The organism is Mycobacterium sp. MAC_080597_8934, assembly GCF_000523975.1.
Taxonomy (GTDB): domain Bacteria; phylum Actinomycetota; class Actinomycetes; order Mycobacteriales; family Mycobacteriaceae; genus Mycobacterium; species Mycobacterium avium.
On the sequence record NZ_JAOS01000052.1, the window covers coordinates 115344 to 173014 of the forward strand.

Here is a 57671-nt window from a genome sequence, read left to right on the forward strand (position 1 = left end):
ACGGCTATGTCACCCGCACGCCCGACCCTACCGACGCGCGGGCCCGGATCATCGAGTTGACGCCGCGGGGTCGGCAGGCACTGCAGGTGATGCGCGCCAACGCGATCGCCATGGAGAAGCGGTGGCGCAAGGTGCTCGGCGAGCGACGGCTGACCGAGTTGCGCGAGACGCTGACGATGCTGCTGGCCGCCGAGCGGGAGCCCGGCGGGTAGTGCGCGTTACGGCGTCTTGAGGAACACGTCGTTGAGGGTGACGGTGCGCAGGTTGCGTTCCCGGATGATGTCGACCAGCTGCGGGTAGACGTGGGTGACCGGCAGGTGATTGAGGTGCCCGATCACGATGGCCTGCGGCGTGAAGTACTGATCGGCCATCTGCAGGATGTAGTCCTCGGTGATCAGCGTCGAATCCGACAGCGAGCCCGACCACAACGTCGGCACCTGGTAGCCCAGGTCGGCGGCCACGGCGTCCACGGCGGCGTTGCGCTTGGCGTACGGCGGCCGCCAGTACGGCTTGGCGCCGATGCCGTACGTCTTCTTCAGGAACGCGTCGTTACGCGAGAGTTGTTCGGCCACTTGCTCTTTGGTCAGCGTCGTCAGGTCCGGGTGCGACCAGGTGTGGTTGCCGAGCTGGATCTGGCCGCTGTCGACCAGCGGGCGCAGCAACTGCAGGTTCTCGGTCCACGAGTCGTAGACCCCGTTGACGAAATAGGTCAGCCGCACGCCGGTGTCCTTGGCGAACTGCGTATAGGCGCGCACCACCTCGCTGTTGACGCCGTCGTCGACGGTCAGCGCCAGCAGGTCGCCCTCGCCCGGGATCTTCATCAGCGCGCCGCCGCCGGGCAGCGGGATGCGGGCGCTCAGCGGGGGAGGCGGCAGCAGGGCCTGCGGGGCGGTCGGGCCGGACGTCGGTATGGCGGCCGCCGGCGTCTGGGCGAAGGTGCGCGGTTGCGGATCGACGATGAGCCGCGCGGCGCCGACGCCGGCCACGACCGAGGCGGCGAGCGATCCGAGGAACTGGCGGCGGTTCATGGCTGGACAGGTGGGGCGGCGATCATCCGGCGGCAAGGCCACGGCGGGTTCGGCCCCGGGGCGCACCGGCCGACGAGCGCGTCCCTGCCGGGACCGTTGCCGGGGCGAAACATCGAGGCCACAGCAGCGAACCGTACCATTCGGGCCGCCGATCCGGCGGCTCCGTTACGGGTGGGTCAGCTGTGAATTATGGGGAATTTGTCGCCTATCGCACCCGAAACAGCCCAGCTGCCGGAATCACCGCGGCGGCGGGGCGGCCCGCTGCGGCAGCTGCACCGGTTCGGTGTTGGGCGTGCCGATCGTCCAGGCCAGCCACGGCAGCGCGGTGGCAAACGCCTGGGCGGCGAACGGCCAGTCGTGCTTGCCCGGCTGGGTGACCACTGCGCAGGCGATGCCGTTGGCGGCGCCGACCGCGCACAGCGAGTGCGCGGCGGCATCCTGGCCCTCGGGGTTGGCGGCCGGGTCGCTGCTGGACGCCACCAGGGCGGGCGCTGGATCGGCGTTGCCCTGCTGCGCGGTGCGCGCCACGTCGGCCCCGGGCACCTCGAACCAACCGGACAAGTCGGCGTAGCGACCGTGCCTGGTCATCACCGTGACCGGGTCGAAGGCCGCCCACGCGGCCTGATCGCCGCCGAAGAGCCGCGCCACGGATTGGTCCTTGGGGCCGACGTTGGGGCCGCGGTCGCCCGCGATGTCGACGAAGGCGCGGAACATCTCCGGGTGCATGACGGCCAGGTCGACGGCGCAGGTGCCGCCCATCGACCATCCGGCGACGCCCCAGTTGGCCCGGTCGGCGCTGACGCCGAAGTTCGACACCATGAACGGCTGGATGTCCTTGGTCAGGTGGTCGGCGGCGTTGCCGCGGCTGCCGTTGACGCACTCGGTGTCGTTGTCGAACGAGCCGGTGGGATCGACGAACACCAGCACCGGGGCGAACCCGTGGTGGGCGGCGGCGAAGTTGTCGATGGCGGTGAAGGCTCCGCCCGGGCCCAGCCAGTCGGCCGGGGTGTTGAAGGCCGAGCTGATCATCATGACCGCCGGCAATCGGGGTGGGGGGTTGCTGTTGAACCACGCCGGGGGCAGATAGACCAGTTCACGGCGGTGCGCGAAGTGGGAGCCCGACGGGCCGTTGCCGTCGATGTCCACCGGCACCACCACGCCCTTGCTCGGCCTGGTGCCGGCGATCTGCATCTCGGTGACCCGCAGCCGGTCGATCTGGTCGGGCAGCGGCGCCTGGGTCAGCTGGTTCCACGCCGCGAGCACGGTGGGGAAGTAGCCCACCCAGCCGTTCAGCGCCAGGCCCGCGCACAGCACGCACAGCGGTATCGACAGCACCGCCGGCCCGCGTCGCCACCAGCGCACGCCCCGCCAGCCCACCAGGAACACGGTCGCGGCCAGACCGCTCAGCGCGATCCACAGCCACAGCGCCGTCGGCGCCGGATCCCCGGCCACCCCGAGCGAGGTGATGTACCAGCGCGCCAGCACGGTCACCGCGACCGCGGCGACCAGCGCCGCCGGCAGCACCCGCTTGAGCCAGCCGCGGGCCCGCCAGTGGATCGCGGCGACCAGCATCAGCAGCGCCAGGCCCTGCACGGTCGGCGGCAGCCAGCCGTGCAGCAGCGACAGTTGTCCGAAGAACTGCTCCAACGGTCGTGACCTTTTGCTAGATCGAGCGCTGCGCGAAGGGGAGGTGGCGGTCGACCGGTCGGCCGGGATGACCGAAAGCGGCGGCCCGACCAACTATCCCATACCGGCGCCGCCAGCCGGCCGATGCTGCGCGGCTCACGCGCCGGGGATGATGCTGGCGAACGAGCGCAGCCGCAGGCTGTTGCCGACGACGAGCACGCTGGACAGCGCCATCGCGGCGCCGGCCAGCATTGGGTTGAGCATGCCGAGCGCCGCCAGGGGAATCGCGGCCAGGTTGTAGCCGAAGGCCCACACCAGGTTGGTCTTGATGGTGGCCAGCGTGCGCCGGGAGAGCCGGATCGCGTCGACGGCCGCGCGCAGGTCGCCGCGGACCACGGTGACATCGGCGGCCTCGATCGCGACGTCGGTGCCGGTGCCCATGGCCAGGCCCAGGTCGGCGGCGGCCAGCGCGGCGGCGTCGTTGACGCCGTCGCCGACCATGGCCACCACCCGGCCCGCGGATTGCAGGCGCTTGACGGCCTCGACCTTGTCGGCGGGCAGCGCGCCGGAGATGACCTCGCCGATCCCGAGCTCGCCGGCGATGCGGCGGGCGACGGTGTGGTTGTCGCCGGTCAGCAGGATCGGCGTCAGGCCCAGCCGGGTGAACTGCCGCACCGCCGCGGCGCTGGAGGGTTTGACGGTGTCGGCCAGCGCCAGGATGCCGCGCGCCCGGCCGTCCCAGCCGACGGCGACCACGGTTTTGCCGTCGTGCTCGGCGCGCGCGGCGGCCGCCGCCAGGGCGGCGTCCGGGCGCAGGCCGCGCTCGGCCAGCCAGCTCGGCCGCCCGACCGCGACGGCGTGGCCGTCGACCGTGCCGTGCACGCCGCCGCCGCCGACCGCGCGGAAGCCGGTGGGGGTGGGCAGCGGGCCGAGTTCCGCCTTGGCGTCCCGGGCGATGGCGTGCGCGATGGGGTGTTCGGAGGCGGCCTCCAGCGCCCCGGCGTAGCGCAACAGCGTGGCGCGGTCGGTGCCGTCGGCGGCGACCACGTCGAGCACGGTCATGGCGCCGGTGGTGACGGTTCCGGTCTTGTCGAGCACGACGGTGTCGACGGCGCGGGTGGTCTCGAGCACTTCGGGCCCCTTGATCAGGACTCCGAGCTGGGCGGCCCGGCCGGTGCCGACCAGCAGGGCGGTCGGGGTGGCCAGTCCTAGCGCGCACGGGCAGGCGATGATGAGCACCGCGACGGCCGCGGTCAGGGCGGTGGCCAGGGTGCCGCCCGCCGCCAGCCAGCCGGCCAGGGTGGCCACCGCGAGCAGCAGCACGACGGGGACGAACACCCCCGAGACGCGGTCGGCGAGCCGCTGCGCGTCGGCCTTGCCGGACTGGGCCCGTTCGACCAGTTGGGCCATCCGGGCCAGTTGGGTGTCGTCGCCGATCCCGGTGGCGCGCACCACCAGCCGGCCGCCGGCGTTGACGGTGCCGCCGGTCACGCCGTCGCCCACGCCGACCTCGACCGGGACGGACTCACCGGTCAGCATGGCGGCGTCCACCGCCGAGGAGCCCGCGACGACGATCCCGTCGGTGGCGATCCGTTCGCCGGGACGCACCACGAACTCGTCGCCGACGGCCAGCCGCTCGATCGGGATGCGGGTTTCGGCGCCCGCCCGCAGCACCGCGACGTCCTTGGCGCCCAGCGCCAGCAGCGCCCGCAGCGCGGCGCCGGCCGTCCGCTTGGACCGCCGCTCGAAGTACCGGCCGGCCAGCACGAACAGCGTCACCCCGGCCGCCACCTCGAAGTAGACGTGGCACGGGGCCGCGACGTGGGAGATGTGGGCGCCGTGCCCGACGGTCAGCTCGAAGTCGTGCCGCATGCCGGGCCGGTCGGCCGCCCCGAGAACCAGGGCGTACAGCGACCACAGGAAGGCCGCCAGCGTGCCGATCGAGATCAGGGTGTCCATGGTGGCGACGCCGTGTTTGAGGTTGGCCCACGCGGCCGCGTGGAAGGGGCGCCCGCACCACCCGACCACCGGCGCGGTCAGGGCCAGCGCCGCCCAGTGCCAGTGCTGGAATTGCAGCGCGGGAATCATCGCCACGGCGATCACCGGCCCGGCCAGGGCTGTGGCGGTGACCAGGCGCCTGCGCAGCGAGGCCAGCTCCGGGTCGTCCTGCGGCGGCGACGGCGTCGCCACGGCGGCGGCGTACCCGGCGTTTTCGATCTCGGTGATCAGCGTTTGCGGGTCGTAACTCGCGGGCGCGCTGACCGCGGCCTTCTCGGTGGCGTAGTTGACGGTCGCGGTGACGCCGTCCAGCTTGTTCAGCTTCTTTTCGATCCGGGCCGCGCACGAGGCGCAGGTCATCCCGGTGATCTCCAGCTCGATGCGAGCGGTTGAGGCGGTGTGGTCGGGGAAGGTGCCCTCGTCGACGTGCCGTGGCGGTGTGCTCATGCGACCAAGACGGCCTGGAAGCCGGCTTCGTCGACCGCGCCGAGGACGGCGTCGGCGTCGATGGGCACCGCGCTGGTGACGACGAGCCGGCCGGTGTCCGCGCTGACCGAGACGGCGTCGACGCCGGGGATGCGGGCCACCTCGCTGTGCACGGCGGCCTCGCAGTGGCCGCAGCTCATCCCGCTCACCTGGTATTCGCTGGTGGGCATGCCGCTCCTTTTCGCTCCCCGCCGCAGGTTTTGACCACACCATTGTGCCTGGTCGGCCGCGCGGGCCGGGCGGCGCGGGCGGGCATCACACGTAGCCGACGCCGAGATCGACCGAAACCTGGCTGGCGGTCACCAATCTGGATTGGTCGGAGGCCAGCCAGGCCACCGCGTCGGCGATGTCCTCCGGTTGCGCGATGCCCTCGGGCAGCAGCGGTTTGTGCAGGCCCCGCAGATGCGGGTAGTCGTCGGCGGCCGCGCGCAGCGCGTCGCGCATCCGGCCGGTGCCCATCGGGGTGGCGACCGCCCCGGGGTTGAGGCTGTTGACCCGAATGTTGTAGCGGCCGAGTTCGGCGGCGAACGCGCGGGCCATGCCCACCACGGCGTGCTTGCTGGCGGTGTAGTGGACCATGAACGACTGCATGTTGATGCCGGCCGCCGAGCCGATCAGGATGATCGACCCGCCGCGGCCGCCGTCGATGATGTGCTGCGCCCCCGCCATCACGGTGTTCCAGGTGCCGACGACGTTGGTGTCGATGGTGTCCCGGAACGCCTGCGCGGTGATCCGATTCCACGGGGCGGGGCTGCAGATTCCGGCGTTGGCCACGATGACGTCCAGGCGGCCGAGCTCGCCCACCGCCGTGTCCACCGAGGAGGTCAGGGCGTCCAGGTCGCGCACGTCGGTCTGTGCGGTGACGACCCGCCGTCCGGCGGCACGCACCAGTTCCGCGGTCTCGGCCAGGTCCTCGGGCGTCGACGAGTCGTAGGGAACGCTCGGCGGCAGCGGCCCGGCGAGGTCGACGGCGATGATGTCGGCGCCCTCGGCGGCCAGCCGCGCCGCGTGCGCGCGGCCCTGCCCGCGCGCCGCCCCGGTGATCAGCGCGACCTTGTCCGTAAGTGACTGGCTCATGGGTGCTGGGGTCCTTTCCGTCGCGCACGATTTCCAGCCTCGTGCAGCGCTCCAGCATGCCGCAGCCCGAGGCCGGATTACGCTGCCGGATAGCGGAAAGGAGACAGTCATGACCGTCACGGTTGTCGATCGGGGACCCCGACAGGTGAGCCGCAGAGTCGACGTGGCCGCGCCGGCGGCACAGCTGTACGCCCTGGTCGCCGATCCGCGCCGGCACCACGAACTGGACGGTTCGGGCACGGTCCGCGACAACATCAGTGTGGCGGCGAAACTCGTTGAGGGATCGAAGTTTTCGACGCACATGCGGATGTTCGGCCTGCCCTACCGGATCACCAGCACCATCACCGAGCTCAAGCCGAACGAGGTGGTCGAGTGGCGTCACCCGCTCGGGCACCGCTGGCGGTGGGAATTCGAGTCGCTGTCACCCACCCGGACCCGGGTCACCGAGACGTTCGACTACCGCGACGCCGGCGCGCTGAAGAACAGGCTGAAGTACTACGAGCGGATGGGTTTCGCCAAGGCGAACGCCGCGGGCATCGAGGCGACGCTGGCCAAACTGCGGGACCGCTACCCGGGGTGATCAGTCCGACGCCGGATCGGCTGCGTCCCAGGGGATGACGCCGGACACCCAGTGGCTCAGTTCCTGGACCTGATCGTTGCGGTGCAGGTGGCGGGGCGGCGTCGCGAATGTCCCGTAGGGCCGGCAGCGGATGACGACGCGGTTTTCGCGCTCGCACATGTCCCGGACGTGCGGGCGCGCCTCGTCGCCGAGTGGCTGACCGGACATCCGGCCGGCGACGGCCATCATCACGTCGACCGCCAGCTCCCGGTCCTCGTCGAGCGCGGCATCGGCGTAGACCTGCAGGTAGGAGAACGGCCACCGCTCGTCGAGGACGCACAGGCTCACCTTGGGGTCGCGCTGCACGACGCGGGCCTTGCCGCGGCCGGCCATGGTGGAGACGAGCAATTCGCCGGTGTCGGTGGGGATGTAGTACACGATCGACATGGCCGGGCCGTCGTTGCGACGGCGGTAGCCGAACACGCAGGTGCGGTGGGTGCGCACGAACTCGCGCCGCTCGGAGGGCAGCATGTCGCGGTCGGTCGGGGCGGTGAACGGCTCGGCCGCCAACGGCAGGAGCATCACGAACTGTCCTCGCTGTCTAGGGGGTTCGCTGCGGGCGATGTTTGCGGCTGCGCGAGTGACTATATAGTCGTGGCCACCGAGAGGAAACCCAGGCCGTGACCGAAACCGTTGGCCCAGCGCGCGCGAAGCCCGTGATGAGTGGAAAAGCCAAGTGGCTCTATGCCATTGGGCGGGTGCGGGCGGCGACGCGGCGCCGGCGCGGGCCGAAGGTGGCGATCATCGGCGCGGGCTTCGGCGGCCTGGGCGCCGGGGTCGCGTTGCGCCGCGCCGGCATCGACGACCTGGTGATCATCGAGGCCGCCGACGGCGTCGGCGGCACCTGGCGACGCAACACCTACCCGGGCGCCGCCTGCGACATCCAGAGCCACCTGTACTCGTTTTCCTTCGCCCCCAACGCATCCTGGAGCCGCACCTACGCCCGGCAACCCGAGATCCTGGCCTACCTGGAATCGGTGGCCGACGACTTCGACCTGCGGCGTCATCTGATGCTCGACACCACGGTGCGCTCGCTGCGCTGGAATCCCCACACCGCGGCGTGGGACTGCCGGCTCGATCGGGGCGGTCACCCGGCGAGGCTGAGCGCCGACGTCGTCGTGTGCGCCGTCGGCCTGTTCGGCGCCGCCAAGCTGCCCGACATCGACGGGCTGGCCGGCTTCGCCGGACCCGTGCTGCACACCGCGCAGTGGGATCACGACCTGGACCTGGCCGGCCGCACGGTGGCGGTGATCGGCACCGGCGCCAGCGGGGTGCAGCTCGTCCCCGAGCTGGCCGGCACCGCCGGACACGTCTCGGTCTTCCAGCGCACCCCGCCCTGGATGGTGCCCAAGGACGACCGGCCTTACAGCGCAACGGAATTGGCCCGATTCAAACGGAATCCCCTGGCGCTGCGCCGCACCCGCTGGCAGATCTGGAAGTTCCAGCACGACAACACCGCGACCTTCGCCGACGACCCCGTCGTGACGGCGCGCAGCCGGATTGCGACCTCGTTCCTGGACCGCACCGTCGCCGACGAGTCGTTGCGGCGGGCGCTGACGCCGGACTACCCGTTCCGGTGCAAGCGGGTGCTGCTGGGCGACGACTACTACCGCGCGTTGCAACGCGACAACGTCGAGTTGGTCACCGATCCCATCGCCCGGATCGGCCGCAGGTCGGTGATCACCGCCTCGGGCGCCGAGATCGAGGCCGACGTCATCGTGCTGGCAACCGGATTCGAGACGTCGCGCTACCTGTCCGGCATCGAGGTCGTCGGCGCCGGGGGCCGCCGGCTGCACGAGCACTGGGGCGAGGAGCCCTCCGCCTACCTGGGCGTGGCCGTCAGCGGGTTTCCCAACTTCTTCATGCTCTACGGCCCCAACACCAATCAGGGCGGCAACTCCATCGTCTACATCCTGGAGGCCGGCGCGCGGCTGGTGGCCAGCGCGGTGAGCCGGCTGGCCCGCCGCGGCGGATGCCTCGAGGTGCGGCCCGAGGCCGAAAAGCGGTTCAACGACCGGCTTTCCGCCGACCTGGAACGCACCATCTGGACGCGGTGCGACAGCTACTTTCGCTCGCCCACCGGTCGCATCGTCACCCAATGGCCCTACACCGAGCTGGACTACGCGCGGTGGACCTGGCGGCTGCGACGCCGCGACTGGATCCATCACCGGTGCGCGCCGAGCGCGGCGACCGTGGGTGCTGCGCAGGATCTTTGACCGCTACCCGGCCATGGCGCCCCCGCTCGGCGCGGGCCGCGACGGTGTGCGGGTCTAGCCGGCGGCGGCCACCCTGGCCCGCTCGGTCATCGAGGCGATCACCCCGCCGTCGTTGAGAATGTCCGTGCCGGTGAGGTATCCGGCCTTGTCGCTGGCGCAGAAGGCCAGCAGCTCGGCCATCTCCTCGGGCTTGCCCCACCGCGGGACCGCGGCGTCGGCCACCATCGCCCCGGCGCCGGCGTTCTCCTCGAGCCGGCCCATCTCTGTGTCGATCGACCCGGGGGACACCGAGACGATGCGCAGGCCCCGCGCGTTGAAGCGCTTGGCCTGCGACTGGCTGTACCACTTGACGAAGCTCTTGCTCACGGCGTAGGCCAGCCCCGAGCGGGCCTGCTCGGGCGCGATCTCGCACGCCGCCAGCATGGCGTCCAGGAAGGCGTCGGCGTCGCGAAGCGCGAGCGGAAACTGCGCTGTCGGAACGATTTCCGCGGGCAGCATGTGCGCCGCCATCGACGCGACGTTGACGATCACCGAGCCGTCGCCGGCGACCGCGTAGAACGCCTCGTTGACGTTGAGGGTGCCGATCGCGTTGGTCCGCATCACGTAGTCGGCCGGGCCCATGCTCGGGCTCACCCCGGCGGTGTGGATGACGGAGACGACGGTGCCGAGCCCGGCCGCGGTGTCGAACAGCTGCGCGACGGCCCGCCGATCGGTGACGTCGCAGTTGACCGCGGTGGCCGTCATCCCGAGCTCTGCCAGCGCGGCGGTCGCGGCCGTCAACCGGTCCTGCCGGACGTCGCACAGCACCAGGGTGTGATCGCGGCCGACGACTTTCGCGGTGGCCACTCCCATGCCGCCCGCGCCGCCTGTGATCACCGACACTCGACTCATACCTGGACGGTATACGGCGGGACGGCCGCCGCGGGTCAGGGGTCCGGCACCGGATGGTGCGGGTGACCGCTGTGCCGGATCGCGGTGCCGAAGAACGGCGCCCGCAGCGTGGCGGCCAGGTGACGCCGGTAGCCGATCAGCGCTACGACGGCCACCGCGGTGTAGACGCCGCACAGCAGCAGCCGCCCCTGGGTGGAGACGATCGGGAATTGCACGACGAACAACGCCAGCAGCGCCAGCGCCGCCGACCGGTGGAAGCGCAGCGCCAGGATCAGCGCCACCCCCATCATCGTCTGGGTCGCCGTGAGCAGCACCTCCTCCACCTGACGCGAATCGAGGTGAAGCGCGAACCCGCCGCCACCGAGCAGGTGGGCGAGGGGCAACGAGCCGATCAGCAGCGTCCACTGGTTGACCTTGGACGAGATCAGGGTGGCGATGGCCGTCGTGCCCTTGCCCCGGCTGGCGAAGATCGTCGCGATGATGAACTCCGGAGCCTCGGAGGCCAGCGGGGCCAGCCACTGCACCAGCAGGAACCGGTTGACGCCCAGTTCGGTACCGGCGGCCACCAGGTTATCGGCAAACGGCTTGGCGCACAACAGGATCACCGCACCGGACACCAGGAAGAGGCCGACCACGGCGATCCTCCGGCGGCCGTCGGGCAGCTCGCCCAGCGCGGCGGCGGTGCCGATCAGGTCCGGCTCCTCGACGTTGCCGTGGCTGATCTTGTAGAGGTAGAACCCGAACCAGGCCAGCAACGCCAACCCCAGCCCGAAATGGATTTGGCCGCTGGCCGGTATCGCGAAGGCGATCACCCCGGCGATCAACAGGAAGCCGAGTTCGACGCGGTTTGCTGGCAGCAGCGCCAGGCCGGCGGGCCTGCCGGATCCGGACCTGCGCGCCACCACGATGCTGACCAGCACCACGACCGGCCAGCCCAGGCCCATCAGCAGCCGGTTGGATCCGGTCATGTTGGCCGCGGCGTACTGCGTGTAGTCGGCGTTGTGGCCGGACACGTAGGCGTAGTAGAGGTCCACCGCGTATTCGGGCAGCACCGCGATCAGGGCGAGCAGCGCCGTGGCCAGCCCGCCGGAGACGTCGATCTGGGCGGTCTCGGCGGCCCACGCCAACAGGAAGCTGGCCGCCACCACCGCGGCCCCGAAGATCAGCAGGGCGGCCACCGCGCCGGTGTGCATGCCGGTGATCCGGACGGCCACCGCGGGGGCGACGAACGCGCCGGTGATCAGTCCGGACCGCGTCAGGGTGCGCCGCCGCCAGCGCGCCGTGGTGGCGACGGCGGCGGGCCTGTCTATGGCGAGCATCGTCATCCTTCGCAGGCGGTGGCGATCGTGATTCGGCTCGGTGCCGTGGCGAACCGGTTACCCAAGCTACCCGCGACCCGAGCGGTCAGCAACGCGGCGGGCGGGCGAAAGCCGCACCGAGCGGACCCCTATATTTGCTGTCCAGGGCCCTATGGAAGCAAAAGTTAGGGTTGCCTGATTTGGAACTTTGGCAAACCTCGCCGCTGTGGAGTACGACGCCCAGCGAACGGCTTGGGTTCCCGCTAGTCGTCCGGGCCCATGGCCGCCGCCGCGGCCTGGGCGAACAGCTCGACGGCCTGGTTGCGGCTCAGCGATGCCAGCAGCTGCGCCGCGGCGCGCATGGTGTCGCCGACCATCAGGGTGGGCCCGTTGCCGAGGTTCTCGAACGCCTCGGCGATGACGTCGGACACGGCCGCCGCGTCCGACGGCGCCTGGTCGGGCGACGCGATCTGGCCGCGGCTGTATTCGAGGGCGCGCAACGCCGGGGTATCGGTCTTGCCCAGGATGAGCCCCAGCACGTCGACGCCCTTGTCGTGCAGTTCGGCCCACAGCGCCTCGGCGAAGACCATGTCGAATGCCTTGGAGGCGCCGTAGGCGACCATGTTGGGCCCGCCGGCCAGCCCGGCGCCGGAACCGAACAGGACGATGCCGCCGGCGCCCCGCTCGACCATGGCCGGGGCGTAGTGGTGACACAGCTGCATGGGCACCATGCAGTTGCGCTGCACCATCGCCTCGGCGGCTTCGATCCGATTGGCAAGGAACGGTTTGAAGTCCGGGTCGGCGCCCGCGCAGTAGACCAGCATCCCGATCGTCACATCGGCGGTGGCCGCGGCGATCGCCTTGGCCGCCCCGGGGTGCGCGAGATCGATTGCCAGCGTGCGGGTTTGGGCCGAGGTGCCGGCCCGGATCCGGGCGGCGACCCGGTCCAGAACGTCTTGCCGGCGGGCCAGCAGCACCACGTTGACGCCGCGCTCGGCCAGGCCTTCGGCGAACGCCGCGCCCACGCCGTCCGAGGCGCCGGCCACCAGTGCCCACGGCCCGTACCTGGCCGCGAAACTCATGACCCGGCCCCGACGGTGGTCAGCCGCACCTGGGTGTAGCGCCGGCGGGCGATGCGCCATCCGTGTGCGGTGCGCACCATTTCGTCGTCGTAGAAACCGATCGCGTTGACGCCGGAGTTGTTGTCGCCGGCCATGATCAGCCCGTCGATGTAGGTGCGCGCCGTGGCGCGGTCGCCCTCGACCGTGATGGCCTGGTTGGTCAGCCGGTGCAGGGTGTGCCCGGCCAGCGCGTGCACCTGCTCCATGAAATCCGCGACGGCGTCGACGCCGGTCCAGTGGCCGATCTCGCCGTAGTCGAGCACGCAGTCGTCGGTGAACACGGTGCGGAACAGTGGCCAGTCCCGGCGGTCGATCCCGGTGGCGTAGCGCACCAGCAGCTCGGAAATGTCTTGCCGGTCTTCTCTTTCGCTCATCGGGTGTCTCCGTTCGGATGGACGATGATGCGGGGCGGGCCGTCGGACCGGCGGGCCAGCTCCAGGGCGTCGGGTACCTCGTCGAGGCCGATGATCTTGCCCACGCTCGGCAGCGGGTCCAGTCGTCCCGCCACGATCGCGTCGAGCGTGCCGTACCAGTCCTGCGGGTGCGGCCCGCCGCCGAACTGGATGGTGACGCCCTGGCGGGTGGCGGTGGTGATGTCGAGGGTGTCGCCGGTGTACCAGCCGCCGGCACAGTAGATGCGGGTGCCCATCTCGGCGGATTCGACCAGGTTCTGGATCAGTCCGGGCGCGCCGACGCACTCGAATACCGCTGCCGGACCGGGTATCCGTACCGCACGCGGGCCGCGTTGAACGCCGCGAACGGGGATTCCTCGCGCGGGTCGACCAGAAGGTGCGCGCCGAAGCTGTCGGCGGCCAACCGGCGGCGGTCGGCCCGGAAGTCCGCCACGATGATCGGCTCCACGCCGCGCGCGGCGAGCGCGGCGACGGCCGAGAGGCCGATCGCTCCCGCGCCAATGACGATCGCCACCTCGCCCGGTTGCAGGCGCGCAGAGCGCACGTAGAACTCGCCGACCGCGAACGCGTCGGTCACGGCGACGGCGTCGCTGGACACCTCGCCGGGCACTGGCTTGGCCGCCGCTTCGGAAACCACCAGCAGCTCAGCGAAACTGCCCTGGGCGTCCGGGTGCTGGCCGATGATCCGCATGCCGCCCGCCCCGCCGTCGACCAGGCGCACCGGCATGGCGGTGACGCGGGTGCCGATGGCGAACTGGCCGGTGCAGCCCGGCCCGTGCCCGACGACCTCGCCCACGAACTCGTGACCGAGCACGATGTCGCGACCGCTGTCGTACAGCGAGCGCCCGGTCGGATCGTCGAGGGCCAGCTCGGGGTGGTCCATGAAGTGCACGTCGGACGCGCAGATCGCGGTGCTCAGGGTGCGCAGCAACAACTCGCCCGGCCCCGGTTCTGGGTCCGGTGTCTCGCGCACCTGCAACCGGTCGTCGCGTAACACCACAGCGCGCAACGGCGTTTCACTTTCTCGAATAATCGATATAAAATCTCGAATGTTCGTCTCACTGTAAGTCCTGGGCCGAAGGAGTCAAGCGATTCGCGGATCGACGTCAGCGCCGACCGCCCGGGTGCTCGATGTGGTCGAGCTGCTGGCGCGGTCGCCGAGCGCGCGGCTGCGGTTCTCCGACGTGGTGCGCGAGCTGGACCTCACCCAGGCGACGGCGCACGCCATCCTCAAGACGCTGTGCGACCGCGGCTGGGCCAGCCGCGACCCGGTCGACAAGACCTTCGCCCTGGGACCCGCGCTGGCGGTGGTGGCCGCGCGCACCGACACGGCGCGGCCGCTGGCGCATGCGGCGCGCGCGGCGGCGCTGCGGCTGTCCGGCGCGGTCGGGTACGCCTGTTCGGTGGTGGAGAAGTTCGGGGATTCCCTGGTGGTCACCGCCTTCGAGGGCGAGCCCGCCACCCAGCCGTCGGGCATCCCGGGCGATCGCATCCCCTACGCTCCGCCGTTCGGGGTGGCGATGGCGGCCTGGGACACCGAGGAGGAGCAGCGCGCCTGGATCCAGCGCGGCGCCGGCAGCAACGCCGACCGCGCCCAGCGCCTGCGAGAGGTGCTGGCGCACACCCGGGAACGCGGATTCGACGTCGACTGGACGACGCCCGCGCTGGCCCAGGCCGTCCAGGTGGTCGGCACCCTGGACAGCAGCGAGATGCCGACGCCGGTGCGCCACATCATGGATCAGCTGCTGGTCGAGTTCACCACCATCGGGTTCCTGTCCGACGACAACCCCGGCCGCCGCAAACAACCGGTGGTGACCATCGCCGCGCCGGTCTTCGACCACCGCGGGCGGGCGTCGCTGATGGTGGCCGTGCACCCGCTGTGCCCGCTGAGCGCGCGCCAGATCCGGGTCATCGGAAAACATCTCACCGACGAAACGACGGCGCTGAGCCGGTCGCGGCCGGCATCCGGCGCGGTCGATGCCGCCGTCTGACACGCGCGCCCTGCGCACTTGCGCCGTCGACCACCGGCAGTCGATGATCGGCCATGCCCAAAGATCGCGGTCTCAACCGCTGGGAGTTGGTCACCTGCGCGCTGGCCGGGCACGCCACCTACGCGCCCGACGAGCCGGCGCTGGCCGACCGGCTCAGCGGCACCACCGGACTGGGCCAGGTGTGGCGCTGCCTGCGCTGCGGCGAGTTCACCGTCGGCCCCGCGCACCGGCGCGGCCCGGCCGAAGACGCGCCGATGATCATGCGCGGCAAGGCATTACGGCAGGCCATCATCATTCGGGTGCTGGCGGTGGAACGGCTGTTCCGGGCGCTGGTGATCGCGCTGGCCGCCTACGCGGTGTGGAAGTTCCGCGGTGCCCGCGGCGCCATCCAGGCCACCCTGGACCGCGATCTGCCGATCTTTCGCGCCGCCGGCTTCAAGGTCGACCAGATGACCATCGTGCACGAGCTGGAAAAGGCGCTGGCCACCAAGCCGTCCACCCTGGCGCTGCTGACCTTGATGCTGGTCGGCTACGCGCTGGTGGAGGTGGTCGAGGGCGTCGGCCTGTGGTTGCTCAAGCGCTGGGGCGAATACTTCGCGGTGATCGCCACCTCGGTCTTCCTGCCGCTGGAGATCCACGACCTGGCCAAGGGCATCACGATGACCCGGGTGGTGACCTTCGCCATCAATGTCGCCGCGGTGATCTACCTGTTGATCTCCAAGCGGCTGTTCGGCCTGCGCGGCGGGCGGGCGGCCTACGACGCCGAACGGCGCGGCGAGCAACTGCTCGACGTCGAGCGCGCCGCCGCGGGGAGCTGACCGAATGGGAACCTATGCGATCACCGGATCGGCGTCCGGGATGGGACGCGAGACCGCGCAACGCCTCCGCGACGGCGGCCACACCGTCATCGGCGTCGACATCAAGGACGCCGACGTCATCGCCGACCTGTCCACCCCGGCAGGCCGCGCCGACGCCGCCGCCCGGGTGCTCTCGCAGGCCGGTGACCGGCTCGACGGCGCGGTGCTGGCGGCCGGGCTGGGACCCAGCCCGGCGCGCGACCGGGTCCGCCAGATCGCCGCGGTGAACTATTTCGGCGTCGTCGAGCTGCTGCAGGCCTGGCGACCGGCGCTGGCGGCCGCCGGGAACGCCAAAGTCGTTGTAGTGGCCAGTAATTCGGCCACGACGATGCCCACGGTGCCGCGCCGCACGGTCAACGCGCTGCTGGCGCACGACGCCGACAAGGCGTTGCGATCGGTGCGGCTGTTCGGACCGGCCGCGCCGACCATGATGTACGGGGCGGCCAAACTCGCGGTCAGCCGCTGGGTGCGCCGCCATGCCGTGCTGGCGGAGTGGGCGGGCTCGGGGGTGCGGCTGAACGCCCTGTCGCCCGGGGCGATCATGACACCGCTGCTGCAGGAGCAGTTGTCCACGCCCCGGCAGGCCCGGGCGGTCCGGTCGTTCCCCGTCCCGGTCGGCGGTTTCGGCGACCCCGGCCAGCTGGCCGAGTGGATGTGTTTCATGCTGTCGGATGCCGCCGACTTCCTTTGCGGCAGCGTGGTATTCGTCGACGGCGGCACCGACGCGTACTTCCGCGCCGACGACTGGCCCAAGGCGCTACCGGCGCGCCGGCTGGCCGGATATCTGCGCCGATTCACCCGGTTTCGCTGATCGGCGTGTGCGGTAGGCCACAGTGCGGCTTATCACGGCGTTCACCGCGGCGCGGCATCCCCGAAAAACGGCCGTGCTGCAATTCAATGGACTCCCACTCCGAGCCGAAGGATCAGATCGTGGCCACCCTCACCTCCCGGATCTCGCCGGGTTCGGTCCGTCTCGTCGCGGTGGGGCCGCTGACGTCGCGCGCGTGCCAGGCGGTGCGCGCGGTGCTCACCGGTAACCGCCGCCCGGCCGTTCGCGGGCCGCGCCTCATGTCCAAGGGCGTGGAACGCTGTTGACCCGGTACCGGCTGCTGTGGCGAAACTCGTGCGGCGGCGTGTTTGGATAGCGGTATGTCCGACACGGAAGCCGAACGCATCGTCAGCGCCACCCGGGTGATCGCGGCCAACGCCGCCCGCATCTTCGAGCTGATCGCCGACCCGGCCCGCCAGCCCGGCTGGGACGGCAACGACAACCTGGCTTCGGCCGCGCCCGGGCAGCGCGTCCATCGGGTGGGCGACGTGTTCAAGATGACGCTGACCAACGGCGCGGTGCGCGAGAACCACGTCACCGAATTCGTCGAGGGCAGCGTAATCGCTTGGCGCCCAGCCGAACCCGGCAAGCAGCCGCCCGGTCACCTGTGGCGCTGGGAGCTGAGCCCGGTCAACGCCGAACTGACCACGGTGACCCACACCTACGACTGGACGGCGCTGACCGATCCCACCCGGTTGCAGCGGGCCCGGGCCACGACGCCGGAGATGCTGCGCGAGTCGATGGACCGGCTCGCCACGCTGGCGCAATCGGGCGACTGAACGGCGCCCGGGGGCTCAGCCCAGCTTGGCGCGCACCCACTGGAAGGTGCCGAAGTTCTTGACCCGAACGCTGGCGAATCCGTTCTCCTCCAAGATGTCACCGATCTCGTTGTCGTCGAACGCATGCGCCCCCACATTGGGCAACAGCCGCCAATAGCGGGCCAGGCGGCCGGCGGTCGGGACCATGACGGCCAGCCTGCCGCCCGGTCGCAGCACCCGCGCGATCTCGACGAGGGCGGCCTGTGGTTTGGGGACCAGCTGCAGCACCGCGGTCGAGACGGCCGCGTCGACGGTGTTGTCGCGCAACGGAAGTCGCTGCGCGTCGGCCTTGATGAAGCCGACCTGCGGCCCGGCCTCGTTGCGCACGGCGCGGGCGAGCATCGGCTCGGAGATGTCGATGCCCAGCGCCAGCCCGTCGGGTCCGGCGGCCCGCGCCAGTGACGCCGTCACGTTGCCCGGGCCCGATCCGACGTCCAGCGCGACACCGCCCCGGGGGATCTGCAGCCACTCCAGCGGCAGCTGCCAGGCGCTGATCCAGCGGCGAGACAACGCCTGGGCGTTGTCGTAGAGCAGCGACCCGATCGGCGACGCCCAGGCCGCCTGGATCGGGCCGGTGTTCCTCGGCACGCCCGCGTCCTCGTCGGCCGCGCCGCCGAGCAGATCGAGATAGCCCTTGCTCACGTCGGGGTCGGCCGGCGGATCGATGAGAAGGTCCAGCGCCCGTCGCAGCGCGGGAGGCAGCGAGGTGTGCACATCGGTCATGCCTAACTCCTTCGAGGACTCCATCGCGGAAAAGCCAAGCGGGAACGCCGGAATCGACCAAAAAAACCGGAAAGCCGCCGACCCGGCGCATCCCCCGTTGGCAGCCTACGCCGAGTCGCGGGTGTTCACCGCTCGGCGGCGGCGTGCTCGCGCAGCAGGCGGTAGAGCCGCCACTGTCCCGGCACGCCCTTGAGCGCGGTCTCGCCGCGGTCACCGAACCGGTGCCGCGAGCCGGTGACGATGTCGCGCAGCGTGGACGACACCAGCACCTCACCCGGGCCCGCGAGCGCGGCCACCCGCGCGCCGATGTGCACGGCCATGCCCGCGATGTCGTCCTTGCGGGCGCCGCGCACCTCGACCTCGCCGGCGTGGATGCCGACGCGCACTTCGATGCCCAGCGCGGCGACCGCGTCCACGAGGGCGTCGGCGCACGAGATGGCCGCGCTCGGGCTGCTGAAGGTGGCGACGAATCCGTCGCCGGCGGTGTTGACCTCTCGCCCGCCGAAGCGCTGCAGTTCGTGGCGCACGATCCTGTCGTGGTTGTCCAGCAGGTCGCGCCAGCGGTAGTCGCCGAGCGCGGCGGCGCGTTCGGTGGAGCCGACGATGTCGGTGAACACGATGGTGGTGAGCAGCCGCTCGGCCTCCGAACCGCCCCGGACCCCGGTGATGAACTCCTCGATCTCGTCGAGCATGGGCCCGGTGTCGCCCACCCAGTACAGGGTGTCCTCGCCCGGCAGCGGCACGAAACGAGATCCGGCGATGTGCTCGGCGAGGTAGCGGCCGTGGTCGACCGAGGTGAAGACGCAGTCGGTGCGGTGCAGGATCAGCGTCGGGGCCGCGATGCGCGCCAGCCGGTCGCGCACGTCGGCGTGCCGGATGGACAGGATCATCGCGCGGGCCATGCTGGGCGAGGCCGCGCGGTTGCCCGCGGCGTCCCACCAGCTGCGGAAGGCGGCGTCGCCGGCGACGCTGGGGGCGATCAGGCCGAGCATGTCGAAGCCCTGGTCGACGGCGTCGGGGTCGACCGCGACGGTGGTGTACGGGTCCAGGGTCTCGATCCGGGCGCCCATCGGGTAGTCGGGGGCGTAGACGGTGCGGGCCGCGCCGTTGATGATCACCAGGCTGCTCACCCGGTCCGGGTAATCGGCCGCCAGCACCAGCCCGGTCATCGAGGTGAAGCTCGGCGCGACGACGGTGGCCCGCTCACAGCCCACCGCGTCCATCACCGAGACGACGTCGCGGGCCCAGAACTCCGGTCCGATCACGTCGACCGAGGGCACTCGGGAGGACAGCCCGATGCCGCGCTGGTCGAGCCGGATCACCCGGGCGAAGGCGGCGAGCCGGCGGTGGAAGCGGTACATCGACGGCTCGGCGTCGACGGAGTCGATCGGGATCGACGGCCCGGGCAGCAGCACCAGGTCGATCGGCCCGTCGCCGAGCACCTGGTAGGCGATGTCGGTGTCGCCGCAGCTGGCGTAGCGGGTGCGCGGTGTCCCAGAAAACCCAGGCACGGCTATCAGGCTAATTCAGGTGCCCGACACTGCGGGCCGGGTCAGCGGCCGATGATCGGCACCAGGTAGCGGGCGGCGTAGTCGCGCACGGCTGCGGGGTCCGCGGTGTCCAGCCGGTCGGTGGGGAAGACGATGATGCCCAGCGCGACGCGCAGCAGGATGTCGGCGATGTTGTCCAGGTCCGGCTCGGCCTGCTCGGCGCCGCACCGCCGCAGCGTGTGCGCGATGCCGTCGGCGAACTGGCGGATAGGGAACACCTGCGAGCGGGAAAACAGCCCGAACAGTTCGGGCTCGCTCTCGGCGATCCGCGAATACAGCGCGGAGTCCTTGACCAGTCGCACCCCCAGCGCGAAGGCCTCGATCACCGCCTGCTGGGGATCGCATCCGGCGGTCGCCTGGTCCAGGGTGCTGAAGAAGAGCTCGGCCTCGCGGCGCACCACCTGGCCGAACAGGTTCTCCTTGGTGGGAAACCGCCGGTAGATGGTGCTGCGGCTGACCCCGGCCCGGGCGGCGACGTCGTCGATGTTGGCGCGCCGCACGCCGTAGGTCTCGAACACGCCGCGCGCGGTGTCCAGGATGAGGCGGTCCAGATCGGTGCGCTCGCCCGCAGCGGCGTCCGCGCGGTGGCTCTGCATGGCTCACACCCCCACGGCGGTCTGGACGAACCGATGTTATCGTGAAACAAAGATACTAATTTGTTTCTCTGGTTCATCGTTAGGTTTTGTCGTATCGGCCGAGGAGGTTGGGTGACTGCGCAGCGGGCGGCATGGGATTTCGACAACGGCGTGCGCGAGGCGGTGCCGATGCCCACCGACGGGCCGGACTGGTCGGCCCGTGACGCCGCCGACGCGCCGCGGCTGGGACCCGATTCGTTGATCTGGAAGTTCTACGGCGACAACCGGACCCAGCTGTTCGGATTCCAGCGCACCGCCGGCGTGGAGAACTGCATCGAGCAGCTCGCCCAGGGCGTGCTGGACCACTCGGTGATCTTCAGCGACACGCTCGGCCGGGCCAAGCGGACCGCGCCTCCGCTGATGAACACCGTCTACTCCGACGATCCCCAGGAATGGGGCCGCAAGGTCCGCGACTTCCACAAGACCATCAAGGGCACCATCAGCGACGGGTCCAGGTATCACGCGCTGAACCCGGAGCTGTTCTACTGGGCGCACGCCAGCTTCGTCGACCAGGTCATCTACAACACCGACACCTTCATCCGCCGGCTGACCCGGGCCGAGAAGGAGCAGATCTTCAACGAGGGCAAGGTCTGGTACAGCCTCTACGGCGTCAGCGACCGCGGGCAACCGCAGACCTACGACGACTTCCTGGCCTACTGGGACGAGATGCTCGACCGGTTCGTGCCGCACAAGACCGTGCTGTACGGCACCGGCTACCTCCGCAAGGGCATACCGGGTCCGCGCTGGATGCCGCGGCCCGTCTGGAAAATCGTTTCGGCGCCGCTGAACGCCTATGCCCGCCTGGTGGTGGTCGGAACCCTGCCGCCGCAGATGCGCGAGGTGTGCCAGCTGCGCTGGGATGCCAAGAAGGAGCAGCGGTTTCAGCGTTTCGCCGCGCTGATGCGGGCGCTCAATCCGCTGATCAACCGGCTGCCGGTGCGGGTGCTCTACACGCCGTGGGCGGCGCAGGCGTGGAGCCGGGCCGGCGTCGACCCGCGCCGGCTGCACAACCGCGCCGCCGCCTGAGACCGGGCCGCGAGGGCGTGCGGCCCGCGGACACTATCGGAGCGGCCGCCGTGCGGGCAGGATTCGTGGTTAGCCCGCTTCGCATTGGGGCATCCGCAACGTCGGTCGAGTAGGGGTCGAACCGGCGCACTCAGAGCGAAGGAGAACCGCGATGCAGATGACGGGGAACACCGTGTTGGTCACCGGCGGCGGCACCGGAATCGGCCGCGGCCTGGCCGAAGCGTTCCACCGGCTGGGCAACCGGGTGATCATCGCCGCCCGGCGCGGCGAGCAACTGCGGGCGGTCGCCGAGGCGAACCCGGGCATCCAGACCCTGTCGCTCGATCTGGGGGATCCCGCGGACATCCGGCGATTCGCCACCGAGGTCACCGACCACTACCCGGACCTCAACGTGGTGGTCAACAACGCCGGCATGCAACGGGTGGAGGACCTCATCAGCGGCAATGCCGGTCTGGCCGAGCAGACCGTGGCGGTGAACCTGCTGGGCCCGATCCGGCTCATCGCGACGCTGTTGCCGGCGCTGCTGCGCCGACCGCACGCCGCGATCCTCAACGTCACCTCCGGGCTGGCGTTCATGCCCAGCGCGCTGACCCCGACCTACTGCGCCAGCAAGGCGGCGCTGCACTCTTACACCCAATCGCTGCGCTTCCAGCTGCGCGCCACCCCGGTTCAGGTGATCGAGATCATCCCGCCCCAGGTGCAGACCGCGCTGCAGGGCGAGCGCGGATTCGACCCCCGGGCGATGCCGCTGGACGAGTACATCACCGAGACCATGACGCTGCTGCAGACCCAACCCCAGGCCGACGAGATCGTCGTGGAGCGGGTCAAGGCCTTCCGCTTCGCCGAGCGGGACGGCACCTTCGACGACATCTACCCCGGTTTCAACGAGGCGATGACGGCCGCATCCGGCCGCTAGGCAACGCGGCGCCGCGTTGAACATCGCGTGCACACCAATGAAAATCCTTGTGAAATAACACAATAAAGCGCCTGCGCCGGCGGCGGGGATCCTTGGCGGACGGCCCGCCGATGGGACAGGATCGACGGCATGACCGGGATCGACTTCTCGTTGTTGGACGTGCCGCGAGCCGCACCGGTCGACGACCCCGAGGCCTATCTGCGCGCCGTGATCGCCTGGCACTTCGGGGCGGACACCGGTTCGCCGTTCTGGCTGCGGACCGCCCGGACGCTGACCTTCGACCCGTTGACCGACGTGCACACGTTCGACGACTTGCGCAGGTTTCCGAACCTGGTCAACGAACTGCGCAACGTCGCGGTGGGCGATCTCATCCCGCGCGGCTATCCGGCCCAGGACCGCCCGCTGATCTTCGAATCCGGCGGCACCACCGGCGCACCGAAACGCACCGTGCAGATGCCGGATTGGGTCGCCCAGGTCGTCGACTGGCAGACCGAGGACTTCGCGGCCGGCGGGTTTCGCCGCGGCGAAGGCTTCCTGTGCATGATGCCGAGCGGCCCGCACGGTGTCGGCTACTTCTCCCGGCTGGTGGCCCAGCGGCTCGGCGCGGTGTTCCACGCCGTCGACATCGACCCGCGCTGGGTGAAGAAGCTGGCCGCCCGCGACGCCGCCGCGGACGTGGCCGGCTATGTCGAGCACGTCGTCGAGCAGGCCGTGTTCGTGCTGCAGACCCAGGACGTGGCGAACCTGCACACCACCGGTCCGCTGCTGGCGGCGATGGCCCGCGACGACCGGGTGGTCGAGCTGGTCGACGCCAAGATCGGCTACCTGTTGCTCAGCGGCGCGCACGTCGACGCCGACACCCTCGACCTGCTGCGCGGCATCTTCCCGCGGACCACGATCACCATGGCCTTCGGCAGCACCATGGTGCTCTCGCAGGCGGTCACCCGCACCGACGGCGACACGTTCGTGTTCGACCCCCGCACCCCCTACGTCGTCTTCTGGGTGGTTGACCCCGACACCGGCGAACGGGTGCGCTACGGGCAGCCCGGCCAGGTGGTGATGCACCACCTCAGCAGGACCATGTTCATCCCGAACAACCTGGAGCGCGACCTGGCCGTCCGCAGGCCCGGCCCGGCGGGTGAGCTCAGCGACTCGCTCAGCGAGGTGCGGCCGGTGCAAAGCTTCGAGGGTGAGACCGTCATCGAGGGCGTGTACTGAGCGTGACGGGTGAAAACACTTGCAGCGCAGTCGATCTGCTGTATCTTGATGCGCTCGGACCCGACGGCGACTACCGGACCCGCAACACCGAAACCGTCACCACCACCGCCGGGGTGGCCGTCGCGCGACTGAGTCTCGTTCCGCCGCTGTATGTTTCGCGCACGCTCGGTGCGCAACGCAAGGCCGCGCCGCTGCCGCCCGCCGACCGGCGGGCGGCGCTGTCGCGGGCCGCCGAGGTGTTCACCGACGGGGTGATCGCCGGACTCGATTTCGAGGCGTACGCCGGTTTGGCCGCCCGGATTTCGGGGCTGCCCGTGGCGATCACCCGCGCCGCGGCGCGCGGCGTGGCCGACGGCCTGGCCCGCGCGTTCGACGCGGTGGCCTCGGCGCGGCCGGCTGGGGCGGTGCCGGACTGGCGCGAGCCGCGCGTCCGTGCGTGCGGCGCGCTGTGGGTGCGGCGCGGCGAGGTGTTCGCCGTGCATGCCGCCGGAAACGGGCCCGGGGTGCACGGGCTGTGGCCGCAGGCGCTGGCGCTGGGCTACCGGCTGGCGGTGCGCCCCTCGCGGCGCGAGCCGCTGACCGGGCACCGGCTGGTGACGGCGTTGCGGCAGGCGGGATTTCGCCCGCAAGACGCCGTTTACCTGCCCACCGACCACGCCGGGGCCGACGAGATCATCGCCTCGGCCGACCTGGCCATGGTGTACGGCGGGCAACGCGTAGTAGACAAGTACGCCGCCGATCCGGCGGTGATCGTGAACGGCCCCGGCCGCAGCAAGATCGTCATCACCGCCGAGCAGGACTGGCGGGAGTGCCTCGACGTCGTCGTCGACTCGGTCGCCCGCCACGGCGGGATGGCGTGCGTCAACGCCACCGCGGTGCTCTACGAGGGTGATCCGGCGCCGCTGGCCGCGGCCGTCGCGGAGCGGCTCGCCGTGATCGAGCCGCTGCCCGCCGACGACGAGCGGGCGATGCTGCCGACCCTGCCGCTGCCGCGGGCGCGCACCCTGGCGAACTACCTGGCGGCCAAGGCCGCCGGGGCGACGCCGCTGCTGGGGGCCGACCAGGTGGTCGCCGACCTCGGCGGCGGGCAGGCCGCGCTGCGCCCGGCCGTACACGTGCTGACCGAGCCGGACCCGGAACTGCTCAACCTCGAGCTGCCCTTCCCGTGCGTGTGGGTGACGGGCTGGTCGCGCGAGGGCGGGCGGGCCGCGGCGCTCGCGCCGCTGCGGCGCTCACTGGTGGTCACCGCGATCACCGGCGACGACACACTGATCGACGCCCTGGTCGCCGAGCCGACCATCGGCAGCGTCTACCGCGGGCGCCCGACGTGGTCGACCGCCCCGGGCCTCCCGCACGACGGATATCTGGCCGACGCGCTGATGCGCACCAAGGGGTTCATCGGGGACTAGCGGCCCGCGGTGCGCTCACTCCCCGAAATTGCCGTGCCCGGAGGCGACCGACGCCGCGCCGGGACCGCCGAGGCCGAGGTGGCTGGAGGCGAAGGAGACGCCCTTGTCGATCATGGCGCCGTCGTCGGCGTAGGTGTCGTGGGCGGCGAAGTTCATGCCGTCCGAGCACACCGGGTCCTCGGTGGCGCACACCTTGAGGGTCTTGTCCTGGAAGAGCGGACCGATGACCACGGGCGGTTCGCCGAGGAAGTTCATCGCGCGCACGTTGGGCATGCCGAACAGCACGACCGAGGAGACGTGGTTGGCGACGTCCGGGGTGAGGGGTTTGGGCACGGTGGCCGGGTCGATGCCGTCGGGCACGGCCGGCGAGGTGATGAAGCCCATCACGGCCGCGCCCTGCGAGTAGCCGCCGAGCACCATCTTGGTGTTGGGGCAGTCGTGGGCCATCGAGACGACGTGTGCGCCGGCGTCCCGGATGCCGTCGATGCCTGTGTCCCACTGATCGGTGGCCGGGTAGTTGACCGGGTAGACGTCGAAGGAGCGGCCCCCCACGCGTTGGTGCAGGGCGTCTACGAAGGCCTGTCCGGTGGGGCCGACGCCGGGGGCTTCACCGGTGCCCCGCGCGAAGACCACTTGCACGTCCGGACATTGGGCCGCAGCGGTGGGGATGACCGAACCGGACACCGCCGACGCGGCCACACCCGAGGCTGCCATAACTAGTGCTGAACCGAGAGAACGAATGACATGGCGTGCCAACATGTCGCCATTGTGCCCAGCCGACACGCCGCTTAAACCCAGGAAACGCTGAAATTACCGTGTTCTCATAAATGCGCCGCCGCCCGGGCGGGCGGCTGAGATCGGTTGCGCGCGGCGCGCATCCGGCGGATGTGCCCATCCCCGGGCGCGGGTGCGCCGCACCGGCATTCGGCGAACATCCGGGCCGGGGCACGACGGCCGGCCGGGATGTGGTCTGCTACTTGTGGTTCAGGCGGCTCGAACGAATGCGGCGGCGAAGGTGAACGCAATAGCGCAGGCCCTCGACAAGGTCCTCAACACGGTGGCCGACCGGGTGGCCAACCCGGCGCGGGTGTCGGACCCGGACCGGTTGCGCGGCGCCGTCGGCGGCAGGACGGTCCTGGTGACCGGCGCCTCCTACGGCATCGGCGAGGCGACCGCGCGCCGCCTGGCCGCCGCCGGCGCGACGGTGTTGGTGGTCGCCCGCTCCGAGGAGCGGCTCGGCGAGCTGACGGCGGCGATCAACGCCGGCGGCGGGCGGGCGGTCGCCTACCCGACCGACCTCACCGACGAATCCGCGGTGAGCGCCCTGACCAAACAGATCACCGAGGAGCACGGCCCGCTCGACGTCGTGGTGAGCAACGCCGGCAAGTCGCTGCGCCGCTCGCTGCATCACCAGTACGACCGGCCGCACGACTTCCAGCGCACCATCGACGTCAACTACCTGGGGCCGGTCCGGTTGCTGCTCGGGCTGTTACCGGCCATGCGCGACAACGGCCGCGGGCACGTCGTGAACGTGTCCAGCGTCGGGGTGCGGGTGGTGCCGGGTCCGCAGTGGGGCGCCTACCAGGCGTCCAAGGGAGCCTTCGACCGGTGGCTGCGCAGCGTGGCCCCCGAATTGCACGCCGACGGCGTGCACGTCAGCACGGTCTACTTCGCGTTGGTCCGGACCCGGATGATCGCGCCCACACCGGTTTTGGGCCGGCTGCCCGGCCTGTCGCCGGACCAGGCGGCCGACGTCATCGCCAAGGCCGTCATCGAGCGGCCGCGCACCCTCGAGCCGCCCTGGGTGCTGCCGGCCGAGCTGGCCTCGGTGCTGCTGGCCGGCCCGGCGGACCGCGCCGCACGGCTGTGGCATCGCCGGTTCTTCACCGACGCCGAGGAGGCCGGCCGTGAGCGCTGAACGGGTGGCGCCCACCGCCGCCCGGGCGCTGGTGCGCTCCGGTCTGCTCAACCCACCCTCGCCGCGGGCGGTTCTGCGGCTGCTTCGCGAGGCGAGCCGCGGCGGCACCAACCCCTACACGCTGTTGGCGGTCACCGCGGCCCGCTGGCCGGGCCGCACCGCGATCATCGACGACGACGGCGCGCTGTCCTACCGCGAGCTGCAGCGCGCCACCGAATCGCTGGCGCGGCGGTTGACCCGCGACGGCGTCGCGCCCGGCCGGGCGGTCGGGGTCATGTGCCGCAACGGACGCGGTTTTGTCACAGCGGTTTTCGCGGTTACCCTGCTCGGCGCCGACGTCGTCCCGATCAGCACCGAGTTCCGCAGTGACGCGCTGGCGGCCGCGCTGCGCGCCCACCACATCTCGACGGTGGTGGCCGACAACGAATTCGCCGAGCGGATCGCGGCCGCCGACGACGCCGTCGCCGTCATCGACCCGGCCACCGCCGGCGCCGAGGAGAGCGGCGGGCGACCGGCCGTCGCCGCGCCCGGCCGCATCGTGCTGCTGACCTCGGGGACCACCGGGAAACCCAAGGGGGTGCCGCGCGCCCCGCGGCTGCGCTCCGCGGTGGGGGTGTGGGTTACCATCCTGGACCGCACCCGGCTGCGCACCGGATCGCGAATCTCGGTGGCAATGCCGATGTTTCACGGGTTGGGCCTGGGCATGCTGATGCTCACCATCGCCCTGGGCGGCACGGTGCTGACCCATCGCCATTTCGACGCCGAAGCCGCGCTGGCCCAGGCCTCGCTGCACCGGGCCGACGCCTTCACCGCAGTTCCGGTGGTGCTGGCCCGCATCCTCGAGCTGCCGCCGCGGGTGCGGGCGCGAAATCCGTTGCCGCAGTTGCGTGTCGTGATGTCCAGCGGCGACCGACTCGATCCCACGCTGGGACAGCGGTTCATGGACACCTACGGCGACATCCTCTACAACGGCTACGGCTCCACCGAGGTGGGCATCGGGGCGCTGGCGACACCGGCGGACCTGCGCGACGCCCCGGAAACCGTCGGGAAACCCGTCGCCGGCTGCCCGGTGCGGATCCTGGACCGCAACAACCGGCCGGTCGGCCCGCGGGTGACCGGGCGCATCTTCGTCGGCGGCGAGCTGGCCGGCACCCGCTACACCGACGGCGGCAAGAAGACCGTCGTCGACGGCATGACCAGCACCGGCGACATGGGCTACCTGGACAACGCCGGCCGACTGTTCATCGTCGGCCGGGAGGACGACATGATCATCTCCGGCGGGGAGAACGTCTACCCGCGCGCGGTGGAGAACGCGCTCGCCGCGCACCCCGCCGTCGCCGACAACGCGGTGATCGGCGTTCCCGACGAGCGGTTCGGCCACCGCCTGGCGGCGTTCGTGGTGCTGCACCCCGGCAGCGGCGTCGACGCGGCGCAGCTGCGCGACTACCTCAAGGACCGGGTCTCGCGGTTCGAGCAGCCGCGCGACATCAACATTGTGGCGAGCATTCCGCGCAACCCGACCGGCAAGGTGCTGCGCAAGGAACTGCCCGGTTAGGAACCGTTAGGCGTCCTGCTGGCCGGGCTCGAGGGCGGCGACCTGTTTGGCCAGCCAGTTGGGGGCCAGCGCCGAGATCGCGGTGGCGCCCGCGGTGGAACCCAGCACCCCGGTCCAGGCGACCGGCCCCAACGGCGTGCAGCCGAAGAACTGGCTGAGCACCGGGGTCTGCACGATGCCGACCAACACCCCCGCGCTGCCCAGCGCGGTCGCCACCACCAGCGGGCTGTGCCGGCGGGTCAGCAGCGTCTGCGCCAGCTGGGTGGTCACCAGCGCGGTCAAACCCATTGTCGCCGTGCGGCGTTCGGTGCCCGGGGTCCACCGGCCGATGGCCCAGGCCGCGGTCGCCCCGGCCGCGGTGACCGCGCCGCGGGTGACGATCTGGCGCATCAGCGGGGCGTCCAGCGAGGGGGTGGGTCCGGTCAGCACCGCGCGGCGGTGCTCGCGCCGGGCGGCCTCGGCGTCCGCGGCGGAGGGGTACTCGGCTTCGTCGGGTTCGACGTACTGCGAGGTGACCGCGACCGCCAGCGCGGGGAACATGTCGGTGAGCAGGTTGACCAGCAGCAGCTGCCGGGTGCCCACCGGGGCCCGGCCGGCGCCGAAGGCGGTCCCGATGATGGTGAACAGCACCTCGCCCACGTTGCCGCCGACCAGGATCGTGACGGCGTCGCGCACCCCGGCCCACATGCTGCGGCCCTCGACCAGGGCGTCCAGCAGCACGCTCAGGTCCTGGTCGGTCAGCACGATATCGGCCGCGCCGCGGGCGGCCGACGAACCGCGCCCGCTCACCCCGATGCCGACGTCGGCCATCCGGATCGCCGCGGCGTCGTTGGCGCCGTCGCCGACCATCGCGGTCACCCGTCCGCAGCGCTGCAGGGCGGCCACGATCTGCACCTTCTGCTCCGGGCTGACGCGGGCGAACACCTGCACGTCGGCGACCAGTTTGGCGCACGCGTCCTCGTCCAGGCCGGCCAGCTCGGCGCCGGTGACCACCCGGGCGTCGGCCGGCAGGCCCAGCTGGCGGGCGATCGCCCGCGCGGTGATCGGGTGGTCGCCGGTGATCAGCACGACGTCGCGCTCGGCGTCCAGCAGCGCCTCGATCAGCGGGCGCGCCGACGCGCGGGCGGTGTCGGCCAGACCGACGTAGCCGAGCAGTTCCAGGTTGTGCGCGGCGGCGTCCACCGCGTCGGCGTCGGTGTCGTCGTCGTCGGTGTCGTGCTTCCAGCCCCGCTGCGCCACCGCGAGCACCCGCAAGCCCTGTTCGGCCAGGCCGCGCACCACCGCCTCGGCCCGCTGCTGGTCGGCCTCCGGGTCGGCGAACCGGCAGCGCGGCAGGATCACCTCGGGCGCCCCCTTGAGGATGAGCACCGGTGTGTCCGAGGGGTTCCCGTTGGCGTTGCCGACGGTGCCGATCGCGGCGGCGAAGCCGCGGCTGGACTCGAACGGCACCTCGGCGATCATCGACCAGTCCGAATCCCGTTGCCCGTTCAGCGAACTCGCGGCGGTCAGGATCGCCTCGTCGGTGGCGTGCGCATGCCCCTGCCCCTCCTGCGGCCGGGCGGACGCCCGCGCGGCGGCCCGCACCAGCTCCGCCGACTGCGGGGCGGTCAGCTCCGGGAACGGGTCGTGCGGGTTGACGTCGTCGGGCACCGCGCACACCACCCGCAGCCGGTTCTCGGTGAGCGTGCCGGTCTTGTCGAAACAGATGGTGTCGACGCGGCCCAGCGCCTCGATGGTGCGGGGCGCGCGGACCAGGGCGCCGCGGGCGGTCAGCCGCTGCGCGGCCGACAGCTGGGACAGGGTGGCCACCAGCGGCAGCCCCTCGGGGACGGCGGCCACCGCGATCGCCACGCCGTCGGCCACCGCCTGGCGCAGCGACGCGCGGCGCAGCAGCGCCAGCGTCGACACCGCGGCACCGCCGGCCAGCGTCAGCGGCAGCACCTTGCTGGTGAGCTCGCGCAGCCGGGCCTGCACCCCGGCCGCGGTTTCCACGTCGGCGACGGCCGAGATGGCGCGGTGCGCGGCGGTCCCCACGCCGGTGGCCACCACGATCGCCCGGGCGTGCCCGGCCACGATGGTGCTGCCCTCGAACAGCATGCTGGCGCGGTCGGGGTCGTTGACGGCGACGGGCTCCACCTGCTTGTCCACCGGCAGCGACTCCCCGGTGAGCAGCGACTCGTCGACCTCGAGGTCTTCGGCCTCCAGCAGCCGGGCGTCGGCGGGCACCACTTCCGGTGCGGCCAGGTCGATGACGTCGCCGGGCCGCAGCGACTTGGCGGACACCGTCGCGGTGCGGGTGGCGTGCCGGGCGGCCTCCAGCCGGCGGCGGGTGGTCGCCACCGCCGGCACCACCACCCGGCGCACCATCTGGTCCTGCTCGGCGAACAGCTCGGCGGCCGCCGACTCGGCCCGAAGTCGTTGCGCCCCACCGGTTATCGCGTTGACGGTCATGACGCCGGCGACCAGCAGCGCGTCGATGTTGCTGCCGACGATCGCCGAGGCCGCCGCGCCGACGGCCAGGATGGGGGTCAGCGGATCGGCCAGCTCGGTGCGGGTGGCCGACGCCAGCCGCAGCACGTTCTGCAGCGGCGCCCGCAGCGGCGCCAGGGCCGGGCTGTAGGACAGGTCGTCGAGGCGGCGCCGCCACGACGGCTCGGTCTCCACAGCCAGCGGCCGCGCGCCGCCGGCCAGCCGGGAGTAGACGATCTCGGGATCCAGCGCGTGCCAGGCGGTCAGCGGTTGCGGAGTGGGATCGGGCAGCCGCAGCACCCGGGTGGCCGAGAAGGTTCCCGCCACCAGCGCGGTGGCCGCCGCGGCGTTGACCGGGTTGAGCCAGCGCCGGAAGCTCACCGGGCTGGCGCCCTTCTCCTGCTCACCGGTGACCAGCAGCAGCCCGGCCAGCGTGGTGCCGCCCTGGGCCAGGTGTACCGCCGACTCGCTGGCCGAGCGGGCCACCGGGATCGCCGACAGGATCCGCACCGCGTCGGCCAGGTCGGTGCCGGTGATGATGTCGGCGGTCCAGGCCGTGGCGGCGCGCGGATCATCAAGGGCCACACCGACATCCGCGATGGCCAGGGCGGCCAGGGTGTCGGTCGACGCGAAGTCGCGGTGCAGCGCGGTGATCAGCAGCACCGGCCCCCGGTCGGCGCGGAGCTCGCGGACCACGTTCAGCAGCGGGGTGCCGGGCGGATGCGTGGCGCCGACGCTGGCGGTGAGGTCCTCGGTGCCGGCGACGTGGCGCAGCACCACCCGGGCGCCGGTGCGGTGCGCGGTCTGGAACAGCGGAATCGCGTACGGGTCGACCTCCCAGCCCACGTCGACGCGGCCGACGCGGTCGCCGTCGACGATCAGGTCGGCGCTTTCCAGGCCCTGCGCGGGCATGGCCGAAGGTCCTTGGGACGGCACCCATCTCAGCCGGGCGCCGGTCGCGGGCAACTCGTCGGGGTCGGGCTCGGGGGCCTCCTCGCCGTGCAGCAGCGCGTCGGCGACCTCGTAGACCCGGTCGTCGTCCCAGCCGGGCGCCTCGCCGCGGACCCGCAGCACGGCGCGGTGGTCGCCGCGCAGCGCGGCGCCGTCGATGACCACCACCTTGACCCGGTCCAGGCGGCGCAGCGCGCCGGGGTCGAGCACCAGCTGCCCGGAGTTGGCCAGCCCGCGACCCAGCACCGCGGCAAACGCCTGGCGACCCATGTGCGCGGCCCGCGGCACCCCGGCCTCGATGGCCGCCGCCGCGTCCTCGGTGCCGCCGCCGGCCACCAGCGCGCTCACCGCGGCGATCAACGAGCCGTTGGCCGCGGAGTCGACGTAGCTTTCCACCGGCCCCGCCATCGAGCCCTTCGCCTTGTCCATCGCGGCGTCGATGGTCCCGCCGACCACGACGTGCGACGCCTCACCGGCGGCCGCGGCCGCCCAGCTGTGCCGGGGCACCTCGGACTTGGCCGACGAGATAACCGGCACCACCGGGGCCTGCGGCCGGTCCGGCGAGGCCAGCTGCGGCTCGCGGTCCCGCCACACCCGGCGGTGTGCCGCCGCCTCGGAAATCTGCAGGGTGCGCTGGGTCAGGTCGAGCAGCGGGGTGCCGAACGACTGGGTGAGGCCGTGCGCGGCGGCCGTCGTCGCGGCGAGCGCGATGTCGGTGCCCACCCGGCCCAGCCGCGCCTCCAGGATGGACACCATGCGCGGTTGGTGGTTGATCAGCGCGGCCGCGGCCCGGGTGGTTTGCGGCGCGGCGGGCAGCCGGGTCACCCAGCCGGTGACCGCCGCACCCATGGCCACCAGATCCAGCGCCGCCGCGGTGAGCGGCACCAGGATCGCCAGCGGGTTGCCCGGGTCGGCGAACGGCGCCGACGGCGGGGCCGCCTCCGCCTTGGACCAGCTGATGTCCGCGGCGACGGAGGCCACGGTCGAGCGCACCTCGTCCAGCACGGCGGCGTCGTCGGCGTCGTCGGCGAGTTCGACCACCAGCCGGCCCAGCGAGCCCTCGACGTGCGCCTTGGCCACCCCCGGGATCCTGCGCACCGGCTCCTCGACGGCCGGCGCGTACTCGTGCCAGCGGGGGAAGGGCAGCAGCGGGTCCAGGTCCAGGTGCACGCGCCGCCCGCTGTGCCAGCGCACCGGCGGCACGATCGCGGGCGCGCCGTCGGCCGAGCCGTCCAACCCGATGGCCCGGCCGGTGGTCTGCGCCATCGACTGGATCACCGGGCCGGCGAGCTCGGCCACCGGGCTGGCCAACGTCTGCAGGGCACCGGCGGCTCCCGCCGCGGTGGATACGCCGGCCCGCACCACCTGTGCGGCCCCACCAGCCACCCCAGCGACGACGCTGGAAACGCCGGGAATCTTCACTCGTCACCCTTCAATTACGTCTCCGCGGTCAATGATCCTGACCTGTGCAGGAGCTGTCCACACGTGGGTCGGGAAGGTGAACCGTGCGACGACGCCCCTGGCGACGCAGGTCGGGCTTTCCCGGCAAGCAGCTTCTTGGAGAAAGCGAGGAAAACCAATGAGGTGCAATCACGTCCTTGGACAGAGGTTACCGGGTTGACGACAACTCAAACGCGCCGAACGAAGCGGCCTCCGTCGCGGCGCCGGGCCGGCGGGCCGGGCGCTTCGGACGCCATCCGGCGGCCGGGCAGCGGCCAAGGGGCGCAAGCTTTTTCGCCGGTTTGTGCACCGGGGAGAATTGCGCGTCGAAGTCCGGGGAAACGTGAATGCGCGGTAGCCGTCGACCGGCTACCGGCGCCCTATTTAGGTCGAAGGACCGGCAAAGAATTGGCGGCTACAAAACCCGGTGGTTCGCCCTTCCCACGTGATATCCGGTGGGGAAGGATTTCTCGATGACCTGCAGCTGATGGTCCACCCGGGACTCGAGTTCGAGCACCACGCAGTCGTTGAGTGTCTTGGATTCCAGAACTATGTAGCGTTGGCCGCAATCCGTAATCGGATCACCAGAGTGCAAATTTTCGACGGGGACCAATTCCGGGTTTCCGTGTGCCTCCACCCACCACACGTTAGGTCAATTCGGTGGGGGAGGGAATAGCGTGTCAGCGCCCCTGTTTGAAGAACACGCTGATACGAGAGATCAGCCCGTCGCCGCCCCGCTCGAACAGGATGCACTCCGGCCACCGCCGGGTGGCGCCGTCGATGTCGAATGCCTCGGTCAATTCGACGTAGCAGCGCCCGCCGTCCACGTGTGACACCCGCTGCACCTCGAGCCGGTGGGCGGGCAACTCGGTGAGGACCCTGCGCAGGTAGTCCAGGTATTCGGCCTTGCCCTCGATGACGTCGCGGAACGGGCCCTCCCGGGTCAGCCCGTCGTCGGCGATGGTGTCGGCCAGGCCGTCCCAGTCGTGCGCGGCCAGGCACTGCAGGTAGCGCTCGACCACGCCGGTCCCGGCCGGATCGGGTGACTCCACGGACCTCACAGTAGGCCAGCCGAATAGGAAAAAATACTGCGGCAAAGCCGCGCGCGGAGCCGGCCGCGGCGGGAAACAATGGAGCGATGAGCCAACCGGACGCACCGCCGATGAGCTGGTGGGTGGTGGGCTCCGAGCACACGCTGAGCCAGCAGGTGCCGGCCCCGCCGGCCGCGGTCCGCGACTTCTACGTCGATTTGGACAACCTCAGGCTGGTCCACCCGCTGATCGTCGCGGTCCAGACGCTCTTTCGTGGGCAGACCCCGGACGGCTACCTGCACCGCTACCGGGTGACGGACCGGATCCCGTTGGGGCCCTTGGCCTTACGCATCAACTATCGGGCCCAGCTGCTGGTGCGCGCGGACGGGGTGGTGCTGACCGAGGCCGACCAGTCGCCGGGGGTGCGCCTGCGCGGCACGGTCAGCTTCGCGCCGGCGGCCGCCGGCACCCGCATCACCGAACGGATCCGGATCGCGGCGCCGCGACCACTGGCCCCGATGACCGTCCGGCAGGCCGTCAAGGCGCACACGGCGATGCTGGCCGGGATCCGGAGCCACTTCGCGAATCCGGTTGAGCGGTAGCGCAAGATGGATTCGTGCCACGCCCCGGCGTGGCCCGGGGGTCGCCAGCAGAGAGCAAGGAGCCGCAATGAAGTGTCGTGCCGCCGTGATCCGCGGGGTCGGCCGGGACTGGGAGATCGCCGAGATCGAGCTCGACCCGCCGCGCAGCGGTGAGGTGCTGGTGCGGATGGCCGTCGCCGGGATCTGCCACTCCGACGACCATCTGTTCACCGGTGACGTGGTGCCGACGCCCGAGGTGGTCGCCGCGAGCGGTCAGCCCGCGCCGGACTGGTTCCCGCTGCTCGGCGGTCACGAGGGCGCCGGTGTCGTCGCGGAAGTCGGGCCGAACGTGACGTCGGTGCGCCCGGGCGACCACGTGGCGCTGTCGTTCATCCCGGCGTGCGGCAGCTGCCGGTTCTGCGTGAACGGCCAAAGCTACATCTGCGACATCGGCGCCAGCCTATTCGTGCGCGAGATGCCCACCGACGGGACCTGCCGCCGCCATCTCGGTGCGGAAAACCTGTTGGCCTACGGGCAACTCGGCACCTTCGCTGAGTACGCGGTGCTCTCGGAACGGTCCGTCATCAAGATCGACGAGGCGATTCCGTTCCATGCCGCCTCCCTGGTGTCGTGCGGGGTCAGCACCGGATGGGGCTCGGCGACGGTGTCGGCGGGCACCGAACCGGGCGACACCGTGGTGGTGATCGGCGCCGGCGGTGTCGGGATGAACGCGTTGCAGGGCGCCCGCGCGGTGGGCGCGAAGTACGTCGTCGCGGTCGATCCCGTTGCGGCCAAACGGGATTCGGCCGAGATCTTCGGCGCCACGCACACCGCCGCGTCCGCGCGGGACGCCATACCGCTGGTCAGGGAGATCACCGCCGGCCTGATGGCCGACCGGGTGGTGGTCTGTCCCGGCGTGGTGCACGTGGACTTGATCCCGTTGGCGCTGGCGCTGCTGCGCAAGGGCGGGGTCTGCGTGCTGACCGGCATCACCCCGTTCACCGAGCCCCCGGTTCCGCTGGTGCTGCAGGAGATGACGCTGTCGGCCAAACAACTGCGGGGCGCCCTCTACGGCGGGATGAATCCGCGCACCAGCGTGCCGATGCTGTTGTCCCTGTATCAGGCGGGCGATTTGAAACTCGACGAGTTGGTCACCCGCCACTACCGGCTCGACGAGATCAACGAGGCATTCGCCGACCTGCGCGAGGGCCGCAACATCCGCGGCATCATCGACTTCGCCGGCCGGTAGCCGCTAACTCACGGCGCGATCCACTCCGAGGTCAGCGCGTACTCCGACAGATACTTCGTCGAACTCCATCCGCCGTCGACGACGATCGTCTGGCCGTTGATGAAACTTCCGCCCGGCGAGCACAGGAACGCGACGGTGGCGGCGATGTCGTCGACGCTGCCCAACCGTTGGTGCGGTGTCATCTCCGTGTTGATCTTGCGAAAGCGCGGGTCCTGCAACCGCTTTTCCACCATCGGGGTGACCGTCACCCCCGGCGCGACGGCATTGCAGCGGATGCCGGAGGCGCCGTATTGGCAGGCGATGTGGGTGGTCAGCGCGGTCAGCCCGCCCTTGGCCGCGGAGTAGGCGCCGCCGCGCAGGCCGCCGACGACGGCGAACGTCGATGTCACGTTGATGATCGCCGATCCGGGCGGCAGGTGGGGCAGCACCTCGCGCGCAAGCCGAAACGGTGCCCGCAGCATCAAATTCAGGAAGTAGTCCAGGGTGTCGTCGTCGGTTTCGTGCAGCGGTTTGGGGCTGCCCACGCCGGCGTTGTTGATCAGGAAGTTGATGTGGCCCCACCGCTGCAGGGCGCGGTCCACGATGCGCCGCGGCGCGTCGTCGTCGGTCAGGTCGACCGCGACGGTGGCGACCCGGTCGGGGTCGCCGATCGCGGTTTCCAACTCGGCCAACCGCTTTGGGTCGCGGCCGGTGCCGAGCACCGCCATGCCCGTCCCGGCCAGCCTGGTCGCGCAGCCCAACCCGATGCCGCTGCTTGCGCCCGTGACGATCGCGACCTGCATGTCAGCCATCCTTACTCAGCGCCGCGCGGATCCGATGCTTGAGCACCTTGCCGGCGTCGTTCTTCGGCAGGGCATCCCAGAGCACCACCTGTTCGGGCGCCTTGAACTTGGCCACCCCCTTGCTCACCAGCAGCGCCAGCAGGCTGGCCACGTCCGGGCTCGCCCCGGGGGTGGGAACGATGACCGCGCACGCCCGCTCGCCGGTGCGCTCGTCGGGCAGCCCGACGACCGCGATCTCGGCGATGCCGGGATGGTCGGCCAGCAGGTCCTCCACCTCCTTGGCGGAGATGTTCTCGCCGCTGCGGATGATGACGTCCTTGGCGCGGCCGGTCACGACCAGGTACCGGTCGGCGGAATCGGCTAACGCCCAGCGGCCCAGGTCGCCGGTGCGGAAAAACCCTGCGGCGTCGAAGGACTCGGCGTCGTCCTCCGGGTGGCGGTAGCCGCGCAGCATCTGCGGGCCGCGCACGCAGATCTCGCCGTCACCGGTGGGCGCCGCCGGGTGCGCGACGAGCTTGATCTCGGCGATGCCGGGCCGGCCGTCGGTGTCGGCGGCGTAGTCGGCCTCCTGCGGCCGGGGCGCCCCGACGGTGGCCACCGGCACCTCGGTGCAGCCGTACACCCGGGTGACGACCGCGCGGTCGAAATAGGCCGCGGCCGGCGGATCAGTGACGGCGACACCGAGGCGCCGCCGCAGATGAACACCTTCAGGTCGGGCAGGCGGGTGCCGGCGTTCGCGGCGGCCGAGAGCAGCTGCTGCAAAAACGGTGTGGCCCCGGCCATGTGGGTGCAGCGATGCGCGGTCATCAACGCCACCGCCCGCGCCGGGTCCCACCGGTCCATCAGCACCGCCGTGGTGCCCAGCAGCAGCGGGCATTCAAACGCGTAGATCGAGCCGCCGATATGGGCGAGCGGCGACGGCACCAGGAATGTGTCGCCGGGATCGATCGCCCAGTGGTCACGTATCTGGCAGATCAGCGCATGTATCGAATTATGGCTGTGCAGAACACCTTTCGGGCGGCTGGTGGTGCCGGAGGTATAGAGGATCATCCGCACCGCATCGGGATCCAGGGCCGGAAGACCCCCGGGCGGTCCGCCCAGCATGCAGCGGTACGGGGTGTGCCGACCGGTTCGTCCCGTTGCGGGGCCGCGCAGCACCACCACCTGCGGCGCCGCGCTCATCGCGGCCGTCACGCGGTCCAGCATCGCCGGGTAGTCGTGGCCGCCGTACCGGTGCGGGACGAAAACCATTGCAGCGCCGGCATCCTCGAGGATGAAACGCAGGTCGTGGTCGCGCAGTGACGGCAGGATCGGGTTCACCACCATGCCGGCCAGTGTCGCGGCCAGGTAGATGACCGCGGCCTCGTGCCAGTTCGGCAGCATGAACGACACCACGCTGCCGGCCGGGATACGGGCCAGCAGGGCGGCGGCCAGCTCGCCGGCCTGGGCGTACAGGGTGGCGCAGTTCAGCCGAACCTCATTGTCCACCAACGCTATCCGCTCCGGCGTACGTTGCGCCGCAGCGCGCGCCGCGTCGGCCAGCGTGCTGCGCACCCACCAGCCGCGCCGGTAGGCCAGCGATGTTTGCGCGGTGTCCGGGGCGGCGCGGGCGGTCATCTCAACCGGCCTGACCGGTGACGCGGCGCATCGTCATCGCGTACCGGAAGTTCGGGGACAGGTGGGTGTTGATCGTCACCTGGGCCACCTCGCCGTCGGAGGTGGTGTAGGTGCGCCGCATCTGCAGCGCGGCCGTCCCCGCCTCGGCGCCCAGACCGTCGGCGAGTTCCGGCGACAGCAGCACCGCGGCGATCTCCTGGTGCAGCTGGGCGACGCTCACACCGAACAGGTCCTCGATCAACGGAAAGATCGGCCCGGCATGCCGTTGCAGCAGCCGGCCGACCGCGGCGAAGCTGCGGTTGATGTAGTACTCGGTGCGGCAGATCGGCACCGAGGCGCCGTCGGCCTGCCGGTAGCCGCGCACCGACAGCCACTGGGTGCCGGCCTCGAGCCCGGTCCGGGCGGCCAGCTCGTCGTCGATCGTCACCATCGCGTTGGATTCGATGGTCAGCTGCGCGCCGGCCGCGAACGCGAGCAGGTCGTCGATCGACATCGCGTCCTGGGCATAGGAACTCGACGCTGGGCGGGGAACCACCCGGGTGCCCGCCCGCGGCCGGGACGCGACCAGGTTGTCCTCGCGCAGCCGGCGCAGGGCTTCGCGGATGGTGTAGCGGCTCACCGCGAAGCGTTCGCACAGTTGGTGTTCGGTCGGCAACTGCGACCCCACCGGATAGACCCCGTCGACGATCTCCTTGCGCAGCGCTCGCGCGATCTGCAGATAGCGGTGGTCGCCGGAGATGGTCTGCGGCATCAGTGGCCGTCCCGGGTCGGCCGCACCGCCAGCACGCTGCCCTCGCCGTCGGCCGAGACGTACAGCGTCCCGTCGGCCGCGGCGGTGATCCCGGCGAACGGGCCCTGCGGCCCGGAGAACGGCGGCATGCCCTTGAGCGGCTTGGGGTTCACCCCCGGCGGGGGACCGACCGGCAGGCCGGACGCGATGGTTCGCCGCGTCTTGTCGGCCGGATCGAACGCGATCAGCTCCTTGGCGCCGGCGTCGACCACGTAGAGCACACCTCCGTGCAGCAGAATGCCTTGCGGGCGTTGCAGATCGGCCATCACGGTGTCGACCTTCGAGCCGTCCACCCGGACCACCCGCCCGGCTCCGGCCTCGGCCACCAGAGCCGCCCCGTCGCTGCCGATCGCGACACCGACCGGCTCGCGCAGCCCGGCCGCCAGCACCTCGACGGCACCCGAGCGCTGCAGCGACAGCACCCGGCCGGTGCCCAGCTCGGCGACCACCACGCCGGCCGGCCCCGGGGCGATGCCGTAGAGCTGGTCGAAACCGTCTGCCAGCACCTCGCTTTCGCTGGCCTGGGGCCGGTAACAGCTGATCTGCCCGCCGGACGTGGTGACGACGAACTCGCCCGGTCCGCTCGCCGCGACACCGCGCAGGAACCCGGGATAGCCGGGGCTGAACAGCATCCCCACGGTGTGCAGGGCGCCGTCGGGCAGTGCGGCGTAGAAGTAGGTGCCGTCGGCGACGTAGAGCCGCCCGTCGTGGCCGACCGCGAGGTCCAGCGGCCAGTTGAGCCCACCGGGCAGTACGGATCGCGTGGTGCCGTCCGGTGATATCTCGGTGATCTCGCCGGTGAAGTTGGAGACGAACAGCCGGTCGCCGACGAAGGTGCAGTTGTCCAGGCCGGGGTTCAGCTGGGCGAGCACCCGCTGCTCGCCGCTGCGCGGATCGATGCGCAGCACCTGCCCGCTGGCCACCTGCGTCGAGACGATGTGGCCGCGCGCGTCGAACTTCACCGAGTCGGGCACACCGAGACCCGTTGCGACGCACTGCGGTTCGCCGCCGTCGGGGTCGACGCGCCAGATCTCGTTGGCGCCCATCGCCGGGAAGTACAGCAGCCCGTCCGGGCCGACCTCCATCGCGTTGGGTGAGGGCACGTTGTCCAGCAGCACCCGGGGCGGCCCGCCGGCCAGGTCGAATTCCAGCAGCCGGCCGCCCTCCCGGCACTCGCCGATGAACAACCGGCCCCGATGGAAGGTGATGCCGTTGGCCGACGGCACGTCGTCGCGCAGCACCCGCGTCCGGCCGCCGGTGTCGCGCACGCTGACCCGCCCGTCCATCACCTCGGTCGCATACAGGTTGCCGGCGGCGTCGAACGCCACGTCGTCGGGCGCCACGATGTCGCCGCCCTTGGGGCTGGCGGTCTCCAGTTCCCCGGTGTGGTGATCCAGCGCGCTGATCTGGCTCCCGGTCACCTGGGCGATGTAGATCCGGCCGTCGGGACCGGTGCGCAGACCGTTGGCGCCGAACAGCCGGCTGGGCGCGGTGACCCGGTGGAGCCGCCAACCCGGCGCGACGTCGATGGCGGGCACCGGCGAACCGGGCGTCGCGTACCGCGAGGGCTGCGTGGAGATGGCCCGTGAAATGGACATGCGTGCCGGGATCCTTCCGTCCGCCGTTGGGCTGGACGCTATCAACTCGGTGTAGTCCAGACAATAGCGGCCACTGCACCGTAGGCGGGCCTTGACAGCCGCCTTCGCCGATCGGAATAGTGTTCTCCAAGGGACAGAATGCGATATTTTGTCCGGACAAAAATCGGGTGAACCCCGCCGCGGCCGGCCCGCCGGTGTCCGGGCAGCAGAAAGCAGGTCATGGACGATCTCCTCAGGCTCGAGGGCCGCGTGGTGGTGGTGTCCGGCGCCGGTGGCGGCGGCATCGGCACCACCGTCACGGCCATGGCCGCCCGGGCCGGGGCCACCGTGATCGCGGTGAGCCGGTCGAAGGAGAACCTCGACGAGCACGTCGCCCCGCTGGCCGCCCGGGGGCTGGCCGTCCTGCCCGTCGCCGCCGATGCCTCCACCGACGAGGGCATCGCCGCGGTGATCGACCAGGCGCGCCGGGCGGACGGGCAGCTGTACGGACTGGTCAACGTCGCCGGCGGTGCGGAACCGTCGACCTGGATGCCGTCGACCCGGGTGTCGCGCACCGACTGGCGCAAGATCTTCGCCGATAACCTCGAAACGGCGTTCTTCATGAGCCAGGCCGTCGCGGCCGAGCTCCTCGCACGGCGACTGCCCGGGTCGATCGTGTCGATCTCCTCGATCAGCGGCATGAACACGGCGCCGTTCCACATCGCCTACGGGACGGCCAAATCCGCCATCGCGGCGATGACCCGCACCATGGCGCTGGAGCTGGCGCAGTCCGCGATCCGGGTGAACGCCGTGGCGCCCGGCGTCACCGAGACGGCCGCTTCCCGCACCTACGTCGCCGACGACCCGGATCGGGATCGACGGGCGATCGCGATGGGCCGCCGCGGCCGGCCCGAGGAGCAGGCCGGCGCCATCCTGTTTCTGCTCTCCGAGCTGTCGAGCTACGTCACCGGCCAGACGCTGCTCGTCGACGGCGGGCTGGACCTGCGGTGGAGTCACCTCGGCGCCGACAACACGTCGCTGTTCCTGCATGACGAATCCTTCCGCGCAGCGATCAGGAGGATGTGATGACCGACGTTGCCAAGGACGCGAATTCCGCGGTGGCAGAAGAACTCTCCACGCCGATGACGATTGGGGTGGAGGCGTACATCAGCGAGGACTATGCCCGCGCCGAGCGCGACAAGCTGTGGCGCAAGGTCTGGCAGCAGGTCGGCCGCGTCGAGGAACTGCCCGAGGTGGGCAGCTATTTGACCTACGACATTCTGGACGACTCGATCATCGTGGTGCGCACCGGCGCGAACGAGTTTCGCGCCCACCACAACGTGTGCATGCACCGCGGCCGGCGGCTGATCGACACCCCCGAGGGCGCCAAGAACGCGCTCGGACGCACCCGCAAGTCGTTCGTCTGCGGCTTTCACGGCTGGACCTACGGCCTGGACGGCGCCTGCACACACATTCGCGAGCAACAGGATTGGCGGCGGGCCCTCACGCCCGACAACACCCATCTGCGGCCCGTGAGGGTCGACACCTGGGGCGGCTGGCTGTGGATCAACATGGACCCCGACTGCGAGCCGCTGGCCGACTACCTGTTCCCCGCCGCGAAGATTCTCGAGCCGTTCGGGCTGGAGAAAATGCGCTACAAGTGGCGCAAGTGGCTCTACTTCGACTGCAACTGGAAGGTCGCGCTGGAGGCGTTCAACGAGACCTACCACGTCTACACCACCCATCCCGAGTTCAACAAGTTCGGCGAGTTCAAGGGTTGGGCGAAAGCCCAAGGCAGGCATAGCAACATCGGCTACGACGCGCCCGAGGACATGGAGGCCACCAAGTCCAAGATCCGGCTGGGCATCGGCGCCGACCCGCGGGTGTCGACCGCCGAGATGCAGGTGTACACCATGGAGGAGACCAACGCCACCACCACCCAGACCCTGGTGAACGCCGCCAAGCGGTTGGTCGACGAGTTGCCCGAGGGCACCCCGGCCGACAAGGTCCTCGAGCACTGGCTGGCGTCGGCCCGCCGCGACGACGAGGCGCGCGGCGTGATCTGGCCGACCATCCCGCCCGACATCCTCGGGCAGGCCGGCACCGCGTGGCAGATCTTCCCCAACTTCCAGATCGGGCAGGGCCTGACCAGCGCGCTGTGCTACGGAGCGCGGCCGCACCCCAGCTACAACCCCGACAAGTGCATCTTCGAGGTCTCGGTGTTCGAGCTGTACCCCAAAGGCGAAGAGCCACAAACGGAATGGGAATACACCCCGGTCGGTGACCCGCGATGGCGTTCCGTGCTGCCGCAGGACTTCTCCAACATGGCCGCCGTGCAGCAGGGCATGAAGTCACTCGGCTTCCCGGGCACCAAGCCCAACCCCTACCGGGAGCGCAGCACGGTCAACCTGCACTACCAATTGTCGCGGTACATGGGTACCGGTGCGCCCCGGGAACTCTCAGACAAGGAGCACCCACTGGCATGACCCCCGACGTGGACACGCAGCAGGACGGTTGCGGGCCGACCCAGACGCCCGACGACATCGACATCGACGCGCTGCGGCAGAAATACGCCCACGAGCGCGAAAAACGGCTGCGCAAAGAGGGTTCCAAGCAGTACATCGAATTGGAGGACGACTTCAGCGGCTACTACGAGGTCGACCCGTACACGCCGGTGACGCCGCGCGAGCCCATCCGCGAGGACATCGACGTCGCCGTTCTCGGCGGCGGGTTCGCGGGCCTGCTGTCGGCGGCCCACCTGAAGAAGGCGGGCGTCGACGACGTGCGCATCATCGAACTCGGCGGCGACTTCGGCGGCGTCTGGTACTGGAACCGGTACCCGGGAATCCAGTGCGACAACGAATCCTATTGCTACATACCGCTTCTGGAAGAGCTCGACTTCATGCCGTCGAAGAAGTTCGCCGACGGCGCCGAGATCTACCAGCACTGCCGCAACATCGGCAAGCACTTCGGCCTGTACGACTCGGCGATCTTCTCCACCCAGGTGCACGACCTGCGCTGGGACGAGCAGATCAAGCGCTGGCGGGTCAGCACCAACCGCGGCGACGACATCCGCGCCCGGTTCGTGGTGCTGGCGTCGGGCCCGTTCCACCGGCCGAAGCTGCCCGGCATCCCCGGCATCAAAACCTTCGGCGGGCACAGCTTCCACTCGTCGCGGTGGGACTACGACTACACCGGGGGCGACTCGGGCGGCAACCTGCACAAACTGGCCGACAAGCGCGTCGGCGTCGTCGGCACCGGCGCCACGGGTATCCAGATCGTGCCGTTCCTGGCGCGCTATGCCCAGCACCTCTACGTGTTTCAGCGCACCCCCTCCACCGTCGACGCGCGCAACAACACCCCCACCGACCCGGAATGGGTCAAGACGCTGCGACCCGGCTGGCAACGGGAGCGGCAACGCAACTTCCACGCCTGGACATTCGAGGGCATGGCGCCGGGACAGCCGGACCTGGTGTGCGACTTCTGGACCGAGCTGGGGCGCAACACCGCGGCCCGGGTGCTCGCCCTGGACGACCCCGCATCCCTGACGCCCGAGCAGTTCATGGCGATCCGGGAGGAGGAGGACTACAAGATCATGGAGCGGCTGCGCCGCCGCATCGACACGCTGATCGACGACCCGGCGACCGCCGAAGCGCTCAAGCCCTACTACCGATTCCTGTGTAAGCGGCCCTGCTCCAACGACGACTACCTGCCCAGCTTCAACCGCCCGAACGTGACCCTGGTCGACGTGTCGGCGAGCAAGGGCGTCGAGCGGGCCACCGAAAAGGGTTTGGTGGCAAACGGTGTCGAGTACGAGCTGGACTGCATCATCTACGCCAGCGGCTTCGAGATCACCACCGAGATCAGCCGGCGCTACTCGATCGAGACGATCGCCGGACGCGACGGGCTGTCGCTGTTCGACTACTGGCGCGACGGCTACAAGACGCTGCACGGGATGACCAGCCGCGGGTTTCCGAACCAGTTCTACACCGGCTTCACCCAGGTCGGCATCTCGGCCAACATCGCTGCCAACTACGAACTCCAGGGCGAGCACATCGCCTACATCATCGCCGAGGCGCTGAAACGCGGGGCGGCCACGGTGGAGCCCAGCGACGAGGCGCAGCAACAGTGGTGCACCACGATCCGCGAAACCGCGGTCGACAACTCGGCTTTCGACGCGCAGTGCACGCCCGGCTATTACAACAACGAAGGCGGCGGCGGGGGCGAGGGGATCCGGTCTCACCTGGGTGAACCGTACGGTCCCGGCTTCTACGCCTTCGAGGACCTGCTGCGGGCCTGGCGCGACAAGGGTGATCTCGAAGGGCTGGTGCTCGGCAGTTGAGCGAAACCCTCGCGCCCCCACTGCGATTCGACGACCGCGTGGCCGTGGTGACCGGAGCCGGCCGCGGGCTGGGCCGCGCCTACGCTCACCTGCTCGCCGCGCGCGGCGCCAAGGTGGTGGTCAACGACGTCGGCGGAGCCCTGGACGGCGCGGGGGTCGACACCGGTCCCGCCGCGCAGGTGGTCGACGAGATCACCGCGGCCGGCGGAGACGCGGTGGCGTGCACCGAATCGGTCGCGACGCCGGAAGGCGGACGGGCGATCATCGAGACGGCGCTGGCGCACTACGGCCGCCTCGACGTGTTGGTGCACAACGCCGGCAACGTCCGTCGCGCCTCGCTCAAACAGATGAGCTACGAGGACTTCGACGCCGTGCTCGACGTGCATCTGCGCGGCGCGTTCCACGTGCTGCGTCCCGCGTTCCCGGTGATGTGCCGGGCGGGCTACGGCCGCATCGTGCTGACCTCGTCGATCGGCGGGTTGTACGGCAACCAGGGCGTGGCCAACTACGCGGCCGCCAAGGCCGGCGTGATCGGCCTGTCCAACGTCGCCGCGCTGGAGGGCGCCGCCGAGGGGGTGCGGTGCAATGTGATCGTGCCGGCCGCGCTGACCCGGATGGCCGACGGCATCGACACCTCCGCCTACCCGCCGATGGGCCCCGAGCTCGTCGCGCCCGTGGTGGGCTGGCTGGCGCACGAATCCTGTTCGGTCAGTGGCGAACTGTTCATCGCGCTGGCGGGCCGGGTGGCCCGGGCGGTCATCGCGGAAAGCCCCGGCGTGTGCCGGCCCGGGTGGACGGTCGAGGACGTCGGCGAGCACCTGGATGCGATCCGCTACGTCGAGGCGCCGCTGATCTTTCCGGTGGTCCCCGACGGGCACGCCGAGCACATCCGCTACAGCTTCGAGCTGGCGCACCGGGCCAACGAGCAGGGGGCGCTGCATGGCTAACGGTCGGCCGCGCCGAGCGTGGGCCCTGTGCACGCCATCGCAAGGCTTTTCGTGCATAACCCCCACGCTCGGCGAGGCCGCACGGCGGCGGGCGCGGCATGGCTAGCCCCAGCGGCCCGATGGCCGGGGTGCGGGTGATCGACCTGACCGCGATGGTGATGGGGCCGTACTGCACGCAGATCATGGCCGACATGGGCGCCGACGTGATCAAAGTCGAACCGCCGCAGGGGGATAACACCCGCTACATCTCGGTGGGGCCGGCGCCCGGCATGAGCGGGGTGTTCGTCAACGTCAACCGGGGCAAGCGCAGCGTGGTGCTGGACCTGCAGACCGACGCCGGGGCACGCGCGCTGCGCGGCCTCGTCGAGACCGCCGACGTGTTCATCCACTCGATGCGCGCCAAGGCGATCGCCAAGCTCGGTTTCGGCTACGACGACGTCGCCGCGATCAACCCCGCCATCGTCTACACCAACTGCTACGGGTACGGCCGGCGCGGACCCGACCGCGACCGCCCCGCCTACGACGACACCATCCAGGCCGAATGCGGCCTGCCGGCGGTGCAGCAGCAGCTGACCGGCCAGGCCGACTACGTGGGCACCATCATGGCCGACAAGATCGCCGGCCTCACAGCGCTTTACGCGACGACGATGGCGTTGTTCCACCGCGAGCGCACCGGGCAGGGCCAGGAGGTGGAGGTCGCCATGTTCGAGACCATGGCCTCGTTCATGCTCGTCGAGCACGCCAACGGCGCCCTGTTCGACCCGCCGCTGGGGCCCGCGGTGTATCCGCGCACGGTGGCGCCGAACCGTCGCCCGTACCGCACCAGCGACGGCTACATCGCCGCGCTGATCTACAACGACAAGCACTGGAACGCCTTCATGAACGCCGTGCGGCCGCCGTGGGCCAGCGAGCTGTATGCGACGCTGGAACAGCGCGCCGCGCAGATCGACACCGTCTACGGTCTGGTGGCCGAGACCATGAAAGAGCGGTCCACCGCCGAGTGGCTGGCGCTGCTCGGCGAGCTGGAAATACCTGCCGCGCCGCTGAATTCGCCCGCCGCGCTGTTCGACGACCCGCACCTCAACGCCGTCGGGATGTTCCAGACCGTCGACACCCCGCACGGCCCGGTGCGCTTCCCCGGCGTGCCGACCTGGTTCTCGCAGACCCCGGGCCGGGTGGCCGGGCCGGCGCCCCAGCTGGGCGCCCACACCGACGAAGTGCTCGCCGAAATCGGCGCTCGCGAGGGAAAGGAACTGTAAATGGGTGTGCCGGTTTATCAGCGGATCCTCGATCTCTTCCAGGCCGAGGGGGTGAACACCCTGTTCGGCATCCCGGACCCCAACTTCGTGCACATGTTCTTAGAGGCCGAATCCCGGGGCTGGTCGGTGGTCTCGCCGCACCACGAGCTGAGCGCGGGATTCATGGCCGAGGCGGCGTCACGGATGACCGGAAAGCCCGGCCTGTGCATCGGGACGCTCGGTCCGGGCATGGCCAACATCGCCGGGGCCATCCAGTGCGCGCTGGTGGAAAACTCGCCGGTGATCTTTCTCGGCGGCCAGCGGGCCCGCGTCACCGAACGCCGGGTGCGCCGCGGGCGCATCCAATTCGTGCGCCAGGAGCCGCTTTTCGCGCCGTCGGTCAAATACAGCGCGTCCATCGAATACGCCGACCAGACCGACGAGATCATCCACGAGGCGCTGCGCCGGGCCATGTCCGGCACGCCCGGCCCGGCCTACATCGAATACCCCTCCCACGTGATCCTCTCCGAGCTCGACGTGCCGGACCCGCTGCCGCCGCACCGGTACCGGCTGGTCAACCAGACCGCCGGGGAGCGCGAGGTGGCCGAGGCGGTGCGGCTGATCCGCGCCGCCGAGAGCCCGATCCTGCTGGTCGGGCACGGGGTGCACACCTCGCGCACCGGCGCCGCGGTCCGGGAGCTGGCCGAGCTGATGGCCTGCCCGGTGATCCAGACCTCCGGCGGCACCTCCTTCATCGACGGTCTGCAGGACCGCACCTTCGCCTACGGGTTCTCCCCGGCCGCCGTGGAGGCGGTGGTGACCTCCGACCTGTGCCTGGCGTTGGGCACCGAGCTCGGCGAACCGAGCCACTACGGCCGCACCCGGCACTGGGCGCAGAACGACGCCACACGCAAATGGATTCTGGTGGAACAGGATCCGGCCGCCATCGGCGTCAACCGTCCCATCGACGTGCCGCTGGTCGGTGATCTGCGCGGGGTGGTGCCGCAGCTGGTGGCGGCGCTGCGGGACACCCCGCGAAAGCCCTCGCCGGATCTGGACCGCTGGATCGAGCAGGACGCGGCGGAGCTGGCGCAGCTCGCCGAGAACGCGCCGACGGGCCGCACCCCGATCCACCCGGCCCGGTTCGTCGTCGAGGCCACCCGGGCCTTTCCCGACGACGGCATCATGGTGCGCGACGGCGGCGCCACCGTCATCTTCGGCTGGACCTACTCGCAGGCCAAGCCGCGCGACGTGATCTGGAACCAGAACTTCGGCCACCTGGGCACCGGCCTGCCGTATGCGGTCGGGGCGTCCATCGCCGAGGGCGGCAAGCGGCCGGTGATGCTGTTGACCAGCGACTCGGCCTTCCTCTTCCACATCGCCGAGCTGGAAACCGCTGCGCGGCAAGGACTTCCACTGGTCTGCGTGGTCGGCGTCGACCACCAGTGGGGCCTCGAGGTGGGCGTCTACAAGCGCACCTTCTCTCAGCCGTCGCCGCAGCCCGGCGTGCACTGGAGCAAGGACGTGCGGCTGGACAAGGTCGCCGAGGGCTTCGGCTGCCACGGCGAGTACGTGGAGAAGGAGGACGAGATCGGCCCGGCGATCCAGCGGTCCTACGCCAGCGGCAAGCCCGCCGTCGTGCACGTCTGCATCGATCCGAAGGCCAATTCCGAGGAGATGCCCAAGTACGACGAATTCCGCACCTGGTATGCCGAGGGCACCCAGTAAGAGAAGGATGATCTGATGCGCGAATACCTGAAGTTCTACATCGACGGACAATGGGTCGACCCGGTGCGGCCCAACACGTTCGACGTGGAAAACCCGGCGACCGAACAGGTGTGCGGCAAGATCTCGCTGGGGTCGGCGGCCGACGTCGACGTCGCGGTCGGCGCCGCGCGCCGAGCCTTCGGCCGCTGGTCGCAGAGCAGCCGCGAAGACCGGCTGGACCTGTTGCAGGCCATCCTCGCCGAATACCAGAAGCGCGCCGACGATCTCGCCGCGGCGGTCACCGAGGAGATCGGCGCGCCGCCCGCGCTGGCGGCCGGCCCGCAGGTCTTTCTCGGCATCGGCCACCTGACCACGGCCATCGAGGTGTTGAAGAACTTCGCGTTCACCGAGCAACGCGGGGCGACGCTGATCGCCAGGGAACCCATCGGCGTCTGCGGCCTGATCACCCCGTGGAACTGGCCGATCAACCAGGTCGCGGTGAAGGTCTACCCGGCGCTGGCCACCGGCTGCACCGTGGTGCTGAAACCGTCCGAGGTGGCGCCGTTCTCGTCGTACATCTTCGCCGAGATCCTGGCCGCCGCGGGGGTGCCGGCCGGGGTGTTCAACCTGGTCAACGGCGACGGGCCGGGCGTGGGCGCGGCCCTGGCGAGCCATCCCGACATCGACCTGGTGTCGTTCACCGGGTCCACCCGCGCCGGGGTCGAGGTGGCCCGCAACGCCGCCCCGACGGTCAAGCGCGTCACCCAGGAACTCGGCGGAAAAAGCCCCAACATCGTCCTGGACGACGGCGGCTTCGCCGACGCGGTCCGGGCCGGGGTGGCCAACATGATGCCCAATTCGGGGCAGAGCTGTAACGCCCCGTCGCGCATGCTGGTGCCCGCGTCCCGGATGGCCGAGGCCATCTCCATCGCCCGTGAGGTCGCCGAACAGGTGCAGGTGGGCGACCCCGACGACGCGACGGCGATCGGTCCGGTGGCGTCGCGCGCGCAGTTCGAGAAGGTGCAGCGGCTGATCCAGCAGGGCATCGACGAGGGCGCGACGGTGGTGGCCGGCGGCCCGGGCCGGCCGGCGGGGCTCGACCGGGGCTACTACGTCAAGCCGACCGTCTTCGCCGACGTCACCAACGACATGACGATCGCCCGCGAGGAGATCTTCGGTCCGGTGCTGTGCATTCTTGGCTACGACGACCTCGACCACGCCGTCCGGCTCGCCAACGACACCGATTACGGCCTGGCCGGCTACGTTTCGGGCGCCGACCTGGACACGGCGCGCGAGGTGGCCGGCAAGATCCGGGCCGGATGGGTGACCATCAACCACGCCTTCGACCTGAACGCGCCGTTCGGCGGCTACAAACGCAGCGGCAACGGCCGCGAATGGAGCGACTTCGGCTTCCACGAGTACCTGGAAGTCAAAAGCATCCTCGGCTACGCGCCGGCCCAGGCCGACCGGTAGCTCCCGTCACGCCCAAATCAGGCCCCGCACAGCGCAAATCCGGTGCGTGTCCTTCCACGCGATCGCGCATACCCACCCTTAAGCTGGCTGCGATCAACAGGAGGGGCAGCGACGTATCGGCATCAACCATGGCGCCGGGCGAGATGGTAGTCACGGCGCGCTGACAGCAGACACCGAGCCGGGCGGGTCTCACCCCGCGCCGGCTCGTGGTACTCGGCCCCGGTGGGTCGCCCCGGTGCGCCGGGTGGGGCGGCTGGCGATCTGGGACCGACCGGAACGGCGCAGCGGAATCCCGGCGCTGGACGGGCTGCGCGCCATCGCGGTGGCACTGGTGCTCATCGGCCACGGCGGCATCCCCGGCGTCAGCGGCGGATTCATCGGCGTCGACGTCTTTTTCGTGCTCAGCGGGTTCCTGATCACCTCGCTGCTGCTCGACGAGCTGGGCCGCACCGGGCGTATCGAGCTGACCGGATTCTGGATCCGGCGCGCCCGACGGCTGCTTCCGGCGCTGGTGCTGATGGTGCTCACCGTGGCCGCCGCCCGCCAGCTGCTGCCCGAACGCTCGCTCACCGGGCTGCGCGACGACGCGATCGCGGCGTTCCTGTGGATGGCGAACTGGCGGTTCGTCGCCCAGAAAACGGACTACTTCACCCAGGGCGCGCCGCCGTCGCCGCTGCAGCACACCTGGTCGCTCGGGGTGGAGGAGCAGTACTACTTCGTCTGGCCGCTGCTGCTCATCGCGGTCGCGCTGGCGCTGGCCGCGCGCGCCCGGCGCCGCTGCACCCGCGCCACCGTCGGCGGGGTGCGGTTCAGCGCGTTCGTCATCGCCACCGTGGGCGCGCTGGCGTCCGCGGCGGTGGCCATCGCGATGGCCACCGACGGCACCCGCGACCGCATCTACTTCGGCACCGACACCCGGGCGCAGGCTTTGCTGGTCGGCGCGGCCGCGGCGGCGCTGCTGGTGTCCGACTGGCCGTCGATGAACCGCGGCTGGTGCATGCTGCGCACCCGGTGGGCGCGCCGCGTCGCCCGGATCCTGCCGGTGCTGGGATTGGCCGGGCTGGCGGCGGCGACCCACTGCGCCAGCGGCGCCAGCGGCGAATTCCGGCACGGCTTGCTGATCGGCGTCGCGATCGCGGCCGTGGCGGTGATCGCCCCCGTCGCGGTGGAGCAGCGCGGCGTGGTGGCGCGGGTGCTGGCGCTGCCGCCGCTGGTCTGGTTGGGCACCATCTCCTACGGCGTCTACCTGTGGCACTGGCCAATCTTCTTGGCGCTCAACGGGGAACGCACCGGGTGGGCCGGTATGCCGCTGTTCGCCGCGCGGTGCGCGGCGACGGTGGCGGTGGCCGCCGCGTCGTGGTGGCTACTCGAGCAGCCCATCCGGCGCTGGCGCCCGGCGCGGGTGCCGCTGTTGCCGCTGGCCGCGGCGACGGTGGCCAGCGCCGCCGCGGTCACGCTGCTGGTGGTGCCGGTGGGCACCGGGCCGGGCCTGCGTGAGGCGGGGCTGCCGCCCGGCGTCTCGGCGGTCGCGGCGGTGTCGCCGTCGCCGCCCGGAAATAGCCGGCCGCGAGATCCCAATCGCCCGTTCACCGTCTCGGTGTTCGGCGATTCGATCGGGTGGACGTGGATGCATTACCTGCCGCCGACGCCGGGGTTCGCCTTCCTCGACCACACCGTCATCGGATGCAGCCTGGTGCGCGGCACCCCGTACCGGTACATCGGCGAAACGCTGGAGCAGCGGCCGGAATGCGACGGCTGGCCCATCCGCTGGTCGAGGCAGGTCAGCCAGGACCAGCCCGACGTCGCGCTGCTGATCATCGGCCGCTGGGAAACGGTGGACCGGGTCAACGAGGGCCAATGGACCCACATCGGCGACCCCACCTTCGACGCGTACCTCAACGGTGAGCTGGAGCGGGCGCTGAACATCGTCGGCTCCACCGGCGTCCGGGTGGTGGTGGCCACCGTGCCGTACAGCCGCGGCGGCGAAAAACCGGACGGCCGTTTGTATCCCGAGGACCAGCCGGATCGGGTCAACCTGTGGAACACCATGCTGCGTAAGACCGTCGCGCACCATCCCAACGTGGCGATCCTCGACCTGAACAAGAAGCTGTGCCCGGACGGGGTTTACACCGCCAAGGTGGACGGCATCAAGGTACGCAGCGACGGTGTGCACCTCACCCCGGAAGGGGTGAAGTGGTTGACACCGTGGCTGGAGGAGTCGCTGAGGTGAGGCCCTAACCGCTTGTGCGGCAGCTGATTTCCATGCTGTCGCTGTCGCGGACCTGGAAGTTGAAGCTGACGTAGCCGTTGTCGGGGTTGCGCACCCGGTCGAGGTAGGGCTGGGTGTCGGCCGCGCTGGTGTTGTCGGCGACCACCAAAACCCCTGGGGACAGCCGCGGTTCGAGCAGCTCAAGCACCGGCAGATACAGGTCCTTCCAGCCGTCGAGCAGCACGAAGTCCACCGGGCCCGGCAGATCCGCCAGCGTGGTCAGCGCGTCACCCTGAAGGATCGTGATCACGTCGTCCAGTCCGGTCTCGGCGAACGTCTTCTTGGCCGCGGCGATCTTGGTCTCGCTCAGCTCGGTGGTCACCACCCGGCCGCTGCCGTTGTCGCGGACCGCGGCGGCCAGGTGCACGGCGGAGATGCCGAACGACATCCCGAACTCGACGACGGTGGCCGGGCGGGTGGCGCGCACCAGCGAATACAGCAGCCGGCCCGCTTCCGGCGTCACCGGGATGTAGAACTCGCTCATCGCGTCGGCCCGCTGCTGCGCCGTCATCGGCTGATCGAATGTGCCGCGCCGCTCGCGCAACAACGACATCTGGTTCTTCGACTCGGAATACATGCGGTCGAGCGCCGATGCGACCCGGGGATCCTGCAACGTTGTGGTCATGGTGCACGAGCCTAGGCGCGGAGTCTGAGTGCGGGCTGGGCGCCGCCGGTGGCCGTCAGGGATCCGTTAAGCGGTTTGACGAGCTCGCGGCCGCGGTGTCACTATGGTTTCCGCAAGCACCTCGGTAGGTGAGGCGTCTGCATGGATACAGGCCACTGACCCCGAACGTCGAGAGACGCCCCGGGTCAGGACAGCTCTTCCCGGACCCAAGGGTTGAGCCCAAGTGGCTTCCGGACCCCCGGATACGCCGTGCAGTGCCGAAGCTCCGACGAGAGGGGTGCGACCGGCGGCGTTCTCCGGGCCGGTCATCGAATCCTCTTTCGTTCAGGTGGATGTGGTGGCACCCGCGTGTGTCTTGGCCGTGAGGAGGTGAGGGCGAGATGAGTCCCGGCGATAGTCCCTATCCGAAATCCGTTTCGTCCCGATCCGGCTCCGGCGTCATGTCCACCGCCTGACCTTCACTGCTGGTCGCGCGGCTGACGCGTCGCTGTCGGTCGGGCCTCCGGCAGGAGAAGATCATGGCTTTTGTTGTGACGCACCGTTTTCCGATTGTTTCTCGTCGGCGTGGATGGTCGATGCTGCGCGCGGGCCGGTTGCTGGCCAACAAGTTTCACCAGCGGACCGCCATGACGCCGCAGGAGCGGGCCAACCTGTATGTCTCGCGGATGCCGATCGCGGTGATCACCGCGTCGCTGGGCGGGCACCCGTCGGGTTCCGCCGACCGGCACCGGTGACCGGTTGCCGATGCCCGCGGCGGCGGGGGCGCTAGCGCCGGTCCGTCGCCGCGGGCACGCGGCATGCCGTGCCCGCGTCCGCCTCACCCCGAGTGAGGACACGTCCGAGAGAGCGAGGCTTCCGATGACTTCGATGCACACCCGCGGCCGGCGCACCCCGGGCGCTGCCGTGCAGAGTTCGGCGGTGTCCGACGCCGCCCACGTCGGCGACATCGTCGGCGCGTTCGGCCGCATCCGGCGCGACGGCGGCGGCGCCGACGGGGCCGCGGGAGGGCGCTGGCGCCGGCTGCGGACGTTGGCGGTCATCACCGGTCCCGGACTGATCGTGATGGTCGGCGACAACGACGCCGGCGGGGTCGCGACCTACGCGCAGGCCGGCCAGAACTACGGCATGGGCCTGCTGTGGACGCTCGTCTTGCTGATCCCGGTGCTCTACGTGAACCAGGAAATGGTGCTGCGGCTGGGCGCGGTCGCCCGGGTGGGGCACGCGCGGTTGATCTTCGAGCGGTTCGGCAGGTTCTGGGGCGCCTTCAGCGTCGGTGATCTGCTGATCCTCAACGCGCTGACGATCGTCACCGAATTCATCGGTGTGGCACTGGCTCTCGGCTTCCTGGGTTGCCCGAAGATCGTCGCCGTCCCGGCCGCCGCGGCGCTGCTGTTCGCCGTCGTGGCCGGCGGCTCGTTCCGCCGCTGGGAGCGGTTGATGTTCCTGCTGATCGCGGTGAACGTGCTGATCTTCCCGATGGTCCTGTTGGTGCATCCGGCCCCGAAAGCGACTGTGGCCGGGTTGATCCCGCAGTTCCCGGGCGGGCTCAACTCGACCGTGCTGCTGCTGGTGGTCGCGATCGTGGGCACCACCGTCGCGCCGTGGCAGCTGTTCTTCCAGCAGTCCAACGTGGTCGACAAGCGCATCACCGCGCGCTGGATCCCGTACGGGCGAGCCGATTTGGTGATCGGGATCGTGGTGGTCATGGTCGGGGCGACGGCGCTGATGGCGGTGACGGCGTTCGGATTGGCCGGGACCGCCGCTGCCGGCCATTTCACCGACGCCGGGGCGGTGGCCGCCGGGCTGTCGGCGCACCTGGGCCGCACGGTCGGGGTGTTGTTCGCGATCATCCTGCTGGACGCCTCGCTGATCGGCGCCAACGCCGTCGGGCTCGCGACCTCCTACGCGGTCGGTGACGCCATGGGCAAGCGGCACTCGTTGCACTGGAAGATCACCGAGGCGCCGCTGTTCTACGGCGGCTACGCGGTGCTGCTCGCGGTGTCGGCCGCGGTCTCCTTCAGCCCGGACCACATCCTGGGCCTGGTGACCCAGGGCGTGCAGGCGCTGGCCGGCGTGCTGCTGCCCTCGGCGACCGTCTTCCTGGTGTTGCTGTGCAACGACCGGGCGGTGCTGGGGCCGTGGGTGAACACGGTGCGGCAGAACATCGCCGCGTGGACCATCGTGTGGTGCCTGGTGCTGTTGTCGCTGGCGCTGACGGCGACCACGTTCTTCCCCGATCTGTCCACCGGCACCATCGAAGCCGGGCTGGCGGCCGGTGCCGTGCTCGGCGTCGTCGCCGGTGCGGTGATGATCGTCGTGGGCCGGCGCCAGCGCGACCTCGCCGAGGCCGAGGCCATCGTGCGTACGCTGGGCGGCGGCCTGGATCCCGAGCAGGTCGACGAGCTCGACGACGCGTCGTCGCTGACCCGCGCCGAGCGGCGGGCCGTGCGGCGGCAGGACCGGGAGAACTGGCAAACCCCCAGCCTGGCCCTGCTCGACCGGCCGGCGATGTCGCCGATGCGCCGGGCGGGGCTGTTCACCCTGCGGGGCTACCTGGTGGTGGCCGTGGTGTTCGTCATCATCAAGCTCGTGCAGGCCGGCGTGGTCGGACCTGCCGCCTCACTGTGAATCACTGTGAATCAGTAGGCAGCAGAACGATTTTCCCGTGGGTGTGCCGCTGCTCGAGTTCGGCGAACGCGTCGGCGACCCGATCCAGCGGATAGGTCGCGGCGACGTCGAACTCGAGGGCGCCGGAGACGATCAGATCGGCCATCTCGGCCAGCACTTCCGGGGTCGACGCCTCGGCGCTGCCTTCGGTCTTGGCGCCCACTTCCGCGGCCTTCTCGAAGGAGATGATCGTGTCGATCCGCTCCGGTGGCACACCGAGGTCCACGGCGAGCTGCACGTACTGCGGGCCGAAAAGGTCGATGAACGCGTCGATTCCGTCCGGCGCCGCCTCGCGCAGCCGATCGGCCAGACCGTCCCCGTAGGCGATCGGGACGACACCGTGCGCGCGCAGCCAGTCCGCGTTGCCCGGGCCGGCGATGCCGAGCACCCGCGCCTTGCGCAGCACCAGCAGCTGCGTGACCAGGCTGCCCACCCCGCCCGCGGCCGCCGACACCGCGACCGTCTCACCCGGTTGCGGCGCCACCGCACGCACCGCGGCGTAGGCCGTCACACCCACCACATACAGCGAACCCGCCACCTCCCAACTCAGTTCGGGCGGCTTGCGGATCAACTGCCCCACCGGGACGGCGGTGTGGGTGGCATGGCTGGACCGGCGCAGACTGAACCCCAAAACTTCGTCGCCGACCGCGAATTCGGTCACCCCCGGCCCCACCGCGGTGACCACGCCGGCCAGGTCGCTGCCCTCACCGGAGGGGAAGGTGGCCGGGAACCTCTCGTGCAACGCCCCGACCCGGATGGCGGCCTCCCCGGGATTGATCCCGGCGGCGCGCACCTCGACGACCACCTCGCCCGGCCCGGGCGCGGGCATCTCGATGTCGGCGACGTACAACACCTCGCGTCCGCCGTACCGGTCGAACCGAACCGCGCGCGCCGCTGCAGCCGTCATGCCGTTCCCCTCCCCGTCGGATGCCCGCCCCCGCCAGCATAGGCGCGCGGCGGCACTACCCACCGGCCGAGAATTGGGCATATGTTCATAACAGCTGCCCGATGCCCACCGGCGTTTCGCCGGCGGCGCCGGGGCGGTGGTGAACCTCGTTGGGGGAAGGAAGCTGCGTGCAGGCCGCTCGGATCGGCATCGCCGGCTGCGCTGCCGTCGTCATCGCGGCCGCCGGTTGCGGAGGCGGCGGCAAGGGCTCGTCGCCGGGCTCCGGTTCGCCCACGCCGTCGAGCAGTTCGGGCGCCGTCACCGGCCCGCCGCCGGGACAACCCAGCGACTACGGCTACCTGCTGATCAAGCCGAGCGACGTCGGCGGAGGTCTGAGCGCTCCCCAGTCACCGATGCTCAACCCCAACAACGCCCCAGGGGCCGCGCAGCTTTTCGCCAACGCCGACAGCAGCCGGCGGCTGTGGGACACCATCGTGATCGCCGCCGACGCCCCGGCCGCCACCGCCGAACTGGCCGCCACCAAGAGCAGCTACGCCGGCAAGGTGAACGGCGACTGGCGCCCGGTTGCCGTCGGTGCCAACGGGACAACGATTTCGGGCGGCTCCTCGGACAACACCCAGGCGATGACGGTGCTGTTGTTCACCGAGGGCAGGGCCCTGGTCACCCTGGAATTCGACAGCGCGCCCAACGACCCGATCGACCCGGCCGTCGCGGTCGACATCGCCCGCAAGCAGGACGCCGCGATCAGGACCGGGCTGCCCGGCTAGCCGCGAAAGACCGCCGGGGCCAAT

General features: G+C 70.8%; 49 protein-coding genes, 2 pseudogenes and 1 riboswitch (1 of these 52 only partly in view). Of the genes and pseudogenes, 27 read left to right on the forward strand and 24 right to left on the reverse strand.

The genetic code is table 11. The features are described 5' to 3' along the window. Positions 1–212, forward strand: the final stretch of a protein-coding gene (locus NF20_RS22785; RefSeq protein ID WP_019733374.1) for a MarR family winged helix-turn-helix transcriptional regulator. It extends 244 nt beyond the left edge of the window; 212 of the gene's 456 nt are visible here — the last part of the coding sequence; its start codon lies off the left edge, out of view; its stop codon occupies positions 210–212. Between the two features lie 6 nt (positions 213–218). On the opposite strand, the gene NF20_RS22790 is transcribed toward NF20_RS22785, so the two are convergent. The 5 genes from NF20_RS22790 to NF20_RS22810 form a co-directional block, all read right to left on the reverse strand. Further along, entirely contained in the window at positions 219–1028 is an 810-nt protein-coding gene (locus NF20_RS22790; RefSeq protein WP_003874303.1) for a polysaccharide deacetylase family protein, read from the reverse strand. Positions 1029–1265: 237 nt separating this feature from the next. Then, positions 1266–2675, reverse strand: coding sequence for an alpha/beta hydrolase (locus tag NF20_RS22795; protein ID WP_019733375.1), 1410 nt, complete (start codon positions 2673–2675; stop codon positions 1266–1268). A 135-nt stretch (positions 2676–2810) separates the two neighbouring features. Continuing rightward, positions 2811–5099, reverse strand: coding sequence for a heavy metal translocating P-type ATPase (locus NF20_RS22800; protein ID WP_033712260.1), 2289 nt, complete (start codon positions 5097–5099; stop codon positions 2811–2813). Beyond that, positions 5096–5308 carry a heavy-metal-associated domain-containing protein gene (locus NF20_RS22805; protein WP_019732414.1) on the reverse strand — a complete coding sequence of 71 codons (213 nt, stop codon included), beginning with the start codon at positions 5306–5308 and terminating at the stop codon, positions 5096–5098. The genes NF20_RS22800 and NF20_RS22805 overlap by 4 nt, the downstream gene beginning before the upstream one ends. A gap of 85 nt (positions 5309–5393) precedes the next feature. Continuing rightward, the gene (locus tag NF20_RS22810; RefSeq protein WP_003874299.1) at positions 5394–6215 is read right to left on the reverse strand and encodes a mycofactocin-coupled SDR family oxidoreductase; all 822 of its coding nucleotides are present in this window, start codon (positions 6213–6215) and stop codon (positions 5394–5396) included. A 109-nt stretch (positions 6216–6324) separates the two neighbouring features. Between NF20_RS22810 and NF20_RS22815 the strand changes: the two genes are divergently transcribed. After that, the gene (locus NF20_RS22815; protein WP_019732415.1) at positions 6325–6795 is read left to right on the forward strand and encodes an SRPBCC family protein; all 471 of its coding nucleotides are present in this window, start codon (positions 6325–6327) and stop codon (positions 6793–6795) included. Here NF20_RS22815 and NF20_RS22820 read toward each other — a convergent pair whose 3' ends face one another. Then, positions 6796–7356: a pyridoxamine 5'-phosphate oxidase family protein gene (locus NF20_RS22820; protein WP_033712322.1), complete on the reverse strand. Its 561-nt coding sequence runs from the start codon at positions 7354–7356 to the stop codon at positions 6796–6798. It lies immediately after the preceding gene. Between the two features lie 134 nt (positions 7357–7490). Between NF20_RS22820 and NF20_RS22825 the strand changes: the two genes are divergently transcribed. After that, positions 7491–9050, forward strand: coding sequence for a flavin-containing monooxygenase (locus NF20_RS22825; protein WP_050485478.1), 1560 nt, complete (start codon positions 7491–7493; stop codon positions 9048–9050). Positions 9051–9104: 54 nt separating this feature from the next. Here NF20_RS22825 and NF20_RS22830 read toward each other — a convergent pair whose 3' ends face one another. The 5 genes and pseudogenes from NF20_RS22830 to NF20_RS22850 all read right to left on the reverse strand — a co-directional run bounded on the left by NF20_RS22830 (position 9105) and on the right by NF20_RS22850 (position 13773). Next, positions 9105–9941, reverse strand: coding sequence for an SDR family oxidoreductase (locus NF20_RS22830; RefSeq protein WP_075362357.1), 837 nt, complete (start codon positions 9939–9941; stop codon positions 9105–9107). A 35-nt stretch (positions 9942–9976) separates the two neighbouring features. Then, positions 9977–11266, reverse strand: coding sequence for a sodium:proton exchanger (locus tag NF20_RS22835; RefSeq protein ID WP_033712262.1), 1290 nt, complete (start codon positions 11264–11266; stop codon positions 9977–9979). A gap of 236 nt (positions 11267–11502) precedes the next feature. Next, positions 11503–12321, reverse strand: coding sequence for an SDR family NAD(P)-dependent oxidoreductase (locus NF20_RS22840; protein WP_023860847.1), 819 nt, complete (start codon positions 12319–12321; stop codon positions 11503–11505). Then, complete coding sequence (locus tag NF20_RS22845; RefSeq protein WP_033712265.1) at positions 12318–12734, reverse strand: nuclear transport factor 2 family protein; 417 nt, start codon at positions 12732–12734, stop codon at positions 12318–12320. Before NF20_RS22845 ends, NF20_RS22840 begins: the two co-directional genes overlap by 4 nt. After that, positions 12731–13773 (reverse strand): annotated as a pseudogene (locus tag NF20_RS22850) (zinc-binding dehydrogenase). Before NF20_RS22850 ends, NF20_RS22845 begins: the two are co-directional and overlap by 4 nt. 124 nt (positions 13774–13897) lie before the next feature. On the opposite strand from NF20_RS22850, the gene NF20_RS22855 reads away from it, so the two are divergent. The 5 genes from NF20_RS22855 (at position 13898) to NF20_RS22875 (ending at position 17229) form a co-directional block, all read left to right on the forward strand. Continuing rightward, positions 13898–14764, forward strand: coding sequence for a helix-turn-helix domain-containing protein (locus tag NF20_RS22855; RefSeq protein ID WP_033712268.1), 867 nt, complete (start codon positions 13898–13900; stop codon positions 14762–14764). Positions 14765–14817: 53 nt separating this feature from the next. Continuing rightward, positions 14818–15582 (forward strand): DUF2127 domain-containing protein, encoded by a 765-nt coding sequence (locus NF20_RS22860; protein ID WP_009979890.1) that lies wholly within the window; start codon positions 14818–14820, stop codon positions 15580–15582. A gap of 4 nt (positions 15583–15586) precedes the next feature. Beyond that, a complete protein-coding gene (locus tag NF20_RS22865) occupies positions 15587–16432 on the forward strand; it encodes an SDR family oxidoreductase (RefSeq protein WP_033712270.1) in 846 nt (281 codons plus the stop codon). A gap of 119 nt (positions 16433–16551) precedes the next feature. Then, positions 16552–16716: a hypothetical protein gene (locus tag NF20_RS22870; protein ID WP_224110951.1), complete on the forward strand. Its 165-nt coding sequence runs from the start codon at positions 16552–16554 to the stop codon at positions 16714–16716. 54 nt (positions 16717–16770) lie between these two features. Next, complete coding sequence (locus NF20_RS22875; protein WP_011726544.1) at positions 16771–17229, forward strand: SRPBCC family protein; 459 nt, start codon at positions 16771–16773, stop codon at positions 17227–17229. A gap of 15 nt (positions 17230–17244) precedes the next feature. Here the strand turns inward: NF20_RS22875 and NF20_RS22880 are convergent, their stop codons facing one another. The 3 genes from NF20_RS22880 to NF20_RS22890 form a co-directional block, all read right to left on the reverse strand. Next, positions 17245–17991 (reverse strand): methyltransferase domain-containing protein, encoded by a 747-nt coding sequence (locus tag NF20_RS22880; RefSeq protein ID WP_033712326.1) that lies wholly within the window; start codon positions 17989–17991, stop codon positions 17245–17247. Between the two features lie 125 nt (positions 17992–18116). Continuing rightward, a complete protein-coding gene (locus tag NF20_RS22885) occupies positions 18117–19502 on the reverse strand; it encodes an adenylate/guanylate cyclase domain-containing protein (protein WP_023860843.1) in 1386 nt (461 codons plus the stop codon). Between the two features lie 41 nt (positions 19503–19543). Then, complete coding sequence (locus NF20_RS22890) at positions 19544–20137, reverse strand: TetR/AcrR family transcriptional regulator (RefSeq protein WP_009979879.1); 594 nt, start codon at positions 20135–20137, stop codon at positions 19544–19546. A gap of 168 nt (positions 20138–20305) precedes the next feature. Between NF20_RS22890 and NF20_RS22895 the strand changes: the two genes are divergently transcribed. From NF20_RS22895 to NF20_RS22910, 4 genes are all read left to right on the forward strand, one after another. Beyond that, positions 20306–21202, forward strand: coding sequence for an oxygenase MpaB family protein (locus NF20_RS22895; RefSeq protein ID WP_255343267.1), 897 nt, complete (start codon positions 20306–20308; stop codon positions 21200–21202). A gap of 151 nt (positions 21203–21353) precedes the next feature. Further along, positions 21354–22118 carry an SDR family oxidoreductase gene (locus NF20_RS22900; RefSeq protein ID WP_033712277.1) on the forward strand — a complete coding sequence of 255 codons (765 nt, stop codon included), beginning with the start codon at positions 21354–21356 and terminating at the stop codon, positions 22116–22118. A gap of 129 nt (positions 22119–22247) precedes the next feature. Further along, entirely contained in the window at positions 22248–23336 is a 1089-nt protein-coding gene (locus NF20_RS22905) for an AMP-binding protein (RefSeq protein ID WP_033712280.1), read from the forward strand. Between the two features lie 35 nt (positions 23337–23371). Further along, a complete protein-coding gene (locus NF20_RS22910; RefSeq protein WP_033712327.1) occupies positions 23372–24745 on the forward strand; it encodes an aldehyde dehydrogenase family protein in 1374 nt (457 codons plus the stop codon). Positions 24746–24760: 15 nt separating this feature from the next. Here NF20_RS22910 and NF20_RS22915 read toward each other — a convergent pair whose 3' ends face one another. Then, positions 24761–25504 carry a cutinase family protein gene (locus NF20_RS22915; RefSeq protein WP_033712282.1) on the reverse strand — a complete coding sequence of 248 codons (744 nt, stop codon included), beginning with the start codon at positions 25502–25504 and terminating at the stop codon, positions 24761–24763. A 256-nt stretch (positions 25505–25760) separates the two neighbouring features. On the opposite strand from NF20_RS22915, the gene NF20_RS22920 reads away from it, so the two are divergent. Together NF20_RS22920 and NF20_RS22925 are read left to right on the forward strand one after the other, a co-directional pair. Next, the gene (locus NF20_RS22920) at positions 25761–26663 is read left to right on the forward strand and encodes an SDR family NAD(P)-dependent oxidoreductase (protein WP_031355076.1); all 903 of its coding nucleotides are present in this window, start codon (positions 25761–25763) and stop codon (positions 26661–26663) included. Beyond that, positions 26653–28218, forward strand: coding sequence for an AMP-binding protein (locus NF20_RS22925; protein WP_033712285.1), 1566 nt, complete (start codon positions 26653–26655; stop codon positions 28216–28218). Before NF20_RS22920 ends, NF20_RS22925 begins: the two co-directional genes overlap by 11 nt. Before the next feature lie 6 nt (positions 28219–28224). On the opposite strand, the gene NF20_RS22930 is transcribed toward NF20_RS22925, so the two are convergent. The 3 genes from NF20_RS22930 to NF20_RS22940 form a co-directional block, all read right to left on the reverse strand. Continuing rightward, positions 28225–33060, reverse strand: coding sequence for a cation-translocating P-type ATPase (locus tag NF20_RS22930; protein ID WP_033712288.1), 4836 nt, complete (start codon positions 33058–33060; stop codon positions 28225–28227). A gap of 433 nt (positions 33061–33493) precedes the next feature. Beyond that, positions 33494–33715, reverse strand: a complete 222-nt coding sequence (locus tag NF20_RS22935) for a hypothetical protein (RefSeq protein ID WP_029245110.1) — start codon at positions 33713–33715, stop codon at positions 33494–33496. 43 nt (positions 33716–33758) lie between these two features. Further along, complete coding sequence (locus NF20_RS22940) at positions 33759–34130, reverse strand: nuclear transport factor 2 family protein (protein ID WP_033712290.1); 372 nt, start codon at positions 34128–34130, stop codon at positions 33759–33761. A gap of 86 nt (positions 34131–34216) precedes the next feature. Between NF20_RS22940 and NF20_RS22945 the strand changes: the two genes are divergently transcribed. After that, positions 34217–34711 (forward strand): SRPBCC family protein, encoded by a 495-nt coding sequence (locus tag NF20_RS22945; RefSeq protein WP_050593715.1) that lies wholly within the window; start codon positions 34217–34219, stop codon positions 34709–34711. Between the two features lie 85 nt (positions 34712–34796). Then, on the forward strand, positions 34797–35939 hold the full coding sequence (locus NF20_RS22950; protein WP_033712328.1) for an NDMA-dependent alcohol dehydrogenase: 1143 nt from the start codon (positions 34797–34799) through the stop codon (positions 35937–35939). An 8-nt stretch (positions 35940–35947) separates the two neighbouring features. Here NF20_RS22950 and NF20_RS22955 read toward each other — a convergent pair whose 3' ends face one another. From NF20_RS22955 to NF20_RS22970, 4 genes and pseudogenes are all read right to left on the reverse strand, one after another. Further along, complete coding sequence (locus NF20_RS22955) at positions 35948–36730, reverse strand: SDR family NAD(P)-dependent oxidoreductase (RefSeq protein WP_033712293.1); 783 nt, start codon at positions 36728–36730, stop codon at positions 35948–35950. After that, positions 36723–38338 (reverse strand): annotated as a pseudogene (locus NF20_RS22960) (AMP-binding protein). Before NF20_RS22960 ends, NF20_RS22955 begins: the two are co-directional and overlap by 8 nt. A gap of 1 nt (position 38339) precedes the next feature. Further along, a complete protein-coding gene (locus NF20_RS22965; protein ID WP_023860833.1) occupies positions 38340–39089 on the reverse strand; it encodes a GntR family transcriptional regulator in 750 nt (249 codons plus the stop codon). Then, complete coding sequence (locus NF20_RS22970) at positions 39089–40726, reverse strand: SMP-30/gluconolactonase/LRE family protein (protein ID WP_033712299.1); 1638 nt, start codon at positions 40724–40726, stop codon at positions 39089–39091. The genes NF20_RS22965 and NF20_RS22970 overlap by 1 nt, the downstream gene beginning before the upstream one ends. Before the next feature lie 219 nt (positions 40727–40945). Here NF20_RS22970 and NF20_RS22975 point away from each other — a divergent pair, with 219 nt between their 5' ends. The 8 genes from NF20_RS22975 (at position 40946) to NF20_RS23010 (ending at position 52642) form a co-directional block, all read left to right on the forward strand. After that, the gene (locus tag NF20_RS22975; protein WP_033712301.1) at positions 40946–41791 is read left to right on the forward strand and encodes an SDR family NAD(P)-dependent oxidoreductase; all 846 of its coding nucleotides are present in this window, start codon (positions 40946–40948) and stop codon (positions 41789–41791) included. Further along, positions 41791–43191: an aromatic ring-hydroxylating oxygenase subunit alpha gene (locus NF20_RS22980; protein WP_033712304.1), complete on the forward strand. Its 1401-nt coding sequence runs from the start codon at positions 41791–41793 to the stop codon at positions 43189–43191. The genes NF20_RS22975 and NF20_RS22980 overlap by 1 nt, the downstream gene beginning before the upstream one ends. Further along, entirely contained in the window at positions 43188–45047 is a 1860-nt protein-coding gene (locus tag NF20_RS22985) for a flavin-containing monooxygenase (RefSeq protein ID WP_011726526.1), read from the forward strand. The genes NF20_RS22980 and NF20_RS22985 overlap by 4 nt, the downstream gene beginning before the upstream one ends. A 38-nt stretch (positions 45048–45085) precedes the next feature. After that, positions 45086–45994, forward strand: a complete 909-nt coding sequence (locus tag NF20_RS22990) for an SDR family NAD(P)-dependent oxidoreductase (protein WP_019732240.1) — start codon at positions 45086–45088, stop codon at positions 45992–45994. Between the two features lie 119 nt (positions 45995–46113). Continuing rightward, positions 46114–47253, forward strand: coding sequence for a CaiB/BaiF CoA transferase family protein (locus NF20_RS22995; protein ID WP_033712307.1), 1140 nt, complete (start codon positions 46114–46116; stop codon positions 47251–47253). Further along, complete coding sequence (locus NF20_RS23000; protein WP_003874260.1) at positions 47254–48960, forward strand: thiamine pyrophosphate-binding protein; 1707 nt, start codon at positions 47254–47256, stop codon at positions 48958–48960. Between the two features lie 15 nt (positions 48961–48975). After that, positions 48976–50412, forward strand: a complete 1437-nt coding sequence (locus NF20_RS23005; protein ID WP_023870644.1) for an aldehyde dehydrogenase family protein — start codon at positions 48976–48978, stop codon at positions 50410–50412. 235 nt (positions 50413–50647) lie between these two features. Continuing rightward, complete coding sequence (locus NF20_RS23010; protein ID WP_033717517.1) at positions 50648–52642, forward strand: acyltransferase family protein; 1995 nt, start codon at positions 50648–50650, stop codon at positions 52640–52642. A gap of 4 nt (positions 52643–52646) precedes the next feature. Here the strand turns inward: NF20_RS23010 and NF20_RS23015 are convergent, their stop codons facing one another. Next, the gene (locus tag NF20_RS23015) at positions 52647–53306 is read right to left on the reverse strand and encodes an O-methyltransferase (RefSeq protein ID WP_003874257.1); all 660 of its coding nucleotides are present in this window, start codon (positions 53304–53306) and stop codon (positions 52647–52649) included. 113 nt (positions 53307–53419) lie between these two features. Then, positions 53420–53590, forward strand: a riboswitch (M-box (ykoK) riboswitch). A 291-nt stretch (positions 53591–53881) separates the two neighbouring features. Here NF20_RS23015 and NF20_RS27805 point away from each other — a divergent pair. Both NF20_RS27805 and NF20_RS23020 read left to right on the forward strand, forming a co-directional pair. Then, on the forward strand, positions 53882–54040 hold the full coding sequence (locus NF20_RS27805; RefSeq protein WP_165928394.1) for a hypothetical protein: 159 nt from the start codon (positions 53882–53884) through the stop codon (positions 54038–54040). A 124-nt stretch (positions 54041–54164) separates the two neighbouring features. Next, positions 54165–55934 carry an NRAMP family divalent metal transporter gene (locus NF20_RS23020; protein ID WP_033717519.1) on the forward strand — a complete coding sequence of 590 codons (1770 nt, stop codon included), beginning with the start codon at positions 54165–54167 and terminating at the stop codon, positions 55932–55934. A 1-nt stretch (position 55935) separates the two neighbouring features. Here NF20_RS23020 and NF20_RS23025 read toward each other — a convergent pair whose 3' ends face one another. After that, positions 55936–56880: an NADP-dependent oxidoreductase gene (locus NF20_RS23025; RefSeq protein ID WP_031343557.1), complete on the reverse strand. Its 945-nt coding sequence runs from the start codon at positions 56878–56880 to the stop codon at positions 55936–55938. 167 nt (positions 56881–57047) lie between these two features. On the opposite strand from NF20_RS23025, the gene NF20_RS23030 reads away from it, so the two are divergent. After that, positions 57048–57647, forward strand: coding sequence for a hypothetical protein (locus NF20_RS23030; protein ID WP_009979835.1), 600 nt, complete (start codon positions 57048–57050; stop codon positions 57645–57647). Positions 57648–57671 lie beyond the last annotated feature (24 nt).

Excerpts from the sequence above, each read along its gene's own strand:
- NF20_RS22895 (WP_255343267.1), top strand. The coding sequence starts at position 20,306 with ATGCCCACCGACGGGCCGGACTGGTCGGCCCGTGACGCCGCCGACGCG.
- NF20_RS22820 (WP_033712322.1), bottom strand. The coding sequence starts at position 7,356 with ATGCTCCTGCCGTTGGCGGCCGAGCCGTTCACCGCCCCGACCGACCGC.
- NF20_RS22900 (WP_033712277.1), top strand. The coding sequence starts at position 21,354 with ATGCAGATGACGGGGAACACCGTGTTGGTCACCGGCGGCGGCACCGGA.
- NF20_RS22905 (WP_033712280.1), top strand. The coding sequence starts at position 22,248 with ATGACCGGGATCGACTTCTCGTTGTTGGACGTGCCGCGAGCCGCACCG.
- NF20_RS22810 (WP_003874299.1), bottom strand. The coding sequence starts at position 6,215 with ATGAGCCAGTCACTTACGGACAAGGTCGCGCTGATCACCGGGGCGGCG.
- NF20_RS22830 (WP_075362357.1), bottom strand. The coding sequence starts at position 9,941 with ATGAGTCGAGTGTCGGTGATCACAGGCGGCGCGGGCGGCATGGGAGTG.
- NF20_RS22845 (WP_033712265.1), bottom strand. The coding sequence starts at position 12,734 with ATGAGCGAAAGAGAAGACCGGCAAGACATTTCCGAGCTGCTGGTGCGC.
- NF20_RS22890 (WP_009979879.1), bottom strand. The coding sequence starts at position 20,137 with ATGCAGAGCCACCGCGCGGACGCCGCTGCGGGCGAGCGCACCGATCTG.
- NF20_RS23005 (WP_023870644.1), top strand. The coding sequence starts at position 48,976 with ATGCGCGAATACCTGAAGTTCTACATCGACGGACAATGGGTCGACCCG.
- NF20_RS22790 (WP_003874303.1), bottom strand. The coding sequence starts at position 1,028 with ATGAACCGCCGCCAGTTCCTCGGATCGCTCGCCGCCTCGGTCGTGGCC.
- NF20_RS22805 (WP_019732414.1), bottom strand. The coding sequence starts at position 5,308 with ATGCCCACCAGCGAATACCAGGTGAGCGGGATGAGCTGCGGCCACTGC.
- NF20_RS22860 (WP_009979890.1), top strand. The coding sequence starts at position 14,818 with ATGCCCAAAGATCGCGGTCTCAACCGCTGGGAGTTGGTCACCTGCGCG.
- NF20_RS22955 (WP_033712293.1), bottom strand. The coding sequence starts at position 36,730 with ATGGCTGACATGCAGGTCGCGATCGTCACGGGCGCAAGCAGCGGCATC.
- NF20_RS23015 (WP_003874257.1), bottom strand. The coding sequence starts at position 53,306 with ATGACCACAACGTTGCAGGATCCCCGGGTCGCATCGGCGCTCGACCGC.
- NF20_RS22800 (WP_033712260.1), bottom strand. The coding sequence starts at position 5,099 with ATGAGCACACCGCCACGGCACGTCGACGAGGGCACCTTCCCCGACCAC.
- NF20_RS22945 (WP_050593715.1), top strand. The coding sequence starts at position 34,217 with ATGAGCCAACCGGACGCACCGCCGATGAGCTGGTGGGTGGTGGGCTCC.
- NF20_RS22840 (WP_023860847.1), bottom strand. The coding sequence starts at position 12,321 with ATGAGTTTCGCGGCCAGGTACGGGCCGTGGGCACTGGTGGCCGGCGCC.
- NF20_RS22815 (WP_019732415.1), top strand. The coding sequence starts at position 6,325 with ATGACCGTCACGGTTGTCGATCGGGGACCCCGACAGGTGAGCCGCAGA.
- NF20_RS22915 (WP_033712282.1), bottom strand. The coding sequence starts at position 25,504 with ATGTTGGCACGCCATGTCATTCGTTCTCTCGGTTCAGCACTAGTTATG.
- NF20_RS22875 (WP_011726544.1), top strand. The coding sequence starts at position 16,771 with ATGTCCGACACGGAAGCCGAACGCATCGTCAGCGCCACCCGGGTGATC.
- NF20_RS22980 (WP_033712304.1), top strand. The coding sequence starts at position 41,791 with ATGACCGACGTTGCCAAGGACGCGAATTCCGCGGTGGCAGAAGAACTC.
- NF20_RS23000 (WP_003874260.1), top strand. The coding sequence starts at position 47,254 with ATGGGTGTGCCGGTTTATCAGCGGATCCTCGATCTCTTCCAGGCCGAG.
- NF20_RS22995 (WP_033712307.1), top strand. The coding sequence starts at position 46,114 with ATGGCCGGGGTGCGGGTGATCGACCTGACCGCGATGGTGATGGGGCCG.
- NF20_RS23025 (WP_031343557.1), bottom strand. The coding sequence starts at position 56,880 with ATGACGGCTGCAGCGGCGCGCGCGGTTCGGTTCGACCGGTACGGCGGA.
- NF20_RS22975 (WP_033712301.1), top strand. The coding sequence starts at position 40,946 with ATGGACGATCTCCTCAGGCTCGAGGGCCGCGTGGTGGTGGTGTCCGGC.
- NF20_RS27805 (WP_165928394.1), top strand. The coding sequence starts at position 53,882 with ATGCTGCGCGCGGGCCGGTTGCTGGCCAACAAGTTTCACCAGCGGACC.
- NF20_RS22835 (WP_033712262.1), bottom strand. The coding sequence starts at position 11,266 with ATGACGATGCTCGCCATAGACAGGCCCGCCGCCGTCGCCACCACGGCG.
- NF20_RS22965 (WP_023860833.1), bottom strand. The coding sequence starts at position 39,089 with ATGCCGCAGACCATCTCCGGCGACCACCGCTATCTGCAGATCGCGCGA.
- NF20_RS22880 (WP_033712326.1), bottom strand. The coding sequence starts at position 17,991 with ATGACCGATGTGCACACCTCGCTGCCTCCCGCGCTGCGACGGGCGCTG.
- NF20_RS22865 (WP_033712270.1), top strand. The coding sequence starts at position 15,587 with ATGGGAACCTATGCGATCACCGGATCGGCGTCCGGGATGGGACGCGAG.
- NF20_RS22985 (WP_011726526.1), top strand. The coding sequence starts at position 43,188 with ATGACCCCCGACGTGGACACGCAGCAGGACGGTTGCGGGCCGACCCAG.
- NF20_RS23020 (WP_033717519.1), top strand. The coding sequence starts at position 54,165 with ATGACTTCGATGCACACCCGCGGCCGGCGCACCCCGGGCGCTGCCGTG.
- NF20_RS22970 (WP_033712299.1), bottom strand. The coding sequence starts at position 40,726 with ATGTCCATTTCACGGGCCATCTCCACGCAGCCCTCGCGGTACGCGACG.